Source organism: Olsenella sp. AGMB03486 (genome assembly GCF_040884255.1).
Taxonomy (GTDB): Bacteria; Actinomycetota; Coriobacteriia; order Coriobacteriales; family Atopobiaceae; genus Olsenella_L; species Olsenella_L kribbiana.
Genome location: NZ_JBEVTM010000015.1, coordinates 1 through 56,788, shown reverse-complemented (window position 1 = coordinate 56,788; position 56,788 = coordinate 1). Strand labels below are relative to the sequence as shown.

The window sequence follows — 56,788 nt, the reverse complement described above, 5'->3', positions numbered from 1 at the left end:
GATACAGGTCCAGGTAGTCGTTCGCTGCCCTCTTCCAGCTGAAATCTTGCGACATTGCCTGACGCTGGAGCTGTGCCCACACGTCCTTGTCCGTCCAGTACACTTCGCAGCCCGTGAGAAGCGCATTGGTCATCTCGTCGGCATTGATGTTCGCGAAGCTGAAGCCCGTTCCCTCGCCCGTGAAGCGGTTGTAGGGGATGACGGTATCCTTGAGGCCACCCGTCTCTCGCACGACCGGAAGCGTGCCATAGCGCATGGCAATCATCTGGGAAAGACCGCAGGGCTCGAACTCTGACGGCATGAGGAAGAGATCCGCACCCGCGTACATGCGGTGCGACAGCGCAGAGTCGAACGTGATGCAGGCAGCAAGCTGGTCGTTGTACTTCCAGTCGAAGTATTTGAATGCATCTTCGAGGTCCTTGTCGCCGGTGCCGAGCACGGCCATCTGGATGCCGCGACTCATAAGGTAGTCCATCGCATAGCGGACAAGGCCGATGCCCTTCTGCTCCGTGAGGCGGCCAACCATTGCGACAAGAGGCTTGTCGGGGTCGACAGCAAGACCCAGCTCCTCCTGGAGCGCCTTCTTGCAGGCAGCCTTGCCGGACATGTCTTCCTCGGAGTAGGCAGCCGCAATCTCGGGGTCTGTCTTCGGGTTCCAGGCATTCACATCGATGCCGTTGAGGATGCCCGAGAGCACGTTCTGGCGGCGGCGGAAGATGCCGTCGAGGTTCTCGCCGTAGAACGGCATCTGGAGCTCGTCGGCGTAGGTCGGCGAGACCGTGGTGAGGGCATCCGAATAGCAGAGGGCGCCCTTCATGTAGTTGATGCCTCCTGGGCCTGCGGCCAGCTGGTCGCGTGCGGCAGGGATGCCTGCCAGGCCCAGGACATCGTTCAGCATCTTGTCCGAGAACTGCCCCTGGAACTTCGCATTATGGACGGTGAAGACCGTCTTGATGTTGTCGTAGAGGGGGATGTCCCGGTAGAACTCGCGCAGGAACACGGGCGCCAGGGCGCACTGCCAGTCATTGCAGTGCAGCACGTCGATGTCGCCGAGCTCCGGCACATGCTGGAGGCATTCCAGGATGGCCTTCGAGAAGAAGGCGAAGCGCTCTCCATCGTCGTAGTAGCCGTAGATCCCATCACGCTTGAAGTAGGCCTCGTTGTCCACGAAGTAGAAGTCGAGGTCATTGAGCGTGAGCTTGTCGATGCCGCACCAGACATTGCGCCAGGAGAGCGGCACGTAGAACTCGCAGATGTGCTGCATCTGCGCCTTGTACCCATCAGAGATCTTCGAGTACTTCGGAAGGATGACGGCGACATGGGCTCCTGCGTGCTTGAGTGCACGCGGGAGCGATCCTGCGACGTCGGCCAGGCCGCCCGTCTTCACGAACGGCACAACCTCGGATGCGGCGAAGAGGATGTTGAGCTTTCTTCTGACAGCCATGGATGCTCCCGCTTTCTCGGCGCTAGTCGTTGCCCTTGGGAAGGACCAGCACTGCGTCGGACGTGCCGCGAAGGACCGTGCCAGCAGCAATCTCATTGTTGCGGTCGATGATCGCGTTCTCGATGTGGGCGCCGGCCTTGACCGTGACCGAACGGACGAGAATCGCGTTCGTGACGGTGGCGCCCGGCTCGATCACGCAGGCACGGCCGATGATGGAGTTCTTCACCGTGCCGTAGATCTTCGTGCCGGAGGAGACGAGCGAGTTCGCCACATGTGCGCCCGGCTCGTACTTGGCAGGCGTCGTGTCGTGTGCCTTTGTCATGACCGGCAGGTCGTTCGTGAAGAGCTGCTCCTGAAGCGCCGGATCGAGGAGCTCCATCGAGCGCTTGAAGTAGGCCTCCTTCGAGAAGATCGGCGCCACATAGCCCTCGTAGTCATAGGTGCCGACGCGGACCTCGTCGAGATCCTCCTTGAGGGCATCGAAGAGATCGAGGTGGTCGACATCGCGATACCAGCCCAGGAGCTCTTCGAGCTTCTGCGTGCCGATAACGAAGAGGTCCATGAAGGCAGCGTCGCCGAAGGCAGAGCCTGTCTTGATGCCGGCGAATGCGCCCTTGTCGTCCTTCACGACAGCATTGACGTCCTCGGAGTCCTCATTCGCACGGTAGGTGACGACGGTGATATCGTCGCCGGACGCGATGTGGGCATCGACGATCTTCTTGAGATCGGTCGTGTAGAGGAAGTTGCAGCCGGAGACGATCACATAATCGGACTTCGAGCGGCGCAGGAAGTCGCGGTTCGCCTCGAAGTCGCGGATGAGGAAGCGGCCGCCGACGCGGCTCATGCCGAACGAGGATCCCGGAAGCGGGAAGAGGCCGCCGTTCTTGCGGTCAAGACCCCAGTCCTTGCCAGCGCCGACATGGTCGATGACCGGACGGTAGTTGTCCGGCATGATGAGACCAACGGTGCTAAGACCTGCATTGACCATATTGGAGAGCGTGAAGTCGATCATGCGGTAGCGGCCGAGAACCGGCGTTGCCGCGACCGGACGCACGCCTTCGACGAACTGGCTTGGATGGTGCGTGGAATAATTGGTGGTGATGAGTCCTACGACCTTTGCCACGGCTACTCCTCTCCCTTCGTAATCACGGCGTCATTGCCTGCCACTGCCGTATCCGCGTCCTTGCTGCCGAAGTCGACATTCTTCTCGACCTTTGCGCGCTCGCCGAGGATGGCATTGACGACGCGGCAGCCTTCCTCCACGCGGGCACCCGGCAGAAGCACGGAATCCTCGACGATGGTGTGGGGACCGACATAGACGCCGGCGGAAATGACCGAATGCCTGACCTGGCCCAGAATCCTGCAGCCATTGTCGACGAGGCAGTCATCGATGGAGGCGTCAGGGCCGACATAGTGCGGCGGCATCGGCACGGTGTTGCTCATGATCGGGGATTCCTGGTCGTAGAGGTCGAACGCCGGCTCGGAGCCCAGGAGCTCCATGTTCGTCTCGTGGTAGGAGGCGATGGTACCGACATCGCGCCAGAAGCCCTCGAAGCGGTACGTGTAGAGGCGCTTGCCGGCATCAAGCAGCTTCGGGATGATGTTCTTGCCGAAGTCGTGCTCGGAGTTCGGGTCCTTGGCATCCTCCTTCAGCGTCTCGACCAGAAGGTCGGCGTTGAAGATATAGATGCCCATGGAAGCGAGGTTCGAATCGGGATGCGCAGGCTTCTCGGTGAACTTGAGAATGCGCTCGTCGTCGTCCGTGGTGAGGATACCGAAACGCGGCGCTTCCTCCCAGGGGACCGGCATGACGGCGATGGTCAAATCGGCGTTGTGGCGCTTGTGGTTCTCGAGCATGTCGTTATAGTCCATGCGATAGAGCTGGTCGCCCGAAAGGATCAGCACATAATCAGGATCGTTCTGCTCGATGTAGCCAAGGTTCTGCGTCACGGCGTCGGCCGTGCCCTCATACCAGGCACCGCCAGACTGCGTCGCGAACGGCGGAAGGATGGAGACACCGCCCGAACGCCCGTCGAGGTTCCACGCCTCGCCCGAGCCGATGTAGGAATGGAGCAGATACGGACGGTACTGGGTCAGGACGCCGACAGTCGTGATGCCCGAGTTCGCGCAGTTGGACAGCGCGAAGTCGATGATGCGGAACTTGCCGCCAAACGAGACGGCAGGCTTCGCCACCTCGCTCGTCAGCGCCTTGAGCCTGCTGCCCTGTCCGCCTGCAAGCAGCATTGCGAGGCACTCTTTCTTGCTCATACCGATTCTCCCCTTTCAGCTTCCGGATAAGCAAAGGATTTACTTATCTATATGCCATATATCGCGGGCATACTCGCGGATTGTTCGGTCGGAAGAGAAGTATCCGGCCTTAGCGGTGTTGTGAAGCGCCGCGCGGTTCCACTTGATCGTGTCAGGATAGTCGTTCGTGAGCTCTTCCCATGCCTGGACGTAAGCACGGAAGTCCTTGAGCACGAGGTCCGGATCGTTGTTGACCATGAGGTAGTCATGGATGCTCTCGAAGTTGCCGGAAAGGCGCGAGAACGTGCCATCCACAAGCTCGTCCACGACACGTCCGAGGCGGTCGCGGTCGGCATTGTACTCATCCCAGGCGTAGTAGCGGCCGGATGCCTTGAGCTCGTCGACCTCTTCGGTCCGAAGGCCGAAGATCTTGATGTTCTCGTCGCCCACGAGCTTGCAGATCTCAACGTTTGCGCCGTCGTAGGTGCCGAGGGTGAGGGCGCCGTTGTACATGAGCTTCATGTTCGACGTGCCGGAGGCCTCGGTGCCTGCCGTGGAGATCTGCTCGGAGATATCGGATGCCGGATAGATGAGCTGGGCATTCGAGACAGCGAAGTTCGGGACGAAGGCGACCTTGATCGTCTGGTTCACACGGTCGTCGTTGTTGATCACGTCGGCGACGGAGTTGATGAGGCGGATGACTTCCTTTGCGAAGTCATAGCTCTGGGCAGCCTTGCCGGAGAAGATGAAGGACGTCGGCTGCGGCTTGAAGGAAGGATCCGCGAGGAGACGGTTGTAGATGTCGAGGACCTTGAAGACGTTCAGGAGCTGGCGCTTGTAGGCATGGAAGCGCTTGACCTGGACATCGAAGATCGTGGTCGGATCGAGCTCGACGCCCGTCGTGTCCTTGATGTAGCGGGCAAGGCGCTCCTTCTCCGTCTGCTTGGCAGCATGGACATCCTTCAGGAACGACTCGTCCTTCTCATACGGGATGAGCTTCTCGAGCTCATAGGCATCCTTGAGCCAGCCATCGCCGATTGCATTGGTGATGAGCTTTGCATAGGCAGGGTTGGCCTCTGCGAGGAAGCGGCGATGCGAGACGCCGTTCGTCTTGTTGTTGAACTTCTCCGGCGTGAGGTCGTAGAAGTCCTTGAGCGTCGACTTCTCGAGGATGTCCGTATGGAGGGCAGAGACGCCGTTCACGGAGTGCGAGCAGATGACGGAGAGGTTTGCCATGCGGCACTGGCCATCCCAGAGGATTGCCGTCTTCTGGAGCTGGTCCATCCAGTTCTCCGCATCATGCGGGAAGGACTCGCGGTAGCGGCGGTCGATCTCGTCGATGAACATGTAGGTGCGCGGAAGCTGGGCACGGAGCATCGGAATCGGCCACTTCTCGAGGGCTTCCGGCATGATCGTGTGGTTCGTGTAGGAGACAGTCGCCGTCACGGTCTTCCAGGCCGTATCCCAGTCAAGGCCCTTCTCATCGACGAGGATGCGCATGAGCTCGGGACCGCAGAGCGCCGGGTGCGTATCGTTCGTGTGGATGCAGACATGCTTCGGGAGGTCTTCCCAGGCATCGGGGCCGAAGTTGCGCTCATAGGTGTGAAGGATCGACTGCAGGCCTGCAGAGACGAAGAGGTACTCCTGCTTGAGGCGCAGAAGACGTCCATGCTCGCCCGCATCGTTCGGGTAGAGGATCGTGGAGATGGCCTCGACATCGGAGCGGAACTTGAATGCCTTGGCATAGTCGCCGGCATTGAAGGCATCGAGATCGAAGTCAGGCGTATGCGGCTTTGCGCCCCAGATGCGGAGCTTGTTCACGCAGGTGCCGCCGAAGCCGACGATAGGCACATCGTACGGGACGGCGTCTACCTTCTCGCCGCCTTCCCAGGTGAACCAGTAGCTGCCAGCCTCGCCCTCGTGGCGCACGACCTCGCCGCCGAAGCGCACCGTGACGGTGCTCTCGAGCTTGCGGATCTCCCACGGGAAGCCATAGCGGAGCCAGTTGTCCGTCTTCTCGACCTGGCGTCCGCCCTCGATCTCCTGGCGGAAGAGGCCATAGCGGTAGCGCATGCCATTGCCGTTGCCGGCGATGCCGAGAGCTGCCATGGAGTCGAGGAAGCAGGCCGCAAGACGGCCGAGACCGCCGTTGCCGAGGCCCGGGTCGGCTTCCTTGGCGCAGAGGGTCTCAAGGTCTGAACCCATGTCCTTGAGGCACTCCTCGACGAAGTCGCGGATGCCGAAGTTCAGGAGGTAGTTGTCCAGAAGGGGACCGAGCAGAAACTCGAGGGAGAAGTAGTAGACCTGCTTCTCGTCCTTCGGGTGGCACTCGACCTCGATGCGGCGTGCCTTCTGGGCAATGAGACGTGCGAGACACAGGAAGCGCTCCCTGTCCGTGCACTCTTCGAAGGTCTTGGAACGCTCGGAGAGGCACATAGCCTCGAGCTGCTCCTTGAAGTCGTTCTTGTCCTTGAAAAGCTGTGGCTGTACTGACATACGTACCTTCCATCTTGGGGCCCCGAGAGGCCTCCTATACAACTATCGCTTCGAAGAGCGGGTTGTCCGCTTCTTCGGAGTTGCTGGGGTTTGAGGCTCCGCCGCCTTCTCGGCAGGAGCTGCCTTGGCGGGAGCTTTCTTCGGTGCCTCCTTCTTGGCAGATGTCTTCTTCGCAGGAGCTGCCTTGGCGACAGCAGCTGGCGCAGAAGCAGCAGCATCCTTTGCAGGAGCTGCCTTCTTCGCAGGAGCCTTGCGGGCAGGCGCCTTCTTGGGAGCCGGCTTCTCCGCAGCAGCCTCTGCTGCCTTGGCAGGAGCGGCCTTGGCAGACGTCTTGGACGTGGCCTTCCTCGTCCTGGGCTTTGCCGCAGGCTTCGGCTTGGGCAGGTCTCCCACACGCTTCAAGACGATGCCGCCGAGTGCCGGGATGCGGAGCACGACCGAGTTCTCGCGCCCGTTCCAGGGCACGTCCTCGCTCTTGATATCGCCGACATTGGCGATGCCGGTGCCGCCAAACTCCTTCTCGTCGCTCGTGAAGATCTCTTTCCAGATGCCAGGCGCAGGAATGCCGACACGGTAGTTCTCGTGCGCGGCAACATCGAAGTTGATGACGATTGCAAGATCATCCTTGGGGTCGTCGCCCTTGCGGACGAATGAGATCAGGGACTGCTTTGCATTGTCGGCGTCGATCCACTCGAAGCCGGCTGCATCGTAGCCGCACTGCCAGAGTGCCGGCTCCTGCGTATAGAGCTTGTTCAGCGCTGCGATGAAGACCTGCTGGTCGTGGTGGGCTTCATACTCCTCTGCCATGAAGTACTGGATGCCCTCATACTCGCGCCACTCGATCCACTGGGCAATCTCGTTGCCCATGAAGTTGAGCTTGCCGCCGGGGTGGGTCATCTGGTAGAAGGCAAGCGCCCTCATGCCAGCGAACTGGCGCCAGTAGTCTCCCGGCATGCGGCCGATGAGCGAGCACTTGCCATGCACGACCTCATCGTGCGAGAGCGGCAGGATGAAGTTCTCGTTGAAGGCATACATGATGGAGAACGTGAGCAGCTTGTGGTTGCCCGGCCTCCAGGGGAAGTCCGTCTGGCAGTAGTGGAGCGTGTCGTTCATCCAGCCCATATCCCACTTGAAGTTGAAGCCGAGGCCTCCGACCTCAGGAGGATAGGTGACAAGCGGCCAGGCCGTGGACTCCTCTGCAATCATCATGACATCAGGATGGTAGCGCTCGACCGTGGAGTTCGTCCTCCTGATGAACTCGGATGCATCGAGGTCCTCTTCCGTGCCCTTGGAGTTGAAGCGCTTCTGGGCAGGATCGTCGATACCGAAGTTCATGTAGAGCATGGAGCTCACGCCGTCCATGCGCAGGCCATCTGCATGGTACTGGTCAAGCCAGTAGAGGGCATTGGAGATGAGGAAGGTCCTGACCTCGCCCTTGCCGAGGTTGAACTTGTAGGTGCCCCAGTTCGGATGCTCCTTCTCCTCGTAGAGCTTGTGGCCCACGAAGTTGCCGAGGCCCTGGGCATCCTTGCAGAAGCCGCCCGGCACCCAGTCGAGGATGACGCCGATGCCCGCCTCGTGGCAGGCGTCAACGAAGTGCATGAACTCCTTGGGCGATCCATAGCGGGAGGTCGGCGCATAGTAGCCCGTGATCTGGTAGCCCCAGGAGCCATCGAAGGGATGCTCCATAATCGGGAGCAGCTCGATATGGGTGTAGCCCATCTTCTTCACGTAGTCCACGAGCTCCACGGAGAGCTCGTCGTAGGTAAGGTAGCTGCCGCCTGCGCGCTCCCCTGCCGGAGGCTCCGTGCCGTTGCCGTTGAGTCCGTCATCGTGGCGCTTCCAGGATCCCAGATGCACCTCGAAGATGTTGAGCGGGGACTTCAGCATCTTCCTCTTGTTGCGCTCGAGCATCCAGGCATTGTCGCCCCACTCATAGTGGCGGATATCCGTCGTGACGGATGCCGTATCGGGCGGGCACTGGGCATGGAAGGCATACGGGTCTGCCTTGTAGATGAGCTCTGCTCCAGGCGTAGGCTCTATTGCATACTTGTAGCACTCATCTGCATGGACGCCAGGCACGAAACCGCACCAGATGCCGCCCGTCTCCGTCTCGAAGAGGTAGTCTGCGTTCTCGTCCCAGCCATTGAATTCGCCGACGAGGCGTACGGAGGTGACGCCAGGCGCCCAGACGGCAAAGCAGTAGCCGTCCTCTCCGTCCTGGGTGGCAGGATGGGCTCCGAGCTTGTCGTAGCTGCGGTACCACTCTCCCTTGCCCATCAGGTACACATCGTCTGAACTTATCAGGTAGCGGGCATCCTTCGTCATTTCAGCCATGGACTATCCCTTCCCCCTCATCGGAGCGACCGATGCGCATCCCAGCGCATCTATCATACTCAAATGGCACTCCTATTTTGGCTGTCTTGCACAATATGGCATGCAGGTCATCGCGCTGCTGCATGTCCTGCATGCGTTTATCAGGCGAACCCATTATCATTTCTTACAGTTGCTGAACAACATGTTTCCGGCCAGAGGAGCGAAATCGCATGCCACGGGAGTCCTTAGCATCGAAGAAGAAGCGTGCCATCGAGGTATGCCGCCGCATGGAAGAGAAATATGGCGGAGCCGAGAGCGCCCTTGACTACTACAGCCCCTATACGCTCCTCATCGCAGTCATGCTCTCTGCACAGACGACCGATGCCGGCGTGAACCGTGTGACGCCCGAATTCTTCCGCCGCTGGCCCGACGCTTTCGCCCTGGCACAGGCAGATCCAGCAGAAGTCGGCGAGGTCATCCGCTCCATAGGCTTCTGGCGCGCCAAGGCAGAGCACGCGGTCGAAGCAGCCCAGATCATCGTGGCCGAGCATGGAGGCGAAGTGCCACGGACCATGGGGGAACTGACGAAGCTTCCCGGCGTTGGCAGAAAGACCGCCAATATCGTCCTGAACAAGGCATTCCATGACTGCGAAGGCATAGCCGTGGATACCCATGTCTTTCGCATCGCCACAAGGCTGGGGCTTACCAAGGCCTCTGTTCCTCTCGCAGCAGAGCAGGATCTCCTGAAGCTCATTCCGAAGGAGCTCTGGCCTGATGTCAATGAGCAGTGGATCCATTTCGGCCGTGAGACCTGCAAGGCCCAGCGCCCTCTCTGCGAGGGCTGCATGCTCGCAGACATCTGCCCCTCCTTCGGCCGCCCCGACCGCTACCGCAAGAAGCAGCAGAAGAAGGCCGACAAGAAGGAAGACAGGAAGATGCAGGAAGACTGAGCATTCAATCCCTCTCCTCGCTTTCACTTCTGGCGGATTTTCAGAGCAAATGCAACGCCTGTGAGCAGAAGATCTCCTGCGGGCACTTCCAGCCGAGGCGCCTGGGCGGTCTTCAGTTGGGCATGGCATAGGCCGCGTTCACCTCCGCGTCAGCCGCGCCATCCAGGCTCCCGCCCTTCGGGAGGAAGCCGCAGGAGCCCGCTGGCGTTCCTTCTCCCAGGGGTAGCGGGGCGCGCAGAAGCAGGCGGGGATCCCGAGGCGCTCCTGGATCTGCCGCGCCCGCGCGAGCTCCCTTGAGACAGCCGGCTTGTCCCTGCCGATCGTCCTTGCAATCTCGCGGACGCCTTTGGGCTGCCTGGCGAGCAGCATCACGTCCTCGCGCTCCTCAATGCCAAGATGGCTGCAATGGCCCACGGCTTCCTCCTACGATGCATGTGTCTTCGCAAGCACCATCGCAGGACTGCCGTGAGCCATTTCATGCGCTCAGGAGGCGTTGCACTCGGAGTGAAAAATCCGCCCTCTTATTCCTTGGCAAAGATGGTCCTTGCCCATCATCTGTGGCTTCCAGACTAGCTAAATCTCGCTGCGCCATATCTTCTCATGCGCCCTTCCAAAGCCGCACCATGCCATCGCCGCAAGCTGCACAGCAAGATAGCCAGGAAAGAGCCGCTGCGACTCTGCTCACAGGCGTTCTTCCAAGAATCTCTGTGCGCGCCTCTCTGGAGATGCCACCAAAATCGGGTGCAGTTATTGCAAGCGTGAAGAACGCCGCGACATCAAGCCTTCCCTCATCGAAAGACTGCCTGTCAAGAGCAAGATAGGTGCGGCTGGCTCCGCTCATTCTGTACTGCACGGGCCTTGAGGAAGAACGAGGCCTCGCTATTCCTTCTGCAGGGGAATCTCGAGAATGACTTCCTGATACTCAACCTGCTCATTCCGCAATCGAGCAGCTCAGAAAGTGCTCGCACCTCTATCTCGGCTCCCATAGCGCCTGCTGTATGTTGAACTGGGCAGGATCGATTCCGCCGGTCACAATATGCAGCTTGCAGTCTCTCTGCTTCTTTGGCTGGCATGACCGCTTGAAAACCTCAGTCATCCACTTTGCGCTTTTGCTGTCCAGGACCACTATCTGGCCGATGCTAGAAGTAGCCATATGCCACATCCCTCTCGCCGTTGACGCTCGCGATGCGAGCTGGTCATATCCTGTGCCTTCGGTCAGGGCATTCTAAGCTTGTATATATTCAATGTCTGAGCTGGTATTTTGTAAGGTTCATGTTAGATGTCCATGAGGCTTTCCTAAAGTTATTTAAATCATATTTGCAATTTATAGGATAGTGCTGGCGTTGGAAGGTAGCTCGAGCCGTCCTTAGCAAGAAGGCCGCTGCCCTTATCCGAAGCAGCAGCCTTCAATGCGGAAGCGGCAGGAGCGGCAAGCTCTCAGAGCACGTCCTTGAGGTCTCCCCTGTCCCTGGCTTCTGCCAAAAGATGGGCAAACACCTTGTCTCCGTGCAGCCCGTCATGCTCGAACTCGTTCGTGACCCAGGCATGGGAGACGCCCACGCGGGAGAGCGTATCGAGCTGGAGGCCGGAGTCCACATAGGCATCGTCGAAGTAGACGGCGGCCTGGAGCGGCACCGTATTGCGCTTCAGCTGCTCCTGGTCATAGAGGTGTCCGAACTCCGTATCCTCCATCAGAAGATCCATCGCAGGACGGAACGGGATGAGGGCTGGATCCTCATCGAACATCCAGGGGAACATGGCCTCGGCAAAGAGCATCAGAGGACGCGCAGAAGGTGCGAATTCAGGCCTTCCGGCCGCTTCCTGGGCTGCTGCCCACCTGATGGGATGCTCCATCTTCCCGTCTGCATAGATGAACTCCTGGAGCGTCCAGTAGAGGGGGTTTGAAGGCGATGCCGTCATGTCCATGACCGCATGCCTGAAGCCATCCGAGAGCTCCACCTTCGCAGGATCTCCGCCCGCTGCAGCAAGTGCCGCCTTGGCCGAGCCATCCCCTGCCACGAAGGCCGTGTCGAAGAGGTTGTGGAGGCGCTCAGGCGCAGGCTTCATGCCGAGGCCCGCCCCTATGAGCTGGAGACGGCGGATGGAGAAGGGCGAGCCATCAGGCAGCGTGACGTCTCCTGCAGCAAGGCGGTCTGCGACAAGCGCGACCCTCTTCTCGTCTTCCGGATAGCGCTCGTAGAACCCTTGGGTCTTCTTCACCATGCGCGGGAACGTATGGGCATAGACATCTGCTGCGTCTGCCGGGATATGGGGGATGCCGCCGCAGGTGAAGGCTGCCGCCACCCCTTCAGGGAAGGTCGACAGGTTTGCCATGGTCAGGAACCCGCCATAGCTCTGCCCGAGCGTCACCCACCTCTCGCCCCCGAACTCAGAAAGTCTCAGATATTCGAAGTCACGGATGATGGAGTCAGCCAGGAAGCGCTTGAGATAGTCTGCCTGACGGCGTGCAGGGTCTGCCCCTTCGGCCTTGGCCTCTGCACCGATGCGATTGATGACAGAGCCCTCGACACGGGAGGAGCGGCCGCATCCTCGCTGGTCGGGAAGCACGATGCGAAAGTGCTTGATCGCCTCTGCCATCCACCCGTCCGTATACGGATTCAGGGGACGCGGCTCTGCTCCTCCCGGGCCGCCCTGGAGATAGACGATGAGCGGCAGGTGCTCAGAGCCCTTCTCGGGGCTTCTGACGATGCGGTAGAAGAGCGAGATGGATTTCCCTGCAAAGACCGAATCTGGGCTCTCGTTGGCGCTCTCGCGCGCCAGGAGGGTCATATCGTCCACGCTCACGCCCGCCAGCTCAGCAGGCGAGGTTCCGCGCCAGTCAAGCGGCACTGGAATCGAGTGGTCCTCCACAAGAAGCCCTGGCAGGCAGTACTCGCAAAGCTTGCTCATAGCCATCCCTTCTCCGGTGCATCCGGCACCGGCATCCGTTTCTGCCCTCCCATCATATCCCCCACCGGCACAGAAAAGCCCCGCAGGCATATAAGCGCCTGCAGGGCTGCCGAGTCAACGGGGAGGGAGAATATGCGCTTGAAGGTGGAGCTGTGCCTACACGCGGGCAAGAGCCTGGTCGAGGTCGGCGATGATATCGTCGACATCCTCGATGCCGACAGAGAGGCGGATGAGGTCCTCGGAGAGGTGTGCTGCCTTGAGCTGCTCAGGCGTGAGCTGGGAGTGGGTCGTAGAGGCCGGGTGGATGATGAGGGACTTCGCGTCACCGACGTTGGCAAGGTGCGTGAAGAGCTTCACGTTGTTCACGACGGAGAGTCCTGCCTCGCGGCCGCCCTTGACGCCGAAGACGACGACGCCGCCGAAGCCATGCTTCAGGATGCGGCTTGCCACCTCATGCGACGGATCGTTCTCGAGTCCGGAGTAGCGGACCCAGGAGACCTTCGGATGGTGCTCGAGGAACTTGGCGACAGCAAGAGCGTTGTCGCAGTGGCGCTGGACACGCAGGGACAGGGTCTCGATGCCGATGCCGATGAGCTGTGCTGCATACGGGGAAAGGGTCGGGCCGAAGTCGCGGAGCTTGTTCGCAAGGACGCGGGTCGAGAACGGAGCAGCCGGTGCTGCATCTGCGAAGACGACGCCGTGGTAGGAAGGATCGGGACCTGCGATGGTCGGGAACTTGTCCGCCTGTGCCTTCCAGTCATACTTGCCGGTATCGATGACAGCGCCGCCGAGCGTGGCACCGTGGCCGCCGATCCACTTCGTGAGGGACTCGATGACGACTGCAGCGCCATCCTCTGCCGGACGATAGAGATAGGGCGTTGCGAACGTGTTGTCGACAAAAACAGGCACCGGAGACGGCAGGGAGTTTGCTGCCTCGACGATGGCGGGGACATCAGCGACGTCGACGAGCGGGTTGCCGATGGTCTCGACGTACCAGAGCTTCGTGTTCTCCTTCGTGGCTGCGACGAAGGCGTCGATATCGTTGTTCTCGACGAACGTGGTCTCGACGCCGAGGTCGCCGAGCGTGTGCAGGAAGATGTTCCAGGTGCCGCCGTAGAGGGAGTCGGAGGCGACGATGTGGTCGCCTGCACCGACGAGGTTCGTGAGTGCGAGGATCTCTGCTGCATGGCCAGAGGCAACGGCAACTGCACCGGTACCGCCCTCGATAGCAGCGACACGGGCTGCGACAGCGTCGGTCGTCGTGTTCGTGAGGCGGCCGTAGACGTTGCCCGGCTTCGCAAGAGCGAACTTTGCTGCACCATCAGCGGCGTCATCGAACTGGAATGCTGCGGATGCATAGATAGGAAGTGCTGCGGAACCGGTCACTGGATCGGGTGACCAGCCTGCATGTACCTGAAGGGTGTCGAAGTGCTTCTCGGGGTCCTGTGCGAACGTGGGGTCGAGTTCGAATGCCATGATCTTGTGCTCTCTTTCTGGCGCCGGAGCGCGTGTCTTTTTTTCTTCAGCGAAGCATCACGCCCGGTACCCTATGCCTTCATCTGAAGGCACATCACAAGAGCCCGGGCCCCTGCATGCAGCGCATCCGATATGTCGTCGTCTTTTCCATGCGCTGCATGTTAGCGCAAGCCGAACGCTCGAGGCAGCTCAGAGCTATACCTGTATCCACCTCGTAGTTATCTCTCAAATAGATAACCTGATTTATCTGCGCATATATAGATAAAAGAGGCATTCAGACTCGAAAAATCGGTCCTTCGGGAGCCTCGGTCTCTGGGTCTCTCTGCCGGAAGAAGATCTTCCGTCCATACATGCTGCACACACAGGAGCTTTCCGGCACAGAAGCCCGCACGTCCGCCAGAGGAGCGCCTCCGCATGCAGCTCTTCAGGCCCATCGGGACGACCGCATGCCACGTTCTGGATCCGTGGGGGCAGCAGATGCCTCCAGGCCTCACGCATCCAGGAAATCAGACAGGTCGATCTCCTTCCCCACGGCACCAGCCTCCATGTTCGCAATGGCTCTGTCCATCTCTGCCAGCGTCCTGGCATCGATGCTGTCCCTGCATGCATCCTTGTCAGAGCCGCTGCTGGAAGGCGCCTCCCGCTTCCCTGGTGCCATCTCTCCGTCCGTCATGGCGTCCATGATGCGCGCGTTTCCGTTTCTGCAGCACTTGCCCTGCTGAGAGCCAGGTCTCGGCTGCCCGCTGCCTGCCCATAAGAATGGTCCCGCACGCCGCCTAGTGCGCACGGGACCAGAGCATCGCTCAGATATCATGCAGCCTTGAGGCTGCCCCCATCTGGTCTAGTAGTTGACGACTTCCTCCTGGAAGTAGGACTGCGGGTGGTTGCAGACCGGGCAGACCTTCGGAGCCTCAGGGCCGACATGGAGGTGTCCGCAGTTCAGGCACTTCCAGACCTTCACGCCCGGACGGCTGAAGACGTCGCCTGCTGCGACATGCTCCTCGAGCTTGTTGTAGCGCTCCTCATGATGCTTCTCGATAGCGCCGACCATGCGGAACTTGGCTGCAATCTCCTTGAAGCCCTCTTCGTCGGCCTTCTCAGCGAAGCCCTTGTACATATCGGTCCACTCGTAGTGCTCGCCTGCAGCAGCATCCTTGAGGTTCGTATCGGTGTCCGGCATGGCTCCGCCGTGCAGATACTTGAACCAGAGCTTTGCATGCTCGCGCTCGTTGCCCGACGTCTCGGTGAAGATGTCGGAGATCTGGACATAGCCGTCCTTCTTGGCCTGGGATGCATAGTAGGAGTACTTGATGCTTGCCTGGGACTCGCCAGCGAAGGCAGTCTCAAGATTCTTCTTTGTCTCGGAATTCTCGAAATCGACAGCCATGGGTTTCCCCTCTCAATCATGCATGCTTTGCCAGCCCCTTGCTGGCCCTCTCCGCATGCTTATTGATTCTTATACCCATTAAGCACGATATCTTGCAAGAGTTTTTCGACAGAATCCCTCATTTCTGAGGTCATCGAGAATCGACTCTGCCATCTCCTGGCTGACAGGGGCACGCCCCTGCGCCTCTTCCTGGGAAGAGAGCGAACGCGCAGCCTCCTCGGCCGTGATGCCGGCATCCCCTGCGGCAAGGACAAGGCGAAGGAGGGCTGCCCTCTTCTGGCGATGCGATCCCTCGAACTTCGACTGCTTCGTATGGGAGGCAGACCTTCTGGAGGGGTTCGGCGCTACACGCTTGAGATAGGCCCCGAAATCGAGGAGGGCATAGTACCAGGTCCTCGGATCGTCTGTGGAGTCTTCTGCCGTCTTGGGGCAGCACCTCTCGACGAGAGGCGCTATTGCCTTGTCAGGCACCGCTGTATCATCCGGGAAGAGCTCATGCAGGAAGACCGTGCGGACATTCGTATCGAGATAGATGCCTGGAAGGTCGAAGGCAAAAGCACGGATGCCTGCTGCTGTCGTGGGGCCGATTCCTGGAAGGGCAACCAGCTCCTTTGCGTCTGTCGGAAAAGAGCCAAGCTCGGAGATCTTCTGTGCTGCCTCATGCAGCGCCAGGGCACGCCTGTTGTAGCCCATGCCCTGCCACTCCTGGAGGACATCTGCCGTGGGCACCTGAGCCAAGGACTCCACATCAGGAAAACGCTCAAGCCACCTTTCCCAGCGGCCAAGCACACGCTGAACCTGTGTCTGCTGGAGCATGACCTCGGAGATCCATATCGCATACGGGTCTCTGGTCTCCCGCCAAGGAAGGTCGCGCCAGAGGATGCGCCCCTGCTCGAGCACGAGATGCCGGAAAGATCCGAGCTCCTCGTCTGTGACAGAGCCTCTCATCACTCAGCTTCGCCGCTTGCAGCATCCTTCTTCTCTGCCGCGCGCTTCTCCATGAAGGCATTGAGGTCGGAGATGAGCTCTCGTGTCTTGGCAGGATCTGCGCCGAGCGCAGCCTCCTTCAGGGAGAACGAGGAGAGATAGGCCTCCAAGAGCGTCTGTGCACCGCACCAGATGGGATTGAAGGGGCAGAAGGGCTTCCTCGGGCAAGGCGTCTGGCCCTCGCCGCAGACATCGCAGGCTGTGAGCATCATGGGGCCCTGCACTGCCTGGACAATGTCCAGAAGCGTCACGGTCTCTGGATCCACTGCGAGGCTCATGCCGCCATGCGCACCGCGCGTGCTTGCGATGATGCCGGCCTCTGCCAGATCGTGCTGGATGGAACGGGCGAAGGAATAGGGGATGCTGTTCTCTTCGGCAGCGGTCCTGACCGACAGCACCGTATCGGGGTCACGCACGAGTGCCGCCATCATCCGCAATGCGTAATCGGTCTTTCTCGAGATATCCAACGTGCCCTCCACGCTCTGCCAGCTCAGTATCACTGGTCAGAAGGATAGCGATATTCATGCGTCATGTGGGCAATTGTCACAAATTGCGCAGCATCTGTTTTTGCCAGACTGCAATCAGGGACACTCTTCCCTATTTCCACTCCAGAATCGGGAAGCCTTCACGCTTTGCAGCCCGCTCGAGCGTCTGGCCGGGCGTGACCGCATAGCCATGCTTTGCAGTCTTGAGCATCGCGTAGTCGGAGAAGTGGTCGCCGTAGGCATAGGCGACTTCCCAGTTGCCCGGTCCGAAGGCACCATCTGCCCATTCCTTGACGGCACGGGGCTTCTCCGAGCCCTGGGTGACGTCTCCTTCGACCCTGCCGGTGTAGTTGCCCTCAGGGTCCACTTCCATCTTCGTCGCAATGACGGCGTCCGTGCCGAGCACTTCCTGGGCGCAGAGGGCTATGACCTCGAACGTCGCAGAGACGAGCACGGTGACGCAGCCTTCGCGCTTCCTTTTTGCGACCTCGGCGATGGCTTCCTTGCGGTAGCGCTTTATCAGCACCTCGTTGTGGAAGTCCACCATGATCTGGCGGATCTCTTCAGGGCTGTAGCGGGAAAGGGCAGAGAAGATGACCTCACGAGCCTCATCCTGGCGATAGGGCAGATGGAGCTTGTAGCGGGCACCCCACCAGCCAAGGCGCAGGCCTGTGGCCACTCCGAGATAGTTATGCCTGAAGAGATAGAGCGAGAACAGGGCACCGGACTGTCCGTCGATGCACGTGCCATCGTAGTCGAAGACGGCCAGCTGGACACGCTTCTTGTCCTCTTTCGGGGCTTCCCCCATGCAAGATCCCTTCCACCTTCGTCCTGGCACACCGAGACCAGAACCCGCCCAGTTTATGCCCTCCTGCCGCCGGCAGCTTTCAGAGCATCTTGGCTTCCGGCAGAAACTTCTCTGCATACGAAAAAGGGCTCCCGAAGGAGCCCTGAAGGTGCAATGGCGGGATATGCGGGGCTCGAACCCGCGACCTCCGACGTGACAGGCCGGCGCTCTAACCAGCTGAGCTAATACCCCGTTCGGTGCGAGAGCTATATTACGCGAAATCGAGCACCGAAGGCAAGCCCCAATTTGAAAAACTTTCCCAAAGGCGCCTTCTTCTGGATATGAGAAGGGCTCTGCGCTGCATTGCCGCAGCTCAGAGCCCTGACAGAACGACTTGTGGAGGAATTGTCGTTACATGAGGCTGACCTGGACGGTACCAGAATCCGTCGTCACATCGAGGTTCGACCCGTCGAGCACAGCCTCGGTGATCTGGCCCGAGCCGCCCACAGGGTTGCCGTCAGAGTCCACGACGGCAGAGGCAACAGAGCCGTCAGCCAGCACATAGGCAATGACATCCCAGGTGCCATCGAGGTTCTCGGGGATGATGAAGGCGCCCTGATAGAGGATGAGCGAGACCGGAGTTCCGGAGAGCTGGACGACCGTATAGCTGTAGTTGCCGGAGCCATCGAGCTTCGCAAGCACCCAGCCGCCTCCCTGCTCCATGAGGCCATACGACGCGTCGTGGTATGTCATCGTGTCGTTCGAGGCTACCTGCTGCTCTTCCTGCTGCGTCTGGGCATCCTCGCCCGTCTGCGTCTGCGTCGTCGAGGAGAGCGCATTGTTGAAGATGACGATCATTGCAATGACGACGACAGCTGCGGCAATCGCGATGCCGATGAAGAGCTTCTTGTTCGTCTGCATGCGCGGAGCCGTGCTTTTGACCTTCGGACGGTTCCTGCCCTGGAGGCGGACATTTCCCTTCCTCGCCTTGCGCATCATGTGCGAGCGGGCAGCAGCCGCTGCCTCCTCGGCGTTGTCCCTCGACGTGAGGACAGCGCCCTCGCCGCTCGAGAGCTTCTCGAAGGCACCGGTCTCCTCAGGGTCGACACCGATGGGGCGGGGTGCGTCTCCCTCGCCTGCAACCGGGTCCTCCCCTACCATCGGACGTCCTGCAGAATAGGGGGATGTCGAGGATGCATAGCCCGTCACATCGGGACCGAATCCTCCCTGCGCATGCCGTGCGGCATGGCGGGGTGCATGCTTCTGATTGTCGAAAGGCACTTCTCTGCCTCCTCGTTTCAGGTTTCATGCCTGCACCCGGATGGACACAGGCATCCTGTCTACATTTTCTGCCAAGCAGCGGGGGCTCATGCTGCCCCGTCCAATAAAGCGCGAGGTCCGCACAACCTTCTAAGCCTAGAGGACGCGCCTCTCCTCTATTGCATGGCCAAGCGTCACTTCGTCTGCGTATTCGAGGTCTCCGCCCACAGGAAGGCCGCTTGCAAGGCGGCTCACCGTGATGCCGAGAGGCTTTATCTGGCGGCTCAGATAGGAGGCTGTCGTCTCGCCTTCGACATTGGGGCTCGTGGCCAGGATGACCTCCTGGATCTCTCCGTCCGCGAGGCGAGCCATGAGCTCGCGCACATGGAGCTGCGCGGGTCCTATCTTGTCCATAGGACTGATGACGCCACCAAGCACATGGTAGAGGCCGTGATAGCTTCCCGTGCGCTCTATCGCCTCGACGTCACGCGGCTCTGCCACGACGCAGACCTCTGAGCGGGTGCGCGTCGGATCTGCGCAGATGTCGCAGGTATCCCCTGTCGCATAGTTGAAGCAGATCGGGCAGAAGTGCACCTCGCGCTTCACGTCGAGGATGGCATCGGCGAGGCGCTCTGCCTCCTTCGCATCCGCTTCGAGGAGATAGTAGGCAATGCGCTGCGCCGACTTCGGGCCGATGCCAGGAAGGCGTCCCAGCTCGTCCAGAAGCCGCTGCAGGGCATGCTCCGTCCTTTCCGCCATCCTAGAAGAGTCCCGGGATGTTGAGGCCACCCGTAATGGAGCCAAGCTCGGAGGATGCTGCAGACTGGGCAGAGTCGAGCGCATCGTTCACAGCAGCAAGGATCATGTCCTGGAGCAGGTCCACGTCCTCGGGATCGAGAGCCGAAGGCGCGATCTCGATCGACTTGAGCTTCATGTCGCCCGTTGCCACGACCTTCACGGTGCCACCGCCTGCGGTGGCGGTGACTTCCTTGTCCTTCAGGCCCTCCTCTGCGGATGCAAGCTGCTCCTGCATTGCACGAGCCTGCTGCATGATTGCATTCATATCGAGATTGCGCTTTGCCATCGCGGTGCCTTTCCTGTCTTCAGTGACTCTATCTATTCGTCTTCGTCGTCCGCATCGTCTGCGGCTTCCTCGATGCCGGTATCTGCATCGTCGTCTTCGACTTCCTCCTCGTCAGGGGAAGGCTCGACCACGACATTGATGCCGGGGCCGAAGACCGACTCGAGCATGTCGGCAATGTCCTTTGGTATACCCTCGGTCTCCTTGAGAGGCGTGCCTTTCTGGGGCTCTGCCTCATCGCTCACAGGAAATCCGCTCGAGGCAGCTTCCTTTGCAGGAGCTGCCGCTGGCGCCGGTGCAGGTGCGGGCTTCGGCGCAGGAGCAGGGGCCGGTGCTGCCACCGGTGCCTCTTCTGCATATCCCGCCACGTCTGCATCGCTATAGGGCACCTGCTCATCTGCTGGCGGCTCGTCCCACGGCATGGGCTCAGGTGCAGCTGCCGGCTGAGGCTCAGGTACGGGAGCAGGCGCTGGCGCTGGTGCAGCCGGTGCAGGCGCTGCCTGCGGCTGTGGTGCCGGTGTCTGGACTGGGGCAGGGGCCGGAGCGGGCGCTGCCGCCACCGGCGCCTGCTGCACGGGTGGCTGAGGAGCACGTGGCGCTGCGGCACGTGCCTTCGGCTTCGAGCTCTTCGCTTCCACATAGTTCGGATAGCGAGGGCCGAAGACCGCAATGATGGCAGGACGGACGATGGAGTCGACGTCTCCCCTGGCCAGCATATGGAGCGAGAACGAGGAGCCCTTCGGAAACTCGATCGTGAGGCTCTCACCGTCGTCTGCGACCGCATGGCTCGAAGCCAGAAGCGAGGCGCGGGCAGGGTCCTTCTTCCGGAGGCTGTCCTGGACCTGCTTCCACATGCGCTGGAGACGCGCTGTGTCCTGCACAGGAGCGGTCGGAGCCGCTGCCTGCGGACGTGCCTGAGGGGCTGCTGCAGGAGCCGGTGCCGGAGCTGCCGTCCTCGGAGCAGGAGCTGGCGTGTAGGCAGGTGCCGGAGCAGGAGCTGATGATTGCGCAGGCGCCTGTACCGGAACCGGTGCAGGAGCTGCCTGGACAGCTGGGGCTGGAGACTCAGGTACAGGTGCTGCGGCGGGCTCTGCCACGACTCTCGAGCTCACCGGCACAGGAGCCGGCGATGCCATGACCACACCAGGGGCAGTGAGCGCTGCAACCTGCTCTTCGAGGTCATGCACGCGCTCTGCCAGGGACTCGAGCGTGAGATCCGATTGCGGCCTTGCCATCTTCGTGAAGGCAATCTCGAGCACGAGGCGCTGGTTCGGCGCCGTGCGCATCTCCGAGGAGGTGTCTCCCAGAAGAGAGAGCACACGTGCCAGCCTGTCAGGCGTGCCGAAGGCATCTGCCTCCTCCTGAAGCTTTGTCACATCTCCTGCCGCAGCGGGGACAAGCTTGGGGTCTGCCCCAGCGACAGAGACGACGTAGACATCGCGCACATGGGCGGCAAGCTCGCGCGTGAACTGCAGGAGATCGCGTCCGGCATCCACGAGTGCCGCTGTCTCGTTCATGAGCTCTGCCACATCGCGGCGGGCGATGGCAGAGACGATATTGGCAAGCGTCTGGCTCTGGACCTCGCCGAGGGCGCTTCTGACCGCCTGGAGCGTGATCCTGTTGTCCGAAAAGACGGCAATCTGCTCCAAGGTTCCCAGAGCGTCCCTCATGCCGCCTCTGGCATGGGCGGCGATGAGGGCCAGGCCCTCATCTTCTGCCTCGAAGCCCTCCTTCGCACAGACATCGGCCAGATGCGCCTTGATGTCGTCTGCAGAGATAGCGTGGAAGTCGAAGCGCTGGACACGCGAGAGGATCGTCTGCGGAATCTTCTGGGGGTCGGTCGTGCAGAGGATGAACACGACATGCTCAGGCGGCTCTTCGAGCGTCTTCAGCAGCGCATTGAAGGCTGCCGTCGTGAGCATGTGGACCTCGTCGATGATGTAGACCTTGTAGGAGCCCATGGAAGGCGCGAAGCTCACGCGGTTGATGATCTCCTCGCGCACGTTGTCCACGCCCGTGCGGCTTGCCGCATCGAGCTCATAGACATCCGGGTGCTCCCCTGCCGCGATGAGGCGGCACTGCTCGCATGTGCCATCGGGAAGCTGGCCTGGCCCCTTCTCGCACATGAGGGCCTTGGCCAAGATCCTTGCCATCGTCGTCTTGCCGGTGCCTCTGGGGCCGCAGAAGAGATAGGCATGAGAGACCCTGCCTTCGAGCACAGCATGCTCGAGCGTCGATACCACATGCTTCTGTCCGACGACATCCTGGAAGGTCAGGGGCCGGTATTTTCTGTAGAGCGATTCCATCTGGTCTCCTGGAGGGAGGGTATGTGCTCAGTCCAGTATACGCGCGCACCCGTCTGACAGAAAGCCGGGCAGGAAGCGCCCTAGGGCAGGAAATGCGGTGCAGGGCAGGTGGGATCGTTCCAATCGAAAGAAAGGTACGGCCATGGTGAACATTGAAACCGTCATAAGTCTCGTTGGAATCCTCATTGCGGCTACGGAGCTCGGAATCTGGATTGGATGCCATTCTGGGCGAAGAGGAAAATAGCCGCCCCGCCCAAGCGGAAGCGGCCACTCTCCACATCCCAAAAAGATTCAAGGAGCGGCCAATTCCCGCAGCATCGGGAGCCGCCTCCGTATTGATTCTACGCGCCTCTCAAGGCCTCTACAGCAAAAGAGGGCACAGCCGAAGCTGCGCCCTCCTGATCGATCTCTCGAAGCTCTGAGGCTTACTGCTGGTCCTGCAGAGCCTTCTCGGCTTCCTCGTCCTCTTCGGCGATGGCCTTTGCCTTGATATCGACGCCCGTGCAGCTCATGGCATCGGCGTAGATCTTCTTTCCGGTCGGGTGCTCTTCGAGCCAGAGCTCCTTGGCCTTCGGTGCCCACTCCTTGGCATACGGAGCGGTGCGCTCGCAGAGCTGGTCTGCGGTCTCGGGGGCCGTGTAGTCGGAGCTGTGTGCGCCGGACTCCTTGACGATCTCGGGCAGGAGGTACGGGTTCTCGAGCATCGGGCAGGGCTGGAGCATGTTGTCGTTCCAGGGATAGTGAGCACGGTAGGCCTGGAAGATCGGCTGGTGCAGGCAGTCGAGCCAGCTCATGTCACGAATGTTCACGTTCGAGTAGTGGATGAAGACGCAGGGCTCCACGTCGCCACGGGCGTTCACGTGGCAGTAGGCACGGCCTCCTGCAATGCAGCCGCCGACGTACTCGCCGTCATTCTGGAAGTCCATTGCGAAGATGGGCTTGCCGCCGGTGACGCCACGGATCTCGCGGATGCGGTGCAGCATGTACTCGCGCTGCTCGACCGTCGGCATGAGGTCGGCATTGGCACCGTCGCCGACCGGCATGTAATGGAAGTACCAGGCGTAGCGGCAGCCCTTCTCGATCAGAAGGTCGATGAACTTGTCGGAGCTGACGCGCTCGACGTTGGCGCGGGTGTAGCAGGTCGAGGTGCCATAGAGCAGGCCATACTTGTGCATGAGATCGAAGGCACGCATGACCTCCTCGAAGGAGCCCTCGCCACGGCGGCCGTCGTTCACGGTCGGCTCATAGGACTCGAGGGAGACGGAGAAGACGATGTTGCCGAGCTCCTGGACCTTCTGGCAGAACGGCTCGTCGACGAGCGATGCGTTCGTGAAGATGTTGAAGAGGGACTCGTTGTGCTTCTCGGCGATCTTGAGGATGTCGGCCTTGCGGACGAGCGGCTCGCCGCCCGTGAGCATGAAGAGGTGGGTGCCGAGAGCCTCTGCCTCGGTGACGAGCTTGTCGATCTCGTCGTAGGAGAGGTTCAGACGGTTGCCGTATTCTGCTGCCCAGCAGCCGACGCAATGCTTGTTGCAGGCAGACGTCGGATCGAAGAGGATGATCCAGGGCACGTTGCACTGGTACTTCTCTGCATTCTCGGTCGTGTTGCGAAGTCCTCGGAATGCTGCCTCATAGCCGCCATTGAGGATGGCAGTCTTGAGCACGTTGTGGTCGGTCTGGTCGATAACGTCGAACAGGAACTTCTCCCACTTCGACCCCGGATACAGGGCTGCCTTCATGCCACGGGTAGCTCCCGGGTTCGTGTCCTTCAGGAGCTTTCCTGCCATATCCACGAACTTGTCGATGTTCTTCTCGCGGTCAGGACCTGCAACGGTCTTCAGAGCCTGATCGAGCGCAATGCTGAACGCCTTGCGTTCTGCTGCATGAGCCAGCTTTGACTGCATAGTGCCTCTCCTTCTAGCGTGCACCGAACCAGCGTATCCGCAGATAGCAACTATTTTTGACGCCGATTCAAATTGACTAGGAGTACTTTACCACCCCACTGCCATCCCTCAAGTCACAAATCTCTCCTTGCGCATATTCTGAAAGGAATCCAAACGCAATCAGCAGAATGGACAGGGTTGCCTATGCACCGAACGCATGGAGCCAGCCCAGTCCATCCACATTTGCACGGATATGGGCGCAGCTTGCCTGCCACTTGGCCACCTCGTCCTCGGAAAGCTCCGGCGCGAAGATGTGCTCCACGCCGGCAGCGCCGATGACGCAGGGAAGGGATGCCCAGACGCCGGTGACGCCGTAGACGCCCTCGATGCGTGTCGATACCGGCGTCACGAGCTTCGTATCGCCGAGGATGGCAGAGACGATCTTCACGGTGCCGCGGGCGATGGAGTACTCCGTGCAGTGCTTGCCCGCCATCGTGACGTAGCCGCCGCGGCGTGCCTCTTCCTCGAGCTTGTCGCGGTCGAACTTCCTGCCTGTCTGTGCCTCCACCTCATCTGCCGTGAGGCACCCAAGCGTCACATGGCTCCAGCAAGCAAACTCGGAGAAGCCATGCTCGCCGAGCATCCAGGCATGGATGCTCTGAGGGTCATAGCCTGTGGCATGGGAGATGGCATGCTGGAAGCGGGCAGAGTCGAGCGTCGTGCCGGATCCTATGACGCGCCTCCAGTCATAGTGGCCGCTCTCCTGCCAGATGGCCTCTGCCACCACGTCGTTCGGGTTCGAGACGCTCACCCAGATGCCGGCAAATCCTGCCTCCATGATGCGGGGCACAAACGTCTTCGCCTCTTCAGGCGTGACCACATTCTCGCCGTCACGGTCCTTCTGCGACGCCTCGATATGGCCCGTGGCATTCACGATCACATCGCACTCAGCCAGCTCCTCATAGCGCGTGTCGCACTCATGGACCTTTGCGGCCCTTGGATAGAACGCCATCGCATCTTGCAGATCGTTCACCTGGGCACGGCAGAGCTTCTCATCCTTGTCCGAGATGAAGAGCTCCGTCACAAGGCCCTCTTCGAGCAGGGCATTCGCGACATGCGCTCCCACATGGCTTGCTCCGATGATGCCGACCTTTGCCTGGCTCTTCATGCCATCCTTCTTTCTCTTCGATGCATCTTCCACATCCGACTCTACCCGTTGCATAGAGGAGCTGTACAGGAACCCATGCCATTTTGGCCCATTCGGCCACCCAGCAGCAGACCTGCGCCTTCTTAGGGCTACCATCAGGAGCAGAAACATGCATCGAGAGCGAGGAGACCCCATGGGATACCGTACCTACACCTGCCCTTCTGCCGCACGCTGCGGCGGCTGCGAATGGCTCAATGTCCCCTATCCCATACAGCTGAAGCGCAAGCAGGCGGCACTCGAAGAGACCTTCAGGCCCTTCCTCGAAGGTGCTTCTGCACCCGAGCTTCTCCCGATCGTCGGTATGGACGAGCCTCTGCACTACCGCCACAAGGCAGCGACGCCCTTTGCCCCTGCCCCTCATGGCCGCATCCGCTACGGCTTCTATGCCAAGGGCACGCACCGCATCATGAATGTGCCCGAGTGCCTGGCAGAAGACCCGAGATGCCGCGCCATCCTGGCATCAGTTGCGAAGACCGCAGAGCGCATGCACATCTCTGCCTACGACGAAGACCGCGGACGCGGCGTCCTTCGGCATGCTGTCGTGCGCTGCGCCTGGAAGACCGATGAAGTGCTCCTGACCGTCGTCGCAAACGGCGAGAGCCTGCCCCACGAGAAGGAGTTCGTCGAGCGCTTCCTCGAGTACACGCCCGAGGTCACGACGCTTGCCCTGAACTCGAACGAGCGCAGGACGAATGCAATCTTGGGACCCCATACCCGCACCTTGAAGGGCACTGGCGTCATGCACGACGAGCTTCTGGGCTGCCGCTTTGCGATCGGCCCCGTCTCCTTCTACCAGACAAACCCGGAGCAGACCGAGAAGCTCTATCAGCTTGCGATCGAGCCCGTGCTGGCAGCTGCAAAGGAGGGCTCTGCCCTCGAGGTGCTCGATGCCTACTGCGGCCTTGGCACGATCGGCATCTGCCTTGCCGCCGAAGCGAAGGCACAGGGAAAGGAAGCCCATATCCTCGGCGTCGAGAAGGGCGCCGAGGCAATCCGACTTGCCAAGCGCAATGCGCGGGACAATGGCCTTGAGGATGCATGCCGCTTCGTCTGCGACGATGCCACGAACTATCTCGAGGCGCTTGCTCGCCAGGGCCGCCACTTCGATATCGTGGTCCTGGATCCTCCGCGCGCAGGCTCGACGCCTGAGTTCCTCTCAGCTGTCGCAACCCTGGCGCCTGAGCGCATCGCCTATATCTCCTGCAATCCCGAGACACAGGTGAGAGACCTCATGGTCTTGGCCGAGCGCGGCTACCACGTGGACTCCATCCAGGGCGTCGACATGTTCCCGCACACGAAGCATACGGAGACCGTCGCTGTGCTGACGCGCTAGGGAGCAGCCTCATGGATTCCAGGATGAAGAAGGTACTTGCTGCAGGAGCGCTTGCCGCCGGTACCGCAGCAGCCGTCGCCGCCCTGAAGGGGGCAGATCCCCATCTTGTGCGCTGCCAGGACGGATGGGCTCTTGTCTCGACCCATCGGATCGAAGGCACGCCCGTGCGTGTCATGCGGCAGGGCGGTGTCTGGCAGTCTGCCACCTATCTGGGAGATGCGTGGGCTGAACCCGTCTTTGCCTACTACCGTGCCTTTGATGCCATCTTCTCAGCCAGCCCTGCCTTCGAAGCAGCATCGGGCCATGCAATCGCCCATGCCCTCATGATCGGCGGAGGCGGCTTTGCCTGGCCGAAGCATGCGCTGACAGAGCATGCAGATCTCTCGCTCACCGTCGTCGAGCATGATCCGGCAACGATTGCCTGTGCCCGCAGGTGGTTCTATCTCGACCGGCTCGAGCGCGAAGCAGGAGAGCGCCTCTCTGTCATCTGCGCTGACGGACGTGCCTTCCTCGAAGAGGCAGATGCACGCTTCGATGCGATTCTGAACGACGCCTTCACAGGAGCTCTCCCTGTACGCTCGCTTGCCACGGTCGAGGCAGCACGTGCCATGAAGGCACATCTCGTGCCCGGCGGCCTCTATGCGGCAAACGTCGTATCTGAAGATGAGGGAGAGGATGTCTCGTTCCTGCGCGACTGCGTGGCAACGCTTGAAGAGGTCTTCGCGCACGTCGCAGTGCTCCCTGCCGAAGACGAGACGTATGGAGGCGAGGACAACTACCTCGTCGTGGCAACAGACGCAGCGCTCGCTCTTCCCGATGCCATCCCCTTCGACGAGGAGTTCCTGGGTACGATACTTGAAGATGAAGGCTGAGATCTCGGCTCCTCCTGTGCCCTGAAGACAGGAGGAGCCCCATGCGCGCCTATGTGATCCATGAAGAAGGGGCCAGAAGCCCTCACCCCTGAAGAGGTCCCGGTGCCTCAGGTGCGCCCCGGCGGTCGCTCATCCGCATCCGCGCCTTCGGCCTCAACCATTCGGAGATCTTCACGAGGCAGGGCCTCTCCCTTCTGTCACCTTCCCGAGAATCTTGGGCATAGACTGCACGGGCGAGATTGCCGAGACGACCGATCCGGAGAGGCTGCCACGCGGCCAGAAGGTCGTCTCCCTCATGGGCGAGATGGGACGTGCCTCCGATGGCAGCTATGCAGAGTATGCACTCGTTCCGAATGAGCAGATCTATCCGGTTGCGTCCGATCTTCCCTGGGAAAAGCTTGCCGCCATCCCCGAGACCGGATATACCGCCTATGGGTCGATCCAGAACCTGAAGGTGGAAGACGCGGACCATATCCTGGTCCGCGGCGCCACAAGCTCTGTCGGCATTGCCGCGGCACGCCTCCAGGCCCTCTTCGACGAGATCGCACGGACTCATGCCGACCTGGGACCGGCAAAGGTCTTCCCCTTCTCCGAGCTCAGGGTAGCCCACACCTGGCTCGGCAGCGAGAGATCCGGAGGCAAGGCGGTCATCGTCCTCTGAGACTCTCCCAACATGTACCTTCTGTTGCCCCGCTGTGACGTTTATGCTCCATTTCCTGTCTTCTGCCGGCGCCTGATTCATCGAAGCGTATCGTAGATGACGCTCAGCCAGCTTTCAGAAAGAGAGGATGGACATGGCATTCCGCAATTCGAAGGCAGTGATCGTCGGTGTCGGCAACGTCGGTGCGACCTGCGCCTACAGCTTCGTGAACCAGCTGCTCTGCGAAGATCTTGTTCTCGTGGACGTGAACAAGGACAAGGCCTTGGCAGAGGCGCTCGATATCCAGCATTCCGTCTACTTCATGAACCGCAACATGCATGTGAGGGCAGGAGACTACTCTGAGTGCAAGGATGCCGATGTCGTGGTGATCTCTGCATCTGCACCGATGCCAAAGGACTCCCACGACCGCCTCGAGATGCTGAGACCATCCATGGGCCTCATGAAGGCCATCATGACCTCGATCATGGAGGCAGGCTTCCATGGCATCCTGATCGTCGTCTCGAACCCTGTCGATGTTATGACCTACTACGCCTGGAAGCTCTCGGGCCTGCCTGCCAACCAGGTCATCGGCTCCGGCACGAACCTCGATACGGCACGCCTCTGCACGGCATTCTCCCGCATGTACGATCTCGACGCCCGGAATGTCGAGGCCTATGTGATGGGCGAGCACGGCGATTCCGAGGTCGTCGTCTGGGACTCCGCCACGATCGGCGGCAAGAGGATCGACGATGTCCTGCGTGACAACGCCTCCCGCACGAAGGGCACGACGAAGCAGGAGCTTGCGCATGAGGTCGTGGAAGCCGGCTGGGACATCTTCAACCGCAAGGGCAACACCTGCTACGGCATTGCCTCTTCGGTGACCGCTATCGCCCGCTCGATCTTCTTCGACGACAATGCGATCTATCCGGTGAGCGTCCGCCTCACGGGACAGTATGGGATCGATGGCGCCTTCCTCTCGGTGCCGACGATCTTGGACCACACCGGTGCCAAGGAGATCGTCGAGATCCGCCTCGCCGAGGACGAGCTTTCCGCTCTCCAGAAGTCGGCAAAGCTCCTCGAGGAGTACTACGAGATCGTAGACAGCAACTAGGCTGTCCAGAACATAGCTATGCACGAAGGGAGCCGGACCAGACGATCCGGCTCCCTTCTTCTTTGACCTGTTCCCGCTTCTAGTCTGCGAGGTAGGGCACGCCGTCAGGACGGTAGGCGAGCTTGCCCTGGGCAAGCTTCTCGATCACATAGGGATAGAGCACGTGCTCGATCTCGTGGATATGCGCCTCGAGCTCATCCACATCCCAGGCAGGGTCGACCTCGAGGGCACGCTGGGCCAGGATCGGGCCGCAGTCATAGCGGTTGTCTGCGACGTGTACCGTGACGCCTGTGACCTTGACACCGTAGTCGAAGGCATCCTGGATGGCGTGGGCACCCTTGAAGCTCGGCAGAAGCGCCGGGTGGATATTGAGCACTCGTCCCGGGAAGGTCGCGAGGATCGGCTCATGCACCATGCGCATGTAGCCTGCCATAACGACGTAGTCGACATTCTTCTGCTTGAGCTCTGTCGCGATGACCATGTCGGCCTGGATCGGGTCGGCGTAGATCGTCTTGTCGAGCGTAAGCGTCTGGATGCCTGCCTTCTGGGCACGCTTCAAGCCGAAGGCAGAAGGACGCGACGAGACGACAAGCTCGATCGAGGCATCGAGGGTGCCATCAGCGATACGGTCGATCAGTGCCTGCAGGTTCGTGCCGGAGCCGGAGATGAGGACACCGAGCTTGAGCTTCTTTGCCTCGCTCATCGGTAGACCACCTTGCCCGTGCCTTCCGTGACCTCGCCCATAACGAAGGGATGGAGGCCTTCTGCCTCGAGGTCCTCGCAGACCTCGTCGAGGTCGTCCTGCGCGCAGAGGATGGACATGCCGACACCCATGTTGAAGGTCTTGTAGGCCTCGTCGGGGGTGAGACCTGCCGCCTTCACGCAGTAGTCGATGACAGGCGGGACATCCCAGGCAGGACCATCCGCACCTCCTCGGTCGACGACCGCGTCAAGCGTCTTCGGAAGCGCACGGTTCAGGTTCTCCGTGATGCCGCCGCCTGTGATGTGTGCCATTGCATGGATCGGCGCGCCCTTGCGAAGGACATTCATGAGCTTGCCGGCATAGATTGTCGTCGGGCGCATGACAGCGTCAGCCAGAGACTCACCGCCGAGCTCGGGAAGCGGACGCTCGAGCTCTTCCACGGTCTTGCCCTCGATTGCGACCTTGCGGACGAGCGAGTAGCCGTTCGAGTGGATGCCGGAGGAAGGAAGGCCGATGATCGCGTCACCGAGCTTCACCTTCTCGGGGCCGATCATCTTAGGGCGATCGACGACGCCCACGACGAAGCCTGCGAGGTCGTAGTCATCCGGCTTCATGACGCCAGGATGCTCGGCCATCTCGCCGCCCACAAGGGCACAGCCGCTCATCTTGCAGCCTTCGGCGATGCCCTTCACGATCTCTGCGACATGCTCGGCGCGGAGCTTGCCGATAGCGATGTAGTCAAGGAAGAACAGGGGCTCTGCTCCCAGAGGCACGATATCGTCGACGCACATGGCAACGAGGTCCTGGCCGACCGTATCGTGGCGGTCGAGGAGCTGCGCGATGGCAAGCTTCGTACCGACGCCGTCCGTGCCGGAGACGAGAATCGGGTCCTCCATATCCTTGCAGGCTGCGAGCGAGAAGCAGGAGCCGAAGCCGCCGAGGCCTCCAATCACCTCAGGACGGTTCGTCTCTGCAACGGCAGCCTTGATCGCATCGACCGCGCGTGCGCCCTCGTCGACATCGACGCCGGCATCCGCATAGCTCATATGCTTTGTTTCCATAGTCACTGCTCCTCCTCGTGGATCTCCTGGATCACTTCTTCTATCTGCATGCGCGCGCCTACTGGCGGCTTCGTGAGGTTGTGGGGACGGTAGCCCGTAAGGAAGCGTCCCTCGGAGAACTCTTCGGGGATAGCGACAGGGTACTCGCCTGTGAAGCAGGCGCAGCACCAGCCGCCGCGAGGACAGCTCTTTATGAGGCCTTCGACCGAGAGGAAGTGGAGCGAGTCTGCGCCGATATACTTGCAGACCTCCTCCTCGCTCATGCGGGCAGAGATCAGCTGGTCCTGCGTGCCGGTATCGATGCCGTAGAAGCAGGGCCACTTGACCTCGGGGGACGTGATGCGCACGTGCACTTCCTTGGCGCCGGCATCCTTGAGCATGCGGACGATCTGCTTCGACGTCGTGCCGCGGACGATGGAGTCATCGATCATCACAAGGCGCTTGCCGGCCACGTTATCGCGCAGGGCATTGAGCTTGAGCCTCACGCCGAGCTGGCGGAGCTCCTGCGTCGGCTGGATGAACGTGCGGGCGATATAGCGGTTCTTGATGAGGCCCTCGCCGTAGGGAAGGCCGAGCTCGTGGGCATAGCCCTCCGCAGGCGGAAGTCCCGAGTCGGGCACGCCGAAGACCATGTCGGCGTCGACCGGTGCCTCGCGGGCAAGCTGGCGTCCCATCTCATAGCGCATGGAGTAGATGGACTGTCCATCCTCATAGGAGTCAGGACGGGAGAAGTAGACGTTCTCGAAGATGCAGCGCGCCCGGGGACGGGGCTCGACGCCGCGCTCGGAGGCGAGGCCGTCATCCGAGATGCGCACAATCTCTCCCGGCTCGATGTCGCGCATATACTTTGCACCCACGATATCGAGCGCGCAGGTCTCGGAAGCCACGACATAGTCGTCGTGTCCAAGGCGTCCCAGGACGAGCGGACGGATGCCATTGGGATCGCGGAAGGCATAGAGCGCATTCTCGCGCACGAGCGCCATCGCATAGCCGCCGTCGATCATCTCCATCGTATGGCGGATGCCCTCGCGCAGGTGGTGCGTCTGCATCGTGAAGTAGCCGATGAGCTTGGCGGCGACTTCGGAGTCCGTGTTGGAGCGGAAGAAGACGCCGAGGTCGATGAGCTCGCGGCGCAGCGCATCCGTATTCACGAGCGTGCCGTTATGGGCGACAGCAATGATCGTGTCATCGATCGTCGAGAGATGGGGCTGTGCTGCCTCCCAGCTCTTGGAGCCTGCCGTGCCATAGCGCACATGTCCCACGGCGACCTTGCCCCTGAGGGCTCCGAGGTCGGCATCCGTGAAGACCGCATCGACCAAGCCCAGATCCTTGCGGACAAGCACCGTCTTGCCGTCGCCGACGGCGATGCCCGCCGATTCCTGGCCCCTGTGCTGCAGGGCCCTGAGGCCGAAGGCCGTGAGCCTTGCCACATCGCGGTCGGGCGCCCAGATGCCGAAGACGCCGCATTCCTCATTGAGATGGCTTGCACACGGATTCTCGTCCGCGCGATCCCTCATGTCTGAAACCATGCTCTCCCCTCGCCTTGTGCCGCTAGGCAGCAGCGGCGGCAGCATCTGCCGACGCAGCCACGCTCTTCGGCACGCACACCAAGACCGTTCGTCCTATTCCATTGTCGTAGTTGCATGTTACGAGTGTGAGCACATGGCTCGTCTGCGCAATAATCGCGGAAGCATCAGCGCGCGAAGCCGTGGCCCTTCCCAGAAGATCCGTCAGATAGCTGTGGAAGTCGTCTCCCGTCATGAACGAGAGCGTTCGCACATTCGTGTCATCAGCCGTCGTCTTGTAGACAAGGAGCGGCTCGAGCTCGTAGCTCTGATTGTTCTCATCGACATACCAGACCGTCGGATGGCTGTCGAAGGTCGCCTGGTCAGCCATATCGGCAACCGGCTTGAACATCGAGCCATCGAGCAGATGGTGGCCATAGATGATCGTCTGGGCATCGCGCATGCCCGGCTCCGTATTCTGGTAGTCCATGAAGACCTGGCCGCCGAGGGAATACTCGCCCGTCGCGGTGTGGCGGAGATACTCGTCGTTGTTGGCACCCTGGTAGACCGGGTAGTTCACGACCGTATCGGGGATGTAGATCCAGCCCACGACATCCGGGTTGATGGCTTCGAGCCCCGCCCAGTCGATGACAGGCGCCCCATTCGCATTGTCTTCGGGCTCTGTCGCGTACTGCGCAAGCTCCTCGTTCACCTGCTCCTGCTGCTGGTACTGCTGCTGCGCATGGAACCACATGTAGCCCGCAATGCCGATAAGGACGACGCCGGCAATGAGGAGAAGGGTCGAGAGCACGCGAAGCACCGGGTGCTTCTTTTTCTTCTTCTCGTCCAGGTCATAGGGATCGAGCTCGCCGTAGGCAGAGGCCTTGCCCTTGCGCTTGCGGTCCCGTGCATCTGCATGCCTGTCATGGCCGACGATGGGCGTGAACCCCTCCTGGATCGTCGTCCCTTCATCGCCTGCGCTATAGGCGCCGCCCTGCGTGACAGACGCCTCTTCGTCGTCCGTCTCAGGTGCAGCAATCTCTTCCGACGGTTCCTCGTCTTCCGGGGAAACGTCCTGTTTCATATGGCGTGCCATAGGCTAGCTCCTATATCGGCAAGACCTGCACGAGGTGCAGGGAGAGGGCAATATCGCAGTGAGCGTAACAAAAAACTGCCTCCCACGCACGCGGGAGGCAGCCTTGATTCCTAGGACAGCTTCTTTCCCAGATAGGATGCTGCATAGGGCTTGTCGAAGTTGCCGTTCGTGGCCTTCGTGAGGGCGCCCATGACCTTGCCCATGTCACGCTTCGTCGTGGCGCCGAGCTTTGCCATGGTCTCATCGATCAGAAGCTCGAGCGTCTCTCCTGCAACCTGCTCGGGAAGCAGGGAGTCGAGAATCTTTGCCTGCTCCTCGAGCAGCGCGATGCGCTCTGCGTGCGTGGCCTCGCCTGCCTTGTGGAGGCCGTCGAGCTCCTCTGCCGTCACCTTCTGGAGCTTCTTCACGGCTGCCGTGATGTCGGCCTCGCTCACATCTCTGCGCTCGTCGACCTCGATCTGCTTCACGGACTGGTTCACGAGGCGCAGAATCTGCGTACGGTTCTTGTCGTGCGCCTTCATCGACTTCTTGATCTCGTCGAGCAGTTCCTCTTTCGTCAAGATTCCATTCCTTCTTCCGGAAGCCGGGTGCTTAAGCCCCGGCCATCTCCTTCTTCATCTGAACGATCTTCTCGCGCCATTCAGGCATCGTCGCGCCGAGGATCTGCGTGGCGTAGATGGCAGCGTTCTTTGCGCCGCCGATTGCGACACAGGCCACGGGCACGCCCGAAGGCATCTGCACCATCGAGAGGAGCGAATCCATGCCGCCGAGGTCGGACGTCTTCATCGGCACGCCGACGATCGGAAGCGGCGTGTAGGCGGCAACGACACCGCCGAGGTGCGCTGCCTTGCCGGCAGCAGCGATGATGACCTTGAGGCCACGGTCAGCGGCCGTAGTTGCCCACTCCTGGACCTTTGCCGGATTCCTGTGGGCGGATGCAATCACGAGCTCATAGGGAACGCCGAGCTCCTCGAGCTCCTTCGTGCATGCCTCCATGGTCGGCATATCGGACTTCGAGCCCATGATGATGCCGACAAGCGGTGTTTCTGCCATGCAATGCCTCCTAGACATCCGGGCAGCGCTGCTGCCCTCTTGATTGGTGGCTACTTTGAGCTGGACTGGGTATCGCCCGACGTGGAAGACGTATCCGTCGACGTTGTGGTCGAAGACGAGGTGGTCGAGCTGGAGCTCGAGCTTGTACCTGAGCTCGTGGAGGTGGACGAGCTCGAATCGGTGGGCGCGGAGCTGTCGCCCGCATCGCCCAAGCCCAGAATCTCTGTCGGCGACCAGGTCGTGATCTCGCTTCTGAGCTTCGTCTGGATATCCTCATCCATGCCGGCGATCGTGCACGTGAAGTTCACGCGGCCATTTGCCGAGGTGGACTTCCTCCAGATGAATGTCATGAACGATTCGAGGTCGCCTGTCGGCTTCAGGAATCCGAAGAGCGAGGAGCGCTCGATCGTGCCGTCAGATGCCCTGTGCACCTGGACGTGGTAGATGACCGTATCGATGTTGGGGTTCAGGAGCGCATTGACCGCGAAGGCCGTGGCTTGGATCTGCGAGCCTGCGAAGCACTCCATCGTGTCGCGCGAGGAGGTATCGATGACGGTGACCTCGACCCTGCCGGTATCCTCCGATGCCTCCTGGATCGTGAAGTCATCCGGGAACTGCGTGAAGCCATTGCCCCACTCGACGCCGCCTGAGAGGGCAGATGCGACCGTGCGGACATTGGCCTCGTCGGAGAGGTTTGCCGTATTGAGGCGGCGTGCAACGCCACAGGAGACCTGCGCGAGCACGAGCACCGCAAGGAAGATCAGGATGACCGTGATGGCAACCTTCGTGATCGACTTCTCGACCGTCGAGCCGGACGGGTCATCTCCCGAAAGCGGGTCGACATCCACGCCGTGTCCGAAGAGCCGCCGGTGAGAGCGCTGGCGCTCTGCCGCATCCTTGTTGCTGTGGCCTGTCTCGTCGACCTTCTCGAAGAGCTCCTCTGCCTGCTGGGCATCAAGGGCATTTCTCTGCTTTATGGGCATGCGCACTCCCATTTCCTCGCCGCTGCGCAACGCTTGCATCAGGTCCAACATGAGCCAGCCTCAGACCGGCTCATCCAATGCTAAGTATACGCAACTATTTCGGGCACGTGTCCCTCTCAGAGACGGCTTCCCTCAAACTGCATGCGGTAGTAGCGGGCATAGGTGCCACCCAAGGCCAGAAGCTCCTCATGCGTGCCCCGCTCGGCGATCTGTCCCTGCTCGATGGTCGCGATCTCGTCAGCGTCCTTGATCGTCGAGAGCCTGTGGGCGATCACGATCGTCGTGCGTCCCTGGGCAAGCTCGGAAAGCGCTGCCTGCACCGCCCCTTCAGACTCATTGTCGAGGGCAGATGTCGCCTCATCGAAGATGAGAAGCGGCGGGTTCTTCAGGAAGACGCGTGCGATCGCGATGCGCTGCTTCTGGCCGCCAGACAGGCGGGCACCTCTCTCCCCTACCTGAGTTTCGAAGCCGTCGGGCAGGGTCTCAATGAAGTCGGCAATGTTGGCGCGACGTGCTGCCTCGATGATCTCTTCTGCCGTCGCATCCGGCTTTCCGTAGGCGATATTCTCTGCAATCGTCCCGTCGAAGAGATAGACATCCTGCTGGACGAGCCCTATCTGCTCATGGAGAGACTTCTGCGTGACCTTGCGCACATCCTGTCCATCTATCCTGATGGATCCCGCATCCACATCGTAGAAGCGCGGCAGCAGGGAGCAGATGGTCGACTTGCCGCCGCCCGAAGGGCCGACGAGCGCAAGCGTCTCGCCGGGGTGCACGACAAGGTCGAGGCCACGTATGACCTCGCTATCCGTTCCGGGGTAGGTGAAGTGCACGTCCTCGTAGACGATCTTTCCTTCTGTGATGGCAAGAGGCTTCGCATCCGGCGCATCCTCGATATCAGGCTGCGTGTCAAGCACTTCCTGGAAGCGGGCAAAGCCGGCAACCGCTTTGAGGAACGTCTCCGTGAAGTTCAGGATGTTCGTGATCGGCGTCGTGAAGAGCGAGATATAGAGCGCATAGGTCGAAAGGTCGATCGCCTCCATGCGTCCCTGGGCGCAGAGCCAGCCGCCACCGATGATGATGCAGATGTTGAGTATTCCCATCATCACGGCAATGAGCGACTGGTAGATGCCCATCGCATGGTACATGCGCACCTTCGAGGCGAGGTAGGCATCGTTCGAGCGGCGGAACTTCTTCCTTTCCAGGTCCTCAGCAGCAAAGCTCTTGACGACACGGGCACCGGCCAAGGCATCTTCGACGCGGGAGTTCACACCCGAGATGCGCTGGCGGTTCTCGATGAAGACCGCCTCCATGCGGCGGTTCGCGAAGAAGTTGAAGACGACAAGGACCGCCAAGACGACCGCGAGCACCGCGGTGAGCTCTCCGTTGATGCCAGCCAGGATCACGAAGGAGCCGACAATCTCGACGAGTCCTATGAGCAGGAACTCAGGGCCGTGGTGCGCCGTCTCGGAGATATCGAAGAGATCGCTCACGAGGCGGCTCATGAGGTCGCCCGACTTGTGGCGGTCGAAGTAGGAGAAGCTCATCCGCTCATAGGCATCGAAGAGGTCCTCGCGCATCTTCGACTCCATACGGGCACCCATCACGTGTCCCCAGAAGATCACGAAGTAGCGGCAGGCAAAGCGCACGGCATACATCGCGACGAGGCCAAGAGCTATTGCCCAGAGGGCTGAGAGGATAGCGTCCGGGCCTTCCGTGAAGAGCCCCTTCGTGAGGACGCGCAGGATCTGAGGGAACGCAAGGTCGATGCCGGCAACCAGGAGGGCGCAGATGATGTCGCCGACGAAGAGATGCACCTGCCCCTTGTAGTAGGAAAGGAAGCTCCTCATGAGGTTCCGCTTCTTCGGCCTTGCTGCCTTAGCCTCCACCCGTTCCGCCTTTCTTTCTGCTCTCCTTATGGAAAGGGAATGCCGAAGCACTCCCTCTTCTCGTCTCTGTTACTGCTGCTGGTCTTCCGGCACAGGGCCCGGATCGAGCCGTCTCGATACCGCATCGCAGATGAGGGCGCCGACGACGGTCTTTGCATCCTCGATGCGTCCGTCGAGCACCGCATCCACCAGCTCGCCGACGTCGACCAGATCGACGTTGATGAACTCGTCTGCATCAGGCGAGCTCTCTGCCAGCTTGAGCCCTGTCGCCATATAGATATGGATGAGCTCGTCAGCAAAGCCGGCAGAGGTGGCAATCGTCGTGAGATAGGCCATCTTCTGTGCAGTGAAGCCGGTCTCCTCCTTGAGCTCGCGCTCGGCACAGGCCAGAGGATCCTCTCCCGGCGCAAGCTTGCCGGCAGGAATCTCGACCGTGACGCGTCCCAGGGCCGTGCGGTACTGGCGCACGAGGCAGATCTGCCCTTCCTCGGTGAGCGCGACGACAGCGACAGCGCCGGGATGCCTCACGACATCGCGTATTGCCATCCTCCCGTCCGGCAGCTTCACCTGGAGCCGGTCGACATTGAAGATGCGGCCTGTCCAGGCCACGTCCTCCGTGAGCACCTGCTCCTCGAGCTGGCGGTCTCTGGGGTCATCCTCGCCGAGGACGAGGTGCCGCGCCTCGGGTACGCCCGAAAGATGGTCCTGGACGCTCCTGTCGCCGTCGAAGGTATAGGCACCCGCTGCATCATTGAGTGTCGCTGCTGCTTCGGTCCTGGCGGCAGCGAGGTCCTTCTTGTCCGGAAGCACGTCGCTCGAAAGCGCCGCAGCTTCCGGCTTCTCGATCTTCTTTCCCATGCTAAGCCTCGAGCGCAGCGCGGCCCTTGATGGCCTTGATGCCGATATCGTGGCGGTAGGTCTTGCCCTCGAACCAGATCTTGTCGCACGCCTCGTAGGCAAGGTTTCGGGCATCCTCGAAGGTATCGGCGACAGCCGTCACATCGAGGACACGGCCACCTGCGGTCACGAGGTTGCCATCCGCGTCAAGTGCCGTGCCGGCATGGTAGACCGTGACGCCGGGCATTGCATTGGCATCCTCGACGCCGACGATCTTCTTGCCCTTCTCATAGGAGCCAGGATAGCCTGCGCTCGTGAGGACCACAGAGACGGCCCAGTCATCGTCCCAGGAGACCATGTCAGGCGAGAGGGTCCCTGCGTCGCAGGCAAGGAAGGCCTCAACGAGGTCGCCCTTCATGCGCGGCAGCACGACCTGGGTCTCGGGGTCGCCGAAGCGGGCGTTGAACTCGAGGACCTTGGGGCCGTCCTTCGTGAGCATGAAGCCGCCGTAGAGGCAGCCGGAGTAGGTGATGCCTTCGCGCCTCAGCTCATCCACGACCTTCTGCTCGATCTCGACCATGCGGTCAAGCTCGCCCGGAAGAAGGATGGGGACAGGAGAGTAGACGCCCATGCCGCCCGTGTTGAGGCCACGGTCGCCGTCAAGCGCACGCTTGTGGTCCTGGCTCGTCGCAAGCGGCACGAGGGTCGTGCCGTCCGTGAGGGCGAGAAGCGAGCACTCGGGGCCTTTGAGCATCTCCTCGACGACCACGGTCTTGCCGGCATCGCCGAAGTGTCCGCTGAAGCACTCATGCACGCCTTCGAGGGCCTCCCCGGTCGTGTTCGCGACGATGACGCCCTTGCCGGCAGCAAGGCCATCTGCCTTCACGACGCAGGGGCCGGCAAGCTCCTTCACGTAGGCTGCGCACGCATCCTCATCCGTGAAGCTCTTCCAGGCTGCCGTTGGCACGCCTGCCTTTTCCATCACATGCTTCGCGAACTCCTTCGAGCCCTCCATCTGGGCCGCCTCGGCATTCGGTCCGAAGACCGGGATGCCAGCTGCACGCACAGCGTCGCCGACGCCCTTGACGAGGGGCGCCTCAGGGCCGATTACGACGAGGCCGACTCCGTGCTCTTTCGCGAATGCTGCCACCGCCTCAGGAGATTCAGGATCGAGCTCTGCCTTCTCGGCCAGATCGTACATGCCGCCATTGCCCGGCGCCACATAGATCTTGCCGGCACGCGGAGACTGGGCAAGCTTCACGAGCAGCGCATGCTCGCGGCCGCCTGCGCCCAGCAAAAGAATCGAGACCTTGTCTTCAGCCATCAGGGGCCTCCTTCTAAAGACCGAAGGTGCCAGGCACAAGAACCTGGCACCTTCCCTGCTTGCTTAGCTGATGCTACTTCCAGTAGCGATTGATTGTCTGCTCGCGGTCCGGGCCCACCGTGATGATGGAGACACGGACGCCGGCAAGCTGCTCGAGGAAGTCGATGTAGTCCTTTGCCTCGCGCGGCAGCTGGTAGAAGTTGCGGACACCGGAGATGTCGCACTTCCAGCCCGGCAGCGTCTCGTAGACCGGCTTCGCGTGATAGAAGACGGACTGGTGCTCAGGCACCGTGCGGTAGGTCTTGCCGTCGCACTCATAGGCAACGCAGACCTTGATCTCATCGAGGCAGCCGAGGACATCGAGCTTCGTGATTGCGAGGTCCGTGAGGCCGTTGACGCGGGCGGCGTAGTTCACGACGACTGCGTCATACCAGCCGCAGCGGCGCTTGCGGCCAGTCGTCACGCCGTACTCGTGGCCGACCTCGCCGAGGAGGTCGCCGGTCTCGTCGAAGAGCTCCGTCGGGAACGGGCCAGAGCCGACGCGCGTGAGATAGGCCTTTGCGACGCCGAGGACACGGTCGATCTGGGTCGGGCCGACGCCGGAGCCGGTGACAGCACCGCCTGCGGTGCAGTTCGAGCTCGTGACGAACGGGTAGGTGCCGTGGTCGATATCGAGCATCGTTGCCTGGGCACCCTCGAAGAGGATATTCTTGCCAGCCTCGAGCTGCTCGTTGAGGAACAGCGAGGACTCGACAATGTAGGGACGGATGCGCTCGGCGTACGGCAGATACGTCTCGCAGATCTGGTCGACCGTGTAGGTCGGCAGCTCATAGACCTTCTCGAGGATCGGGTTCGTGTAGGCAAGCGCGCTCTCGAGCTTCTCGCGGAAGATGTGCTCGTCGAGCATGTCCTGGATGCGCAGGCCCGTGCGGTTCATCTTGTCCATATAGCAGGGGCCGACGCCGCGCTTCGTCGTGCCGATGAGGTTCTTGCCGAGCTTCTTCTCGTGGGCGCCGTCAAGATCCTTGTGGTAGGGCATGACGATATGGGCATTGCCGGAGATCTTGAGCGCGTCGCAGGAGATGCCCTGCTTCTCGAGGGTATCGATCTCGCCGAGGAGAACCTCGGGGTCGACGATGCAGCCATTGCCGATCACCGGGTAGACGCCCTTGTACATGACGCCGGAGGGTACCTGGTGAAGCGCCAGCTTGTGGCCTCCTGCAACGACCGTGTGTCCTGCGTTCGCTCCGCCGGCGTAGCGGCAAACCACGTCGAAGTCGCCAGAGATGAGGTCGGTGACCTTGCCCTTGCCTTCATCGCCCCACTGCGTGCCTACAAGCACTGATGCTGGCATGTGAATCCTCCTCGGTCCATAACTGATAAGGCCCCGCGCCAGGCGCGGGACCTCCTCAGTATACGGCACGCCAACATCTGCCGAAGGCCATATCTTGCATGAGAAGAGAGTCTCCAGAGTGGGGCTCTGAGCTACTCCTCGTGGTGCGTATCGACCTCGACGAACTTCGTCGAACCCGGCAGGAACGTGAGCGGCACGACGCCCAGAGGGCCGGAACGGTTCTTCGCGATGATGAAGTTCGTGACATCCTTGTCCGGACGGTCGTCGCGCGCCGCCTCCTCGTCTGTCATCGAGCGGTCGAGGAGGATGACGATATCGGCGTCCTGCTCGATAGCACCGGATTCGCGGAGGTCGGAGAGCTGAGGGGTCTTTCCCGTACGCGATTCGACCTGACGGGAAAGCTGCGAGAGGGCAACGACCGGCACGCCCAAGTCCTTTGCCATGATCTTGATGCCACGGCTCATCTCGGAGACCTCGGTCGCACGGGAGTCGGACCTTCTGCCTCCTGAAGGCGGAGACACGAGCTGGAGGTAGTCGAGGATGACAAGAGCGTTCTTCTCCTTGCCGTGGAGCATGCGCCGTGCCTTGGCTCGTACCTCGGTCACGGTCGTGCCCGGCGTATCGTCGATCATGATGTCGAGATGCGAGAGGTCGACCGTGGCCTGGAGGAGCTGCTGCCACTGGTTGTCGCGGATGTTCGCAGCACGGATGTCCTGGAGGCTCACCCTGGCCTGGGCCGCAAGGAGCCTCTGCGCAATCTCGACCTTGGACATCTCGAGCGAGAAGAAGGCGACCGTCGTGCCGTTTGCCGCAGCATTCACGGCGAGGTTCAGTGCGAAGGAGGTCTTGCCGACACCAGGACGGGCACCGACGACGATCATCTGGCCTGCACGCAGGCCCAGAAGCTGCTTGTCGATGCCGGGGAAGCCCGTCTGGACGCCCAGGAACTTCTCGTCCTGTGCCGCCATCTCGCCGAGCTCGTTGTAGAGGTCCTCCATGACAGTCTCAAGCGTCGAATAGTTGCTCTTGATGTCGGAGTCCGTCGCATTGAGGATGAGCTTCTCTGCCTGATCGACGACTTCCTTCGTATCCTCGGGAGCATCGTAGGCAAGGGCTGTGACCTTCGTCGAGGCCTGGATGATCTTCCTGAGCGTCGAGTCGCGGCGCAGGATCTCTGCGTGGTGGCGCCAGCTCGCCAGGGCAAAGGAGTTGCCCGAGAGCTCGAGCAGATAGGTGCTTCCGCCGACCTTCGCAAGCTCGCCTTCCGACTTCAGGTAGTCGGCAAGAGAGATCGGGTCGACCGGCTGGCTCCTGTCGAAGAGGTCGCGCATCGCAAGGAAGATCGTGCGGTTCGACGGCACATAGAAGTCGTCCGGCGAAAGCTCGACAAGCGCATCCTGGAGCACATCAGGCGAGAGCAGCATGGCGGAGAGGACCGATGCCTCAGCTGCCGTATCCTGCGGCATGACGGGCTCGGCCGGAAGCGAAGGTGTCTCGTCCTCGTGGCGGTATCCGGCATTGTCGGCCATTTGCTCCTCCTTCCCTGACCCGGCTGCAGTGCAGGCCTTTCCCGGAGCTTTCCTTTGCCTTGCAGGCGTCTGACACAGAGCTTGCAGAGGATGGTGAAAGCCTCATGCCCTGCAACCTGTGGCTTTGCTGGTTTTCAACGTTTTCAACAATTTGTCGAAGACGTCTTCATGAGGTTTTCTACAAACAGAACACGCGTGCCTTCGTGCAGGTCAGGGCCGCATTCTGAAGAATTCCTCTCATGCCCCATAGGCATCTACGTGCAGATTCTTGCATTTCCGCAGGTAGATTGCGTGTTTTTGAGGCGTCTAGCAAAAAGCGCCCTCCCCCGGGGCTGAAGTCCTGGGAAGGGCGCAGTGTTCGAGGTGCTTGCCAGACCTGCCAAGAGACACGTCTGGCAGAACTTCCTGTTGAAATCCCTTGTCTATAAGGGATGGGCAGGTGAAGATATCACCTACTCAGCAGGGGTCTCGGCTGCTTCCTCGGCAGGAGCCTCCTCGCCCTCGGCCTCTTCGGCCTCCGGCTCGGGCTCCGGCTCCTCGACATCGCCGACGAGAACGGTGATCTCGGCGTTGATGTCACGGTAGAAGTTGATCGTCACGGTGTGGCGGCCAACGGTCTTGATGGCAGCAGCGTGCTCGACGCGCTTGCGGTCGACCTCGACGCCGAGCTGGGCCTTGAGGGCGTCAGCAATCATGGTCGTCGTGACGGAGCCGAAGAGCTGGCCGTCGTCGCCGATCTTGGCATCGACCTTGATGAACTTGCCATCGACCTGAGCCTTGAGCTCCTGCGCCTTCGCGATGCGCTCTGCTTCGCGCTTCTCGATGTTGCGGCGGCGCTGCTCGAGCTGCTTGATATTGCCAGGGGTAGCCGGCTGGGCGATCTTGTTGGGGAACAGGTAGTTCTCCGCGAAGCCCTGAGCGACGTCGACGATGTCGCCCTCGCCGCCCTTGCCCCTGAGCTCACCCATAAGGATGACTTTCATTGGGACACTCCTTCGGTTGGTTGCCTTGCGGCAACTCCTACTTTGTTTCAGAAGCCCGGTACTGGTAGCTCCGCAGACCCTTCCGCTCGATATTGCGGAAATCCGCGAGGCCGTCGACCAGGCCCACTACGCTCATTGCCATGAATTCTGTCTCGAGCCACACGCACAGGATGCTGGCAAGCACCTGTCCGAAGCGTCCGATCTCCTGGGTCGCCAGAAACCACACAGCGACCGCGATGCCCTGGATCGCGCATGCGACACGAAGAGCCTGAAGGAGGTTCTTCGCCCAGAACACGACCTCTGCCGGCACGGGCATGCCTTCGCGGTCCATGACCGTCAAGGCAAACGTCGCGACAAGTGCCACGAGCGCCCAGATCGGAAGATCGAAATCGCGGAGCTTCACGGCGCACTCTGCTGCGTCAGGACCTGAATGCACGAACATCGCGCACCCGAGTCCCGCGCTCGCACACCACGCAGCCGCCATTGCAGCATAGGCAAGCGGCCAGTACTGCCGAAGAAGCGCAATCGCGCCCTCAAGGGCGCTCTGCACCTCCGAGCTTCCGGCCATCTCCCCATACTCTGCAGCAGCTGCCGTGAGCATGGCATCGATGCTCGCGCCGAGCGTCGTCCCCGCAGCATAGGAGAGGACGGCATCCGTCGCGATGAGAGCAGCGGCAAGTCCGAGCACGGCGCACAGAAGCGTGCTGGCACGGAGCTTCCTCTTTGCCACCAGAAGCCCCAGGATGAAGCCCGAGATGGCAGGCAGCACAGGCTCCATCAGAGAGGAGGCCTGTGTCACCGCTCCCACAGCCACAGCCGGAACGACGACAGCGGCAAGAGCCAGAAGGCTCTCCCTTGCGCCGCGCCCTTTCGTGGCAAGGCAGGTGCCATACGCCGTGGCAAAGCCAGAAAGCAGCGGAATGAACCCGGAGACGACAGCTCCTGCGACACACCAGATGAGTCCGGACACGAGATTGTCCGGCCCCTCCGTGCGTGCCTCGAAGGCTCCTCTCGGAGCGAGCTCTGCTCCCGACTCAGCTGGCACGTGGTGCCAGCCAGCGGAAGCGTTCCTGTCCTTCTCTTCGCTCACTGCCTGCCGGCTCTGCTCGAGACGGGATATGGCTAGTCGCGGTTGCGGCCACGGCCGCCGCGGCTGGAGACCACGGAAACCGTGTACGGCAGAAGGGCCATCTCGCGAGCGCGCTTGATAGCGACTGCGAGGTCACGCTGATGCTGCGTGCATGCGCCAGTCACACGACGCGGCTTGATCTTGCCGCGGTCCGTCGTGTACTTGCGGAGGAGCTGGACATCCTTGTAATCGATGTAGTCCACGTCCTCCTTGCAGAACTGGCAATACTTGCGACGCGGCTGACGCTGAAAATCCTGAGCCATGTCTAATTTGCCTTTCTTTTCAGGCAGCCGGAGCCACCTGAGTTCTTCTTGTTCCTGCTAGAAGGGAATGTCCTCGTCGTAGACATCCGCCGAAGGCGGTGTCTGCTGAGTCGGACGCTGAGAGGTCTGTCCGTAAGCTGCCGGAGCAGAGAAGCTCGGAGCCTGCTGCGCACGCGGCGCCTGGCTCTGGGAGCTGCCCTGGCCCTGGCGGGACGACATGAATTCCAGATCGTCCACAATGACCTCGAGCTTGCTCCTGCGCTGCCCATCGCGTTCCCATGAGCTGTAGCGAAGCTTGCCTTCCAGAGCAACCTTTGTGCCCTTCGTGAGGAAGCGTGCAAGGGCATCGGCACGGGTGCCGAACATCACGCAGTCCACGAAGTTGGGGACATCCTCCCATTCGCCGGATGCATTGCGGCGGCGATCGTTCACGGCCACGCCGAAGGTCAGCACGGTAGTGCCGCCTGCCGTAGCACGGATCTCTCCGTCACGCGTCAGATTGCCCGAAATAACGACCCTGTTGATGCTCACGCTGCTCACAACCTCTCATCTGCGGGCTTTGTGCCCGCGCTTCCATAGCTAGTCCTTGTCCGGACGGGCCACGATCATGTGGCGCTTCACTGCGTCGTTGATGCGAAGGACGCGGTCAAGCTCGGCAATGTCGGCTGCATTGGCATGGAAGTTGATGAGGGTGTAGTCACCCTCGGTGAGTCCGTCGATCTCATAGGCGAGCTTGCGCTTGCCCCAATCGTCGACGCTGTCGACCTGGCCACCGTTCTCGGTGATTGCGACGTCAATGCGCTTCATGACACCAGCGCGGACCTCTTCGTTAGAAGCAGGATCGACAAAAAACAGCAGTTCATAGGCCTTCATGTGGTCACCTCCTCTGGGCTAGTGGCTCAGGGTCGTGAAGGTCGCGCCCCGAGCAGGAAAGGTTCAGTCTAGAACCATACCACAGGGTAGGCCCTCTTCCCCTGAACTCCATAACTTTCCTTCGCCATGTGCAGCTCATGTGCACTGTAGCAGACCCGTCTGACAGCTTTGGCAGCCCCTGCTGCCATCTTATGTGCAGCTTTCTTGCAAGAGAAAGGCGGAAGGCTCAGGGCCCTCCGCCTTCTTGAAGCGCATCTCTCTTCTGCCTCAGCGCTCGTCTGGATCTTCATCCTCCGGGCGGCGCATGATGAGCGTTGCCGGCTCATCTGCAGGAGCAGAGCTCTCGCCGATGGCAGGAAGGCCTCCTGCCAGGCCCTTCCTCTCGGGCTCTTCTGCAGCCTTATCCGGCTCTTCTGCAGGCGCAGGAGCCGCTTCAGGCGTGCCCTTGTCCTCAGGCGCAGGCGTCGCCTGGGGCTCTGCGGCAGCCTGGGCCGGCTCTCCCGGCGTCTCGGCGTCCTTCTTCGCAGAGTCAGGCAGCGGGTCCTTCGAGCTTCCCCAATGAGGGACATCGAACTGCTGGAACCAGAGGCCAAGCGCATTGACGGCTACAGTCTGGAGCGCTGTGGCGAAGACAGCTGCCAGATAGAGCACAAGCACCATCCAGGGCGCGAAGCGGGCAAGGAAGTGGGCCGCCAGAACCGCGATGGCGGCAGCGGAGCCTGAGTAGGCAAAGAGACCGCCCAGCTCGGCCAGAGACGGCACGACGATGATGAGGGCGCAGAGAATGCAGAAGCCCTCGATCAGGAGGCTTCCCAGGAAGAGCGCGAGGGCGATCTCGGCAATGCTTCCGAAGTCGCGCTTCAGCATGTCCCAGATGCGGTCAAGCTGATATCCCGCACGTGCATGCTGGTAGATTGTCGCGCGGATGGCGGCGACCCAGGCAATCGTGCTCCAGAGGATAGCGACGAAGTTCCAGAGGAGCGCAGCCAGACCATCTGCCGAGGGGCGCACCGCTGCCAGGAGGATGAAGTAGACAGCGGCGTAGCCGAGCATCGCCAGGAATGCCCGCCAGCCGCTCTTGATGCAGGCACCGACCTTCACGCCGGACTGCTTCGGGTATGTCTCCTTCCCCCAAGCGGAAAGCCGTGCCCACTCTGCCTGGTAGCCCCAGACACCGAGGGGGCCGGCAATCGGCACGAGCTTGGCAAGCGGCAGCACGAGCAGCGGCTTGTACCATCCCTTGTCATGCGTGAGCATCCTCCAGGAGCGGCCCATGTATTCCTTTGTCTCAGCGCTTTCTGCCATGCGCAGACCTCCAACATAGTGCAGCATGCTCATGCATGCGTCCGACAGCCATCTGACACGTCTGCTATATACCGTTTCTCAAAATCGTGACATACTCTGAGAACTAATACCTTTATGATATTAGGCTCCAACAGATTCGTTGGTACACGTTTCATCGGGGTCTGCACAGCTGCTATCGCAGTTGCGACTTGCGTTCCCTCCACGCGCGTTTAGAGTGTCCTCCGCACGAGAGTCCACTTTGCTCATGCCGTAACGGTCGAGGTTCATCGCCGCATTCAGGTCACGGTCGATCGTCAAGCCGCATTCGGGACAGACATACGTCCTGTCAGACAGGGCAAGCCCGGCGTTCACGCGGCCGCAGGCAGAACACGTCTTGGACGACGGAAACCATCTGTCCGCAACGACAAGGGCGACGCCCCTGTCACGGCACTTGTATTCGAGCATGTGCCGAAACACGCCGAATCCCTCGTCGTATATTGCTCGTGCGAGCCTGTGGTTGCGAGCCATGCCTGACACGTTCAGGTCTTCGATGGCCACAAGCGAGTATCGCTCCGAGATGCTCGTCGTAAGCTGGTCCAGCTGGTTCCTTCGCAGTCCGCGGACGCGCGCATAGATGCGGTTGACGCGTCTCTTCTGGCGCTCGCAGCGCTTGCTGCCTCTTGTCTTTCGAGACAGCGAGCGCTGCGCCCGTGCCAGCTTGCGCATCGCATTCCTGTATGGCTTGAGGCCACGGACGACTGTGCCGTCGGAGAAGGTGGCGAGGTTCTTCACGCCGAGGTCGATGCCGACGTGCTTCCTGCTCTGCGATGGCATGGCATTCTCTGGCACCTCGATGAGGAGGACCACGTACCATCGTCCGCCCTGGAGCCTGATGTTCATGCGATGGATGGCTTGGCTGGTGATGCGTTTGTATATGTTCTCCATCACGCGCACGCGCCCGATGCGGGGAATCCTGATGTGGTGGGCGTCCGCGACACAATGGCCAATGCCAGTCGTGATTGCGTACCTGTGATTGCGCTCCTGCCTGCGGCTCTTGTACCGAGGGAAGCCGACGCGTCTGCCATGGCGCCTGCCTCGCTTTGAGTCCATGAAGTTCTTCCATGCAGCTGCGGCACATGCGCAGCCGTAGGAGAACGCCTCCTTGGACACATCATGCCACCACGGGGCAATATCGTCCTTCACATGATTGAATCGCTTGCGCAGTTCGTAGTGCGTGCAGCCCATCCTGCGAGACTTGTCGTTCTCCCACAGCGCATACTCGCCCCTGATTTCGTCGAGCGCCCAGTTGTAGGCAAATCGTGCGGCACCTGCATTCGATTCGAGCAGGTTGCGCTGTGTCGCATTGGGACTCAAGGCGAATTCGACCCCTCGGTATGCCAATTCGCTCACCTCCTTTGGCGTCTTGCCGGCCATCTGCGTCTCAGGCGTCTAGCATTCGACTATCGCTCTGATTTCCTTTACGGACTTGCCGTCCTCAACGGCCGCTGCGACCTCATCGAACTTGTCGGCCTTCGCTTTCATGAGCATGGCATATTCAATGAGCATCCGTTCTACCCCGTTCTTGCCAACCTGCTTGGTGAGTTCATCGAGCGTCATTGCCCGTCTCCCTTCCTGTTCCTGCGGGACCTCAGGCCATAGAGCTTTCCGGAAAACGATGCTATGAGGGACATCATGTCCTCGACAAGCTCCTCCTGCACCGCCTTGTCCTGATTCTCGTCTCGCACAGCGATGATATTGGTGCCATGCTCTGCAAACGCCGTCTCCAGATACTCGAAGCCGAATCGGGCAAGCCGATCCTTGTCCGTCACGTAGACGTTGCGTATCTCGTTGCGCATGACCATCTTGATGAGCTGCTGGAGCTTCGGCCGTCTGGCATCCATGCCGCTGCCGCATTCTTCGAGAATGAGCGGATTGCGCATGTCTCTGCCTTCATGCTCTACAAGAAACAGCGCCTGCCTGTCCAGGTCGCCATGCGACTTCTGGTCTTGGGAGCTGACTCGGGCATATACCAGATCCCTGCGTCCGGCCTCTTCGTCGTCATAAAGCATGTTGCACTTGTCGAGATAGGCAAGCAGGCTGTCTCGTGAGAGGATGCGCCTGCCGGTGTCAGTGTGTTCGAACGGCAGCTCGCCACGCATGTCTTTCAGCTGAACCGCTCGGGGAGTGATTCCGAGAAATGAAGCGACCTCTCCCGTCTTGTAGTACGCCTTTGTCAGGTCACTTTTCTTATACATTCAGAAACGGCCTCCAGACTAAGCGGTCGTTGTTTCATGCAAGACAAAGTGTAGCACGCTTCTTAAGAAGCGTGCTACACAATGTTTAATATTTCGTATTATGCATTAACAGTTAAGAACCCTACTCGCCTGGATGCGGCACCTCGGCGCAATACCCCATGAGCATCGAGGATTCCTGAAAAGGCCGATAGATATGAAAAGAGCCCTGAAGCATCAGGGCTCGGACTCTTCTGGCGGAGAGGGTGAGATTTGAACTCACGTACCCGCGAACGGGTAAACGGTTTTCGAGACCGCCGCATTCGGCCGCTCTGCCACCTCTCCAATTATGAAAGAACGTGGCGCCCGAAGGCGCCACGGAAGCTTGCTGGCGGAGAGTCTGGGATTTGAACCCAGGATACGCTTTAGGCGTATACACGATTTCCAATCGTGCTCCTTCGGCCACTCGGACAACTCTCCTCAAAACCGCGAAGGAAATTGTACAATACTGTCCCTGCGTTGGGAAGAGGATTTTTTCGTTTTCTTCTGAGGTCCGGTTTCCAGGCCTCGTCCACGCCTGCCAAAGCCCCGCCTGAGCGGAAAGGATGTCCGTGTTCGACCTGCTGTTTACTGGATCTGCGCAGGCACAGGCCGTGCCGATGCCTGCCTGGCTCGATCTTGCCGCTGTCGTCGTCGGCTCGCTCACGGGCTGCATCGTCGCCGAAGAGCGCAAGCTCGATCTTGTAGGATTTGTGGGACTCTCGATCCTCTGCGGCCTCGGAGGCGGGCTTCTGCGCGATATGGCCATGCAGCAGGGCGGCGTCTACCTGATCGATTCCCCCTATGCCATCCCTGGCTCGGTCGCGATTGCGCTCATCTCGTTCGCGTTCCCCTCGCCCTTCTTCGGCAATCCTTCCGCACTCGAATGGTTCGATATCCTCTCGGTCTCGCTCTTCGCTGTCTCAGGCACCGACAAGGCACTCCTGCATGGCCTTTCTGTCTGGGTCTGCGTCCTTATGGGCACGCTCACGGCCGTGGGCGGCGGCATGCTGCGCGATGTGTTCCTCGGAGATATCCCGCGCATCTTCAGGAAGTCGAACCTCTATGCCCTCTGCGCTGTCGCAGGCTCTCTTGCCTATTTCGTCTTCGGCACGATAGGTCTCAACAAGGTCATCTGCGCCCTCATCTGCATTGCCGTCACGGTCGGGCTCAGGCGTGCCTCGCTTCGCTACCACATCATGTCCCCTGCCGATGTGGACCTCACGCCCAAGGTCGAGGCAGGCGTGAAGCGGGCAGAGCGAAAGGTCCGGGATGCACGCCAGAAGCGCAGAGAGCGCTAGCAAGCTCCGAAACAGACCTCAGATAGCACAGGGCCCGCCTCCGAGGAGACGGGCCCTGTTCATTGCTTCCAGAGCGTCTTTGCCTACTTGTTCACGAGGCCATGGCGGACACGCCACTTGCGGCGCTCGATCTCGGAGAGAATGCGCTTGCGCATGCGGATGTGCTTCGGCGTGATCTCGACGAGCTCGTCGTCCATGATGTACTGGAGGGCCTCCTCAAGCGTGAACGTGCGCGGCGGCGTCAGCTGGACGGCGATGTCTGCCGTCGAGGAACGCTGGTTGCCGAGGTTCTTCGTACGGGCAACATTCACGACCATGTCGCCTGGCTTCGAGCGCTCGCCGACGATCATGCCCTCATAGCACTCCGTGCCCGGCTCGATGAAGAGCGTGCCGCGGTCCTGGAGCGTGCCGAGTGCGTAGGCGACAGCCTTCTCCGTCGACATCGAGATCATGGCACCATTGCTCCTGCCGCCGATCTCGCCGGCATAGGGGCCATACTCGAGGAACGTGTGGTAGAAGATGCCCTCGCCGTGGGTGACGTTCAGGATGCGGTTCTTGAGGCCCATGATGCCGCGGGTCGGAATCGAGAACTCGAGATGGCAGGAGAGGTCGGTCTGCTCCATGCTCGTCATGTTTCCGCCGTTGTTGCCGAAGACCTCGATGACCTTGCCGGAGTACTCGCCCGGGCACTCGACGACGGCCTGCTCGATCGGCTCCAAGCGGTTGCCGTTCTCATCCTTCTTGAAGAGGACCTTCGGGCGTCCTACCTGGAACTCGAAGCCCTCGCGGCGCATCTCCTCCATGAGGACGGAAAGATGCAGGATGCCGCGGCCAGCAACCTCGACGCCGGTCTTGTCGGGCAGCTCCTCGATGCGCATCGTGACGTTGTTCTCGCGCTCCTGCATGAGGCGCTCCTTGAGCTGGCGGCCGCCCACGATGTCGCCGTCACGTCCGACGAGAGGAGAGGTCGAAGGCTCGAAGATGATGGAGAGGGTCGGCGGATCGATCTCGATCGGCTCGAGCTCGACCGGGTTCTCCGGATCGGTGTAGACATCGCCGATATCGGTGGAGTCGACACCGACGACCGCGCCGATATCGCCTGCGACGACCTCGTCGCACTCCTTGCGGCCGAGGTAGTCGAACGTGAAGAGCTGCTTCACCTGTGCCATGGCACGGGAGCCGTCGTTCTTCACGACGAGGATGCGGTCGTTCTGGTGGATCGTGCCGGAATAGACACGGCCGACGCCGATGCGGCCGACGTAGTCGGAGTGGTCGATCGTGACGACCTGCATGGCAAGCGGGCCATCCGGATCCACATCGGGGGCAGGCATGGCATCGATGATCATGTCGAGCATCGGGTACATGTCCATGTTGCCGTCATCCGGATCGAGGCGGGCAAATCCGTTCACGGCGGAAGCGTAGATTACATGCTCCATCGTGAACTCGAGCTGCTCGTCCGTGGCGCCGAGGTCCATCATGAGGTCAAGGGAGTCGTTCATGGCCTTCTGGGGATCTGCGCCCTCGCGGTCGATCTTGTTGATGACGAGCATGATCTGGAGCTTCGCGTCGATGGCATGGCGAAGGACGAAGCGGGTCTGGGGCATGGGGCCCTCAGCGGCATCGACGAGCAGGAGCGCTCCGTCTGCCATCTTGAGGACGCGCTCGACCTCGCCGCCGAAGTCGGCGTGGCCCGGGGTGTCGATGACATTGATCTTGACGCCCTTGTACTCGATCGAGATGTTCTTGGACAGGATCGTGATGCCGCGCTCGCGCTCCTGGTCATTGGAGTCGAGGATGCGGTCCTGGACCTGCTGGTTCGCGCGGAAGGCGTCGGTGGCCTTCAGGAGCTTGTCGACGAGGGTCGTCTTGCCGTGGTCGACATGCGCGATGATTGCGATGTTTCTGATCTGCTTCTGCAGCATTGATTGCCTCTCTAATCTCAGGGACAAAAGACGCGCACCCGGCTTCATTTCAGCCACTGCGCGCGGTTTTCAGGCCATTCAGAGGATTTACGCTTGCAAATATAGTTGATGAAGATGTGACGATGTGGCGAAGAGCCAGGCTCCACGTAAATTCTGCTGCCTAGATGAGCGGCTCGAGCTCTCCTGCAGGCGCAGGATCGGTCCAGGCAAACTTCTCATGCTCCCCTCGCCCCTTGAAGAGCGAGTAGGCAGAATAGGCCTCGTAGCCCTCTTCGCCGAACTCGAGGAGCACGGCATCCTCGTAGGCGCCATCCTCGTCCTCGATGGCTCCCTCGTAGACGATTGCATAGCGCACCGGCGTGGCAAGGTCCGCCTTCGGATCCCCTCCGGCAGAGACAAGCTCGCCTACCTTGTCGTGTGCACCTTCGATGCAGGCCTCTATCCCGTCATCCACGAACTCGTAGGATGCGGTATGGCCCGCCGCGTCCTGGACGGCAAGCACCGGCTCCACGTCCTTGCCTTCGGCCAGAAGGTCGAATGCCTGGCCCATGAGGTCGCAGGAGAGCTTGTCGAGCTCAGGCGTCACTCCTTGCTTTCTTGCCACAGCACCAACCCTTCTGCCGGCATATCCGGCGTATCTCTTCCGGACCCATTCTAGCAGGTCCTATGCGTCCGTCTCGTCAGTAGCGCACCGTATAGAAGCCAAGGTCGCCACGGCGCAGCGTCCGCGTGTGCTCTATGGCCTCGCCGTCCTGGTCATAGCTTATGCAGTCGTATGCCATGGCCGGCCCTCCCGGCTCCACACCGAGGAAGTGCGCATCGTGGACGCTGAGCTCTGCGATATCGAGATGCTCAAAGGTCGCATCGACGACCTTGCCGTAGAAACCGAAGACCTCATAGAGGGAGAAGACCCCCAAGTCTATGCCCTCGAGCCTCGGGAACCTCACGAGCGGCACGACCGTGCGCTCGAGCGAGAGCGGACAGCCATCGACGCTGTTGAGCCTTCTTATCGCATAGACAGGATCGTCTGCCCTTATCTTGAAGAGCTCTGCATACCAGGGGCCTGCTGCCCTCGTCTCATGCGAGAGGATGCGGACCTGGGGCTTCTTGCCCTCTGCCCTCGTGCTCTGGCGGAAGCTCCTGCCATCGCCGATATCGAGCGTGCCGGGGCTACCCTTCGTGACGAAGACGCCCTTGCCCTGGGCACGGCGGACGAGGCCTTCTGCCTCGAGCGCCGCGTAGGCATTGCGGACGGTCTGGCGCGTCGTATGGAAGATCTCGGAGAGCTCCTGCTCGGAGGGCAGCACCTCGCCCAGGCCGTAGTCGCCGTCCTCGATCTTCGTGCGGATGGCCTCGCGGACCTGCTGGTAGAGCGACGTCCGCTTTTGCTCCTCACTCATCCGCAATCACCTTCTCCGGAATCTCATGCCCACGCGAGAGATGCTCCTGGCGCGCATAGAACGTATAGCGGTCGGAGCGGATGACGGCCTTGAAGTACTCGACAGGGGTCCTCTCCTCTGTCTCGGAGACGCCGGTCTGGAAGTAGACGGGGTCTCCTTCGGCAAGCCCCAGCTCTTCTGCCTCATCTGCGTCGACACGGGTGATCGAGAGGCGCTCCTCGCCGTGCGGCAGCGTGATGCCGTACACCTGACGAAGCGTATCGAAGAGCGAGCGCTCCTGGAAATCGTATTTTTCGATGCCAGGGCAGACCGCCACATTGATATAGACCGTCTCGATCATGCAGGGAAGATCGTCTATGAGGCGGACACGCCTGAGCTCGAAGATCGGGTCTCCTTCCTCGAGCCTGAGCTTGTGGGCAACGTGGGCATCTGCGACCTCGCTCTTTGCCCAGAGCACCTTGGAGGAGGGGGTCTTGCCGACAGCACGCACGGTATCGCTGTAGCCGTTGTAGCCACGGCAGTTCGATTCCGGCCGCCTCATCGCGACATAGGTGCCAGAACCTCCCCTGCTCTCGAGCACATGGCGGGCAATGAGCTCGCGCAGCGCCGCCCTGAGGGCTGTGCGCGAGATGCCCCACTCATCGGTGAGCGTCCGCTCGGCGGGCAGGCGGTCGCCTTCCTTGAGGCCAGCCGCATCAAGATAGGCAAGTATGTTCTCGAATGCCGCCTCGGAAGGGGCGACCCTGCGTTCAGCCATCAAGCTTTCTTTCTTCTGGTCTTATCGAGGAGCTTCTGATATCCCGCACGGAAGCTCTCGGAAGTCTTGCCCGTTGCATCGGCTGCAGGCACGACGCCGTGCTCGTCCGAGACAAGGAAGTACTCGGCAGCATCTACGCTGCCTTCGAGATAGGCAGAAGCGAGGTCCGGCATGCGCACGACCGGCATGCCCAAGGTCTGGGCAAGGTCCTGGATGAGGGAGGTGGCACCAGCCACGCGCTCCTCGGGACCGGCGCCCAAGATCAGGGTTCCATCCGGACGAACGGCCCAGAACGTCTCGGGGGCAATGGCGGTCTCCTCGAACTCACGCCTCGACTTGAGCGCACGGATGGCAAGCTCGCGGGCGGCGGTCTCCTGGAGCGGCTCGTAGGGCCCTACCGTCATGGCAGCACGGCCTTCTTCGTCGACGATGATCATGAGGACGCCGAAAGGATGGGCCGCAGAGCCTTCCTCGAGCGTCCACTCAATGTGCTGCTTGGCCCATTCGAGGAGCGTGCCACGCAGAGGCGCACCCTGGATCCTTCTTGCTCCAAGCGCCCGCATATGGCGGTTCTCGAGCGGCAGCTTCTGGTCGTAGAGCCTCCAGCGGCAGACCAGGGCAGGCTTGCCGAGCGTGAAGTCCTTCATGTCAGGTTCCGGGGCAGCCTTGTTCTGGCTTTCATCCTTCGTATCCACAGGCAGGCTCCCTTCCTTCTTCTCATATCTTCATACCAAAGCTTACAACGAACAGTTGCGCCTGTGCACAGAACGCGTATCGTAGGCATGCCAGATCAAGCATCTGCACAGGAAGGAGAGACATGGAGGAGAAGGTGAAACGCGGGCGCTTTGCACCGACGCCTTCGGGCCGCATGCATGCTGGCAACATCATGGCTGCCCTCCTGGCCTGGCTCTCCTGCAGAAGCGAAGGCGGCACTATGGTGCTCAGAATCGAGGACCTGGATCCCAGAGCCCAGGACCGGAAGAACGCCGAGCTCCTGATGGACGACCTCTCCTGGCTCGGTCTTGGGTGGGACGAAGGCCCCTTCTATCAGAGAGAGCGGCGCGATATCTACCGCGAGGCCATTGCAGAGCTCAGAGAGCGTGGCCTCACCTATCCCTGCTTCTGCACGCGCGCAGAGCTCCATGCTGCAACCGCTCCCCATGCATCGGATGGCACCTATATCTATCAGGGCACCTGCCGCCATCTCACGAAGGAGGAGGTGGCCAGGAAGTCTGCCGAAAGGCGGCCGGCAACCCGCCTCATCGTGCCTGATGCAGATGATCCCAGAGGAACGATTTCATTCACGGATGCTGTCTATGGACCGCAGTCAGAGGTCCTTGCCCGCGACTGCGGCGATTTCCTGATCGAGCGCTCGGACGGCGTCCCTGCCTACCAGCTTGCAGTCGTCGTAGACGATGCCCTGATGGGCGTCACGGAAGTCGTGCGCGGCCATGACCTGCTAGGGTCGTGTGCACGCCAGATCTACCTGCAGCGCCTCTTCGGCTACCCCGAGCCTGCCTACGCCCATGTGCCGCTCCTCATTGCCCCTTCTGGCAGGAGGCTCTCGAAGCGCGACCATGACCTCGACCTCGGCGTCATGCGCGAGCGGGCAGGACGTCCTGGCCCCATCATCGGCGCTCTGGCAGCAGCGGTCGGTCTCGCAGAACCCGGCGAAGAGGTTCTGCCAGAGAACCTCATATCCCGCTTCTCCTGGGAGAAGGTCCATGCACATCGCGCAGATATTGTGGCGAATGCCCAATTTCTTGCAGGCCCTCCCCTTGTAGGCGACCACGCAAGTGGGGTATGATGCTTGAGCACCTATTGGAGAGCTGACCGAGTGGCCGAAGGTGCTCGCCTGCTAAGCGAGTATAGGACACAATCCTATCTGGGGTTCGAATCCCCAGCTCTCCGCCAGCATATGACAGGGACTGCGCGAAAGCGTGGTCCCTTTTTCTTTGGCCTGAACCCAGCCACATGCAGTCTTTTGCCTCATAGCATGCCCATCAGAATCCATCGCACATGAAGATGCCTCCCCTCTCCTGCGTCCAGGAAAGGGGAGGCAGCGTCCAGCAATCGGAGATCTTGCCCTCGAGG

Annotated in this window: 53 protein-coding genes and 4 tRNA genes (1 of these 57 cut by a window edge); 8 read left to right on the top strand and 49 right to left on the bottom strand. The window is 61.0% G+C overall.

Annotated elements, in window-relative coordinates:
* The 5 genes in view from glgA to glgB are tightly spaced (at most 42 nt apart) and all read right to left on the bottom strand, a layout consistent with a single transcriptional unit that may run on beyond the window.
* A protein-coding gene (glgA, locus tag ABVS03_RS08340) for a glycogen synthase GlgA (RefSeq protein WP_330972558.1) crosses the window boundary here: on the bottom strand, window positions 1-1,444 show its 5' portion. It extends 47 nt beyond the left edge of the window; the window shows 1,444 of its 1,491 coding nt (coding positions 1-1,444); its start codon is at window positions 1,442-1,444; its stop codon lies beyond the left edge, outside the window.
* Between the two features lie 22 nt (window positions 1,445-1,466).
* The gene (gene glgD / locus ABVS03_RS08335; RefSeq protein WP_330972559.1) at window positions 1,467-2,567 is read right to left on the bottom strand and encodes a glucose-1-phosphate adenylyltransferase subunit GlgD; all 1,101 of its coding nucleotides are present in this window, start codon (window positions 2,565-2,567) and stop codon (window positions 1,467-1,469) included.
* Window positions 2,568-2,569: 2 nt separating this feature from the next.
* Window positions 2,570-3,712: a glucose-1-phosphate adenylyltransferase gene (locus tag ABVS03_RS08330; RefSeq protein WP_368018745.1), complete on the bottom strand. Its 1,143-nt coding sequence runs from the start codon at window positions 3,710-3,712 to the stop codon at window positions 2,570-2,572.
* Between the two features lie 39 nt (window positions 3,713-3,751).
* A complete protein-coding gene (locus tag ABVS03_RS08325) occupies window positions 3,752-6,187 on the bottom strand; it encodes a glycogen/starch/alpha-glucan phosphorylase (protein ID WP_368018744.1) in 2,436 nt (811 codons plus the stop codon).
* Between the two features lie 42 nt (window positions 6,188-6,229).
* Window positions 6,230-8,524 carry a 1,4-alpha-glucan branching protein GlgB gene (gene glgB, locus ABVS03_RS08320; RefSeq protein ID WP_368018743.1) on the bottom strand — a complete coding sequence of 765 codons (2,295 nt, stop codon included), beginning with the start codon at window positions 8,522-8,524 and terminating at the stop codon, window positions 6,230-6,232.
* A gap of 209 nt (window positions 8,525-8,733) precedes the next feature.
* Between glgB and nth the strand changes: the two genes are divergently transcribed.
* On the top strand, window positions 8,734-9,453 hold the full coding sequence (gene nth, locus ABVS03_RS08315) for an endonuclease III (protein WP_368018742.1): 720 nt from the start codon (window positions 8,734-8,736) through the stop codon (window positions 9,451-9,453).
* A 138-nt stretch (window positions 9,454-9,591) separates the two neighbouring features.
* Here nth and ABVS03_RS08310 read toward each other — a convergent pair whose 3' ends face one another.
* The 16 genes from ABVS03_RS08310 to ABVS03_RS08235 all read right to left on the bottom strand — a co-directional run bounded on the left by ABVS03_RS08310 (window position 9,592) and on the right by ABVS03_RS08235 (window position 25,183).
* Complete coding sequence (locus ABVS03_RS08310) at window positions 9,592-9,867, bottom strand: helix-turn-helix domain-containing protein (protein WP_368018741.1); 276 nt, start codon at window positions 9,865-9,867, stop codon at window positions 9,592-9,594.
* A gap of 556 nt (window positions 9,868-10,423) precedes the next feature.
* Window positions 10,424-10,606, bottom strand: a complete 183-nt coding sequence (locus ABVS03_RS08305) for a hypothetical protein (RefSeq protein WP_368018740.1) — start codon at window positions 10,604-10,606, stop codon at window positions 10,424-10,426.
* A gap of 284 nt (window positions 10,607-10,890) precedes the next feature.
* On the bottom strand, window positions 10,891-12,363 hold the full coding sequence (locus tag ABVS03_RS08300; RefSeq protein WP_368018739.1) for an alpha/beta fold hydrolase: 1,473 nt from the start codon (window positions 12,361-12,363) through the stop codon (window positions 10,891-10,893).
* Between the two features lie 156 nt (window positions 12,364-12,519).
* Complete coding sequence (locus tag ABVS03_RS08295) at window positions 12,520-13,839, bottom strand: O-acetylhomoserine aminocarboxypropyltransferase/cysteine synthase family protein (RefSeq protein ID WP_368018738.1); 1,320 nt, start codon at window positions 13,837-13,839, stop codon at window positions 12,520-12,522.
* A gap of 490 nt (window positions 13,840-14,329) precedes the next feature.
* A complete protein-coding gene (locus ABVS03_RS08290; RefSeq protein ID WP_368018737.1) occupies window positions 14,330-14,521 on the bottom strand; it encodes a hypothetical protein in 192 nt (63 codons plus the stop codon).
* A 159-nt stretch (window positions 14,522-14,680) separates the two neighbouring features.
* Entirely contained in the window at window positions 14,681-15,226 is a 546-nt protein-coding gene (gene rbr, locus ABVS03_RS08285; RefSeq protein ID WP_330972580.1) for a rubrerythrin, read from the bottom strand.
* A gap of 78 nt (window positions 15,227-15,304) precedes the next feature.
* On the bottom strand, window positions 15,305-16,174 hold the full coding sequence (locus ABVS03_RS08280) for an adenine glycosylase (protein ID WP_368018736.1): 870 nt from the start codon (window positions 16,172-16,174) through the stop codon (window positions 15,305-15,307).
* Window positions 16,174-16,680 carry an Rrf2 family transcriptional regulator gene (locus tag ABVS03_RS08275; RefSeq protein ID WP_330972582.1) on the bottom strand — a complete coding sequence of 169 codons (507 nt, stop codon included), beginning with the start codon at window positions 16,678-16,680 and terminating at the stop codon, window positions 16,174-16,176. The genes ABVS03_RS08280 and ABVS03_RS08275 overlap by 1 nt, the downstream gene beginning before the upstream one ends.
* A gap of 130 nt (window positions 16,681-16,810) precedes the next feature.
* Window positions 16,811-17,506, bottom strand: coding sequence for an HAD family hydrolase (locus ABVS03_RS08270; RefSeq protein WP_368018735.1), 696 nt, complete (start codon window positions 17,504-17,506; stop codon window positions 16,811-16,813).
* Window positions 17,507-17,660: 154 nt separating this feature from the next.
* Window positions 17,661-17,737 (bottom strand) — tRNA-Asp (locus ABVS03_RS08265).
* A gap of 159 nt (window positions 17,738-17,896) precedes the next feature.
* Window positions 17,897-18,766: a hypothetical protein gene (locus tag ABVS03_RS08260; RefSeq protein ID WP_368018734.1), complete on the bottom strand. Its 870-nt coding sequence runs from the start codon at window positions 18,764-18,766 to the stop codon at window positions 17,897-17,899.
* A 135-nt stretch (window positions 18,767-18,901) separates the two neighbouring features.
* Window positions 18,902-19,504, bottom strand: a complete 603-nt coding sequence (recR, locus tag ABVS03_RS08255; RefSeq protein WP_368018733.1) for a recombination mediator RecR — start codon at window positions 19,502-19,504, stop codon at window positions 18,902-18,904.
* A 1-nt stretch (window position 19,505) separates the two neighbouring features.
* On the bottom strand, window positions 19,506-19,829 hold the full coding sequence (locus ABVS03_RS08250; protein WP_330972586.1) for a YbaB/EbfC family nucleoid-associated protein: 324 nt from the start codon (window positions 19,827-19,829) through the stop codon (window positions 19,506-19,508).
* A 32-nt stretch (window positions 19,830-19,861) separates the two neighbouring features.
* Window positions 19,862-22,132, bottom strand: a complete 2,271-nt coding sequence (gene dnaX / locus ABVS03_RS08245; protein ID WP_368018732.1) for a DNA polymerase III subunit gamma/tau — start codon at window positions 22,130-22,132, stop codon at window positions 19,862-19,864.
* Between the two features lie 425 nt (window positions 22,133-22,557).
* A complete protein-coding gene (locus ABVS03_RS08240; RefSeq protein WP_368018731.1) occupies window positions 22,558-24,036 on the bottom strand; it encodes a radical SAM protein in 1,479 nt (492 codons plus the stop codon).
* 181 nt (window positions 24,037-24,217) lie between these two features.
* On the bottom strand, window positions 24,218-25,183 hold the full coding sequence (locus ABVS03_RS08235) for an L-lactate dehydrogenase (protein WP_368018730.1): 966 nt from the start codon (window positions 25,181-25,183) through the stop codon (window positions 24,218-24,220).
* A 172-nt stretch (window positions 25,184-25,355) separates the two neighbouring features.
* On the opposite strand from ABVS03_RS08235, the gene rlmD reads away from it, so the two are divergent.
* The 4 genes from rlmD to ABVS03_RS08215 all read left to right on the top strand — a co-directional run bounded on the left by rlmD (window position 25,356) and on the right by ABVS03_RS08215 (window position 29,178).
* Window positions 25,356-26,555: a 23S rRNA (uracil(1939)-C(5))-methyltransferase RlmD gene (gene rlmD / locus ABVS03_RS08230; protein ID WP_330972705.1), complete on the top strand. Its 1,200-nt coding sequence runs from the start codon at window positions 25,356-25,358 to the stop codon at window positions 26,553-26,555.
* Window positions 26,556-26,566: 11 nt separating this feature from the next.
* Window positions 26,567-27,427: a spermidine synthase gene (locus ABVS03_RS08225; RefSeq protein ID WP_368018729.1), complete on the top strand. Its 861-nt coding sequence runs from the start codon at window positions 26,567-26,569 to the stop codon at window positions 27,425-27,427.
* A gap of 214 nt (window positions 27,428-27,641) precedes the next feature.
* On the top strand, window positions 27,642-28,088 hold the full coding sequence (locus tag ABVS03_RS08220; RefSeq protein ID WP_368018728.1) for a hypothetical protein: 447 nt from the start codon (window positions 27,642-27,644) through the stop codon (window positions 28,086-28,088).
* A gap of 133 nt (window positions 28,089-28,221) precedes the next feature.
* Window positions 28,222-29,178: an L-lactate dehydrogenase gene (locus ABVS03_RS08215; RefSeq protein ID WP_368018727.1), complete on the top strand. Its 957-nt coding sequence runs from the start codon at window positions 28,222-28,224 to the stop codon at window positions 29,176-29,178.
* A 79-nt stretch (window positions 29,179-29,257) separates the two neighbouring features.
* Here the strand turns inward: ABVS03_RS08215 and purN are convergent, their stop codons facing one another.
* From purN to ABVS03_RS08100, 23 genes are all read right to left on the bottom strand, one after another.
* The gene (purN, locus tag ABVS03_RS08210) at window positions 29,258-29,881 is read right to left on the bottom strand and encodes a phosphoribosylglycinamide formyltransferase (protein ID WP_330972708.1); all 624 of its coding nucleotides are present in this window, start codon (window positions 29,879-29,881) and stop codon (window positions 29,258-29,260) included.
* Window positions 29,878-30,942, bottom strand: a complete 1,065-nt coding sequence (purM, locus tag ABVS03_RS08205) for a phosphoribosylformylglycinamidine cyclo-ligase (protein ID WP_368018726.1) — start codon at window positions 30,940-30,942, stop codon at window positions 29,878-29,880. Before purM ends, purN begins: the two co-directional genes overlap by 4 nt.
* A 2-nt stretch (window positions 30,943-30,944) precedes the next feature.
* The gene (gene purF, locus ABVS03_RS08200; protein ID WP_368018725.1) at window positions 30,945-32,471 is read right to left on the bottom strand and encodes an amidophosphoribosyltransferase; all 1,527 of its coding nucleotides are present in this window, start codon (window positions 32,469-32,471) and stop codon (window positions 30,945-30,947) included.
* A 22-nt stretch (window positions 32,472-32,493) separates the two neighbouring features.
* Window positions 32,494-33,543 (bottom strand): class B sortase, encoded by a 1,050-nt coding sequence (gene srtB / locus ABVS03_RS08195; protein ID WP_368018724.1) that lies wholly within the window; start codon window positions 33,541-33,543, stop codon window positions 32,494-32,496.
* 110 nt (window positions 33,544-33,653) lie between these two features.
* Complete coding sequence (locus tag ABVS03_RS08190; protein WP_368018723.1) at window positions 33,654-34,103, bottom strand: GatB/YqeY domain-containing protein; 450 nt, start codon at window positions 34,101-34,103, stop codon at window positions 33,654-33,656.
* Between the two features lie 31 nt (window positions 34,104-34,134).
* Entirely contained in the window at window positions 34,135-34,596 is a 462-nt protein-coding gene (purE, locus tag ABVS03_RS08185; protein WP_368018722.1) for a 5-(carboxyamino)imidazole ribonucleotide mutase, read from the bottom strand.
* A gap of 50 nt (window positions 34,597-34,646) precedes the next feature.
* Complete coding sequence (locus ABVS03_RS08180; protein WP_368018721.1) at window positions 34,647-35,579, bottom strand: hypothetical protein; 933 nt, start codon at window positions 35,577-35,579, stop codon at window positions 34,647-34,649.
* A 116-nt stretch (window positions 35,580-35,695) separates the two neighbouring features.
* Window positions 35,696-37,429: an ABC transporter ATP-binding protein gene (locus ABVS03_RS08175; RefSeq protein ID WP_330972736.1), complete on the bottom strand. Its 1,734-nt coding sequence runs from the start codon at window positions 37,427-37,429 to the stop codon at window positions 35,696-35,698.
* Between the two features lie 108 nt (window positions 37,430-37,537).
* The gene (locus tag ABVS03_RS08170) at window positions 37,538-38,326 is read right to left on the bottom strand and encodes an NUDIX domain-containing protein (protein WP_368018720.1); all 789 of its coding nucleotides are present in this window, start codon (window positions 38,324-38,326) and stop codon (window positions 37,538-37,540) included.
* A 1-nt stretch (window position 38,327) separates the two neighbouring features.
* Complete coding sequence (gene purD, locus ABVS03_RS08165) at window positions 38,328-39,629, bottom strand: phosphoribosylamine--glycine ligase (protein WP_368018719.1); 1,302 nt, start codon at window positions 39,627-39,629, stop codon at window positions 38,328-38,330.
* 73 nt (window positions 39,630-39,702) lie between these two features.
* Window positions 39,703-40,983, bottom strand: a complete 1,281-nt coding sequence (locus ABVS03_RS08160) for an adenylosuccinate synthase (RefSeq protein ID WP_368018718.1) — start codon at window positions 40,981-40,983, stop codon at window positions 39,703-39,705.
* Between the two features lie 131 nt (window positions 40,984-41,114).
* Window positions 41,115-42,449: a replicative DNA helicase gene (dnaB, locus tag ABVS03_RS08155; protein WP_330972737.1), complete on the bottom strand. Its 1,335-nt coding sequence runs from the start codon at window positions 42,447-42,449 to the stop codon at window positions 41,115-41,117.
* A gap of 515 nt (window positions 42,450-42,964) precedes the next feature.
* The gene (gene rplI / locus ABVS03_RS08150) at window positions 42,965-43,495 is read right to left on the bottom strand and encodes a 50S ribosomal protein L9 (RefSeq protein WP_368018717.1); all 531 of its coding nucleotides are present in this window, start codon (window positions 43,493-43,495) and stop codon (window positions 42,965-42,967) included.
* Between the two features lie 37 nt (window positions 43,496-43,532).
* On the bottom strand, window positions 43,533-44,585 hold the full coding sequence (locus tag ABVS03_RS08145) for a DUF2232 domain-containing protein (RefSeq protein ID WP_368018716.1): 1,053 nt from the start codon (window positions 44,583-44,585) through the stop codon (window positions 43,533-43,535).
* Window positions 44,586-44,617: 32 nt separating this feature from the next.
* Window positions 44,618-44,887, bottom strand: coding sequence for a 30S ribosomal protein S18 (gene rpsR, locus ABVS03_RS08140; RefSeq protein ID WP_330972720.1), 270 nt, complete (start codon window positions 44,885-44,887; stop codon window positions 44,618-44,620).
* 57 nt (window positions 44,888-44,944) lie between these two features.
* The gene (locus tag ABVS03_RS08135) at window positions 44,945-45,418 is read right to left on the bottom strand and encodes a single-stranded DNA-binding protein (protein ID WP_330972721.1); all 474 of its coding nucleotides are present in this window, start codon (window positions 45,416-45,418) and stop codon (window positions 44,945-44,947) included.
* 48 nt (window positions 45,419-45,466) lie between these two features.
* Complete coding sequence (gene rpsF / locus ABVS03_RS08130; protein WP_330972722.1) at window positions 45,467-45,760, bottom strand: 30S ribosomal protein S6; 294 nt, start codon at window positions 45,758-45,760, stop codon at window positions 45,467-45,469.
* A gap of 267 nt (window positions 45,761-46,027) precedes the next feature.
* Window positions 46,028-47,065 (bottom strand): DUF4013 domain-containing protein, encoded by a 1,038-nt coding sequence (locus ABVS03_RS08125; protein WP_368018715.1) that lies wholly within the window; start codon window positions 47,063-47,065, stop codon window positions 46,028-46,030.
* A gap of 120 nt (window positions 47,066-47,185) precedes the next feature.
* Window positions 47,186-48,445, bottom strand: coding sequence for an IS607 family element RNA-guided endonuclease TnpB (gene tnpB / locus ABVS03_RS08120; protein ID WP_368018714.1), 1,260 nt, complete (start codon window positions 48,443-48,445; stop codon window positions 47,186-47,188).
* Window positions 48,446-48,493: 48 nt separating this feature from the next.
* Window positions 48,494-48,661 (bottom strand): hypothetical protein, encoded by a 168-nt coding sequence (locus tag ABVS03_RS08115; RefSeq protein ID WP_368018713.1) that lies wholly within the window; start codon window positions 48,659-48,661, stop codon window positions 48,494-48,496.
* Window positions 48,658-49,299: an IS607 family transposase gene (locus tag ABVS03_RS08110; RefSeq protein WP_368018712.1), complete on the bottom strand. Its 642-nt coding sequence runs from the start codon at window positions 49,297-49,299 to the stop codon at window positions 48,658-48,660. Before ABVS03_RS08110 ends, ABVS03_RS08115 begins: the two co-directional genes overlap by 4 nt.
* 231 nt (window positions 49,300-49,530) lie before the next feature.
* Window positions 49,531-49,620, bottom strand: a tRNA-Ser gene (locus ABVS03_RS08105).
* Window positions 49,621-49,664: 44 nt separating this feature from the next.
* A tRNA-Ser gene (locus tag ABVS03_RS08100) sits at window positions 49,665-49,755 on the bottom strand.
* A 131-nt stretch (window positions 49,756-49,886) separates the two neighbouring features.
* On the opposite strand from ABVS03_RS08100, the gene ABVS03_RS08095 reads away from it, so the two are divergent.
* Window positions 49,887-50,615, top strand: a complete 729-nt coding sequence (locus tag ABVS03_RS08095; RefSeq protein WP_368018711.1) for a trimeric intracellular cation channel family protein — start codon at window positions 49,887-49,889, stop codon at window positions 50,613-50,615.
* 83 nt (window positions 50,616-50,698) lie between these two features.
* On the opposite strand, the gene typA is transcribed toward ABVS03_RS08095, so the two are convergent.
* The 5 genes from typA to ABVS03_RS08070 form a co-directional block, all read right to left on the bottom strand.
* On the bottom strand, window positions 50,699-52,537 hold the full coding sequence (gene typA, locus ABVS03_RS08090; RefSeq protein WP_368018710.1) for a translational GTPase TypA: 1,839 nt from the start codon (window positions 52,535-52,537) through the stop codon (window positions 50,699-50,701).
* Window positions 52,538-52,697: 160 nt separating this feature from the next.
* Window positions 52,698-53,141, bottom strand: a complete 444-nt coding sequence (locus ABVS03_RS08085) for a hypothetical protein (protein WP_368018709.1) — start codon at window positions 53,139-53,141, stop codon at window positions 52,698-52,700.
* A gap of 76 nt (window positions 53,142-53,217) precedes the next feature.
* Window positions 53,218-53,937 carry a GntR family transcriptional regulator gene (locus tag ABVS03_RS08080; RefSeq protein ID WP_368018708.1) on the bottom strand — a complete coding sequence of 240 codons (720 nt, stop codon included), beginning with the start codon at window positions 53,935-53,937 and terminating at the stop codon, window positions 53,218-53,220.
* Complete coding sequence (locus tag ABVS03_RS08075) at window positions 53,930-54,694, bottom strand: GntR family transcriptional regulator (RefSeq protein WP_368018707.1); 765 nt, start codon at window positions 54,692-54,694, stop codon at window positions 53,930-53,932. Before ABVS03_RS08075 ends, ABVS03_RS08080 begins: the two co-directional genes overlap by 8 nt.
* Window positions 54,694-55,389, bottom strand: coding sequence for a hypothetical protein (locus tag ABVS03_RS08070; RefSeq protein ID WP_368018706.1), 696 nt, complete (start codon window positions 55,387-55,389; stop codon window positions 54,694-54,696). The genes ABVS03_RS08075 and ABVS03_RS08070 overlap by 1 nt, the downstream gene beginning before the upstream one ends.
* Before the next feature lie 122 nt (window positions 55,390-55,511).
* On the opposite strand from ABVS03_RS08070, the gene gluQRS reads away from it, so the two are divergent.
* Together gluQRS and ABVS03_RS08060 are read left to right on the top strand one after the other, a co-directional pair.
* Entirely contained in the window at window positions 55,512-56,501 is a 990-nt protein-coding gene (gene gluQRS, locus ABVS03_RS08065) for a tRNA glutamyl-Q(34) synthetase GluQRS (protein ID WP_368018705.1), read from the top strand.
* A gap of 16 nt (window positions 56,502-56,517) precedes the next feature.
* Window positions 56,518-56,608 (top strand) — tRNA-Ser (locus ABVS03_RS08060).
* Window positions 56,609-56,788 lie beyond the last annotated feature (180 nt).

Bases quoted from the DNA above. Each gene is read 5' to 3' on its own strand.
- ABVS03_RS08330 (WP_368018745.1), bottom strand. From the start codon at position 3,712: ATGAGCAAGAAAGAGTGCCTCGCAATGCTGCTTGCAGGCGGACAGGGC.
- ABVS03_RS08325 (WP_368018744.1), bottom strand. From the start codon at position 6,187: ATGTCAGTACAGCCACAGCTTTTCAAGGACAAGAACGACTTCAAGGAG.
- glgB (WP_368018743.1), bottom strand. From the start codon at position 8,524: ATGGCTGAAATGACGAAGGATGCCCGCTACCTGATAAGTTCAGACGAT.
- nth (WP_368018742.1), top strand. From the start codon at position 8,734: ATGCCACGGGAGTCCTTAGCATCGAAGAAGAAGCGTGCCATCGAGGTA.
- ABVS03_RS08305 (WP_368018740.1), bottom strand. From the start codon at position 10,606: ATGGCTACTTCTAGCATCGGCCAGATAGTGGTCCTGGACAGCAAAAGC.
- ABVS03_RS08300 (WP_368018739.1), bottom strand. From the start codon at position 12,363: ATGAGCAAGCTTTGCGAGTACTGCCTGCCAGGGCTTCTTGTGGAGGAC.
- ABVS03_RS08295 (WP_368018738.1), bottom strand. From the start codon at position 13,839: ATGGCATTCGAACTCGACCCCACGTTCGCACAGGACCCCGAGAAGCAC.
- ABVS03_RS08290 (WP_368018737.1), bottom strand. From the start codon at position 14,521: ATGGACGCCATGACGGACGGAGAGATGGCACCAGGGAAGCGGGAGGCG.
- rbr (WP_330972580.1), bottom strand. From the start codon at position 15,226: ATGGCTGTCGATTTCGAGAATTCCGAGACAAAGAAGAATCTTGAGACT.
- ABVS03_RS08280 (WP_368018736.1), bottom strand. From the start codon at position 16,174: ATGAGAGGCTCTGTCACAGACGAGGAGCTCGGATCTTTCCGGCATCTC.
- ABVS03_RS08270 (WP_368018735.1), bottom strand. From the start codon at position 17,506: ATGGGGGAAGCCCCGAAAGAGGACAAGAAGCGTGTCCAGCTGGCCGTC.
- recR (WP_368018733.1), bottom strand. From the start codon at position 19,504: ATGGCGGAAAGGACGGAGCATGCCCTGCAGCGGCTTCTGGACGAGCTG.
- ABVS03_RS08250 (WP_330972586.1), bottom strand. From the start codon at position 19,829: ATGGCAAAGCGCAATCTCGATATGAATGCAATCATGCAGCAGGCTCGT.
- dnaX (WP_368018732.1), bottom strand. From the start codon at position 22,132: ATGGAATCGCTCTACAGAAAATACCGGCCCCTGACCTTCCAGGATGTC.
- ABVS03_RS08240 (WP_368018731.1), bottom strand. From the start codon at position 24,036: ATGCAGTCAAAGCTGGCTCATGCAGCAGAACGCAAGGCGTTCAGCATT.
- ABVS03_RS08235 (WP_368018730.1), bottom strand. From the start codon at position 25,183: ATGAAGAGCCAGGCAAAGGTCGGCATCATCGGAGCAAGCCATGTGGGA.
- rlmD (WP_330972705.1), top strand. From the start codon at position 25,356: ATGGGATACCGTACCTACACCTGCCCTTCTGCCGCACGCTGCGGCGGC.
- ABVS03_RS08225 (WP_368018729.1), top strand. From the start codon at position 26,567: ATGGATTCCAGGATGAAGAAGGTACTTGCTGCAGGAGCGCTTGCCGCC.
- ABVS03_RS08215 (WP_368018727.1), top strand. From the start codon at position 28,222: ATGGCATTCCGCAATTCGAAGGCAGTGATCGTCGGTGTCGGCAACGTC.
- purN (WP_330972708.1), bottom strand. From the start codon at position 29,881: ATGAGCGAGGCAAAGAAGCTCAAGCTCGGTGTCCTCATCTCCGGCTCC.
- purM (WP_368018726.1), bottom strand. From the start codon at position 30,942: ATGGAAACAAAGCATATGAGCTATGCGGATGCCGGCGTCGATGTCGAC.
- purF (WP_368018725.1), bottom strand. From the start codon at position 32,471: ATGGTTTCAGACATGAGGGATCGCGCGGACGAGAATCCGTGTGCAAGC.
- srtB (WP_368018724.1), bottom strand. From the start codon at position 33,543: ATGGCACGCCATATGAAACAGGACGTTTCCCCGGAAGACGAGGAACCG.
- purE (WP_368018722.1), bottom strand. From the start codon at position 34,596: ATGGCAGAAACACCGCTTGTCGGCATCATCATGGGCTCGAAGTCCGAT.
- ABVS03_RS08180 (WP_368018721.1), bottom strand. From the start codon at position 35,579: ATGCCCATAAAGCAGAGAAATGCCCTTGATGCCCAGCAGGCAGAGGAG.
- ABVS03_RS08175 (WP_330972736.1), bottom strand. From the start codon at position 37,429: ATGAGGAGCTTCCTTTCCTACTACAAGGGGCAGGTGCATCTCTTCGTC.
- ABVS03_RS08170 (WP_368018720.1), bottom strand. From the start codon at position 38,326: ATGGGAAAGAAGATCGAGAAGCCGGAAGCTGCGGCGCTTTCGAGCGAC.
- purD (WP_368018719.1), bottom strand. From the start codon at position 39,629: ATGGCTGAAGACAAGGTCTCGATTCTTTTGCTGGGCGCAGGCGGCCGC.
- ABVS03_RS08160 (WP_368018718.1), bottom strand. From the start codon at position 40,983: ATGCCAGCATCAGTGCTTGTAGGCACGCAGTGGGGCGATGAAGGCAAG.
- dnaB (WP_330972737.1), bottom strand. From the start codon at position 42,449: ATGCCGCAGGATACGGCAGCTGAGGCATCGGTCCTCTCCGCCATGCTG.
- rplI (WP_368018717.1), bottom strand. From the start codon at position 43,495: ATGAAAGTCATCCTTATGGGTGAGCTCAGGGGCAAGGGCGGCGAGGGC.
- rpsR (WP_330972720.1), bottom strand. From the start codon at position 44,887: ATGGCTCAGGATTTTCAGCGTCAGCCGCGTCGCAAGTATTGCCAGTTC.
- rpsF (WP_330972722.1), bottom strand. From the start codon at position 45,760: ATGAAGGCCTATGAACTGCTGTTTTTTGTCGATCCTGCTTCTAACGAA.
- ABVS03_RS08125 (WP_368018715.1), bottom strand. From the start codon at position 47,065: ATGGCAGAAAGCGCTGAGACAAAGGAATACATGGGCCGCTCCTGGAGG.
- ABVS03_RS08115 (WP_368018713.1), bottom strand. From the start codon at position 48,661: ATGACGCTCGATGAACTCACCAAGCAGGTTGGCAAGAACGGGGTAGAA.
- ABVS03_RS08110 (WP_368018712.1), bottom strand. From the start codon at position 49,299: ATGTATAAGAAAAGTGACCTGACAAAGGCGTACTACAAGACGGGAGAG.
- typA (WP_368018710.1), bottom strand. From the start codon at position 52,537: ATGCTGCAGAAGCAGATCAGAAACATCGCAATCATCGCGCATGTCGAC.
- ABVS03_RS08080 (WP_368018708.1), bottom strand. From the start codon at position 53,937: ATGAGTGAGGAGCAAAAGCGGACGTCGCTCTACCAGCAGGTCCGCGAG.
- ABVS03_RS08075 (WP_368018707.1), bottom strand. From the start codon at position 54,694: ATGGCTGAACGCAGGGTCGCCCCTTCCGAGGCGGCATTCGAGAACATA.
- gluQRS (WP_368018705.1), top strand. From the start codon at position 55,512: ATGGAGGAGAAGGTGAAACGCGGGCGCTTTGCACCGACGCCTTCGGGC.